Raw genomic sequence first — 55,646 nt, 5'->3', positions numbered from 1 at the left:
CAAGCACCACGCCGCGTACGTCAAGGGCGCCAACGACACCCTGGACAAGCTCGCTGAGGCGCGCGACAAGGGCGAATTCGGCGGCATCGTCGGACTGGAGAAGACGTTCGCGTTCAACCTGTCCGGCCACGTCCTGCACACGATCTTCTGGCAGAACCTGTCCCCCGACGGCGGGGACCGCCCCGACGGCGAACTCGGCGACGCCATCATCGAGCACTTCGGCTCCTTCGAGGCGTTCCAGAAGCAGCTCACCACCGCCACGACCCTGGTGCAGGGCTCCGGCTGGGGCGTACTCGCCTGGGAACCCCTCGGCCGCCGCCTAATCGTCGAACAGGTCTACGACCATCACGGCAACGTCGGCATGAACGCCACCCCGCTGCTGGTCTTCGACGCCTGGGAGCACGCCTACTACCTCCAGTACCGCAACGTGCGCCCCGACTACGTGGAGAAGCTCTGGTCCCTGATCAATTGGACGGACGTCATCGCCCGTTTCGACGCCGCCCGCGCGTAGCCGCATGGGGCCGGCCACGGTGACGCTCGTGAGCGCCGCATCGGCGGCGGCACTCCTGCCCGCCGTGGCCGACGTCGGCGGCCAGGTCTTCACGCGCGCCCCCTGGCGCGAGCCGCTCTTCCAGGCCCGGTCCGTCGCCGCCCGCTTGCACGCCGATCTGGCCCGCCCCGGCTTCGTCCTGGCCGTCGCGTGCGTCGCCGACGAACTGGTCGGCTTCGGGTACGGACACCGCTGCTCGTCCCTGGCTGTGGCCGCCGACCTTCCGTGCGGGGAGGACTTCACGCTTAAAGAGCTGGGCGTCCTGCCCGCGCACTGGGGAAAGGGCGTAGGCGCGGCCCTTCACGACAGGGTCCTGACCGCGTCCGGGGCCGGGCCCTGCTGGCTGGTCACCGATCCCCGCGCCACCGCGGCGATCGGGCTTTACCGGCGGCGCGGCTGGCAGGCGGTCGCCCGCCATCCCGCCGGCGGGCCACGTCTGATCATGCGACGAGCCATCCATGGGGCGAGGCCCGCGCAAGCCGTGTTCGCTATGCGGTGAGGACGATGACGGCGCTGGCCAGGTAGAAACAGCCGGCGATCGAGACGGCGATGCCCGCCACGACCGGGGTCCACGCGGACACGGCGGCGGCTGCCCTGTTCAGGCCCGTCATGCCGACTCCCTCCTGCGCCGCATCCTCAGCACGAACAGAACGCCGATCCCGGCGGCTACCACGACCGCCAGCCAGAGGGCGACACCGATGACGGCAACAGGGACGCCGGACCCGGAGAAGCGCAGATGCTGGGTCGTGGTCGTCGAGGTGAAGAGCATCTGCGCCTGCTGGACCGGCGGGGCGAAGATGAGCACCGTGCGGTAGTTGCTGTCGAGGTCGACCAGGGCACTCAGGGTGACGTCGAGGTCGTCGACCGGCCGGCCGCAGTCGTAGCTGAAGCGGGCGCCCTGATCGGTCACGCCCACCAGGGACGCCAGCCGGCCTGGGCACGGCTTGCCGTCCTGCGCCACGGTGATGGTGCTGAGCAGGTAGTCGCGCACCACGGTCGAGCGTTGCAGTTTCTCCTCGCCGGTGAGCTGGGGCGCCGGGTCTTTGAAGGCGCCCTTGGCGGTTCCGAGTGCGAGCCAGTCGTCGGGGCTCGCGGTGTAGTGGATCGTCACGTGCGATCCGGTGGCGCTGATCCGCGCCGTCGGCGGTGGGCCGAAGGGGTGCGCGGAGGCGGGCGCGGCGACGCCCACCATGACCGGCGGCACGGCCGCGACGAGCAGCGCGGCCGCCAGCGCGCGGGTAAGGATGTTCACGCGATCTCCTGCACGAAGCCGACCGGGTGGCTCCGGAACCCGGCTAGATCATTTCTTGGGTCACGGTGATGACCGACTCGTGATCTTCAGGGTGGCGTCCGGGAGGAGAGACCTCCCCGGTCTCGCCTCGCACACTGAGGCCGGGGACGTATGACGGTGATGTTCAGACCCCCCGGCCTCGTCTGCTATGCGGGACCTGTCGGAGATCGGTCCGGGTGGAGAGTCGCCGCCGCAGAAGAGCGAGCGCTCATATTCAGCCAGGTGCCGTCGGCGAGAGTGAGACGAGAGAGCAACCAGCGCATGAACGTCCGATTTGCTGTAAACGCAGCTATGTCCGATTCTTTACGATCAAAGTGATGACTCACGAGCGTCACGACATGCGCACGGTCGGGCCGCCGGACGGTTCGGTCCAGCGGGTGAGCAGTTCCTCGTCGTGGGTGATGGCGAGGATTCCGGCGCCGGTTTCGCGGCGGTAGGCCTCCAGGCGGGCGATGAGGTGGGCCTGGGTGGAGGCGTCCAGCATGGTGGTCATCTCGTCGCAGATCACGTAGCGGGGCCGCAGCGCGAGCGCGCGGGCGACGCAGGCGCGCTGGAGTTGCCCGTCGGAGACCTCGTGCGGGCGGCGGACCATTAGCTCGGAGGTGAGCCCCAGGTCGTCGGCCAGTTCGGCGGCCGGGTCGGGCGGGCGGCCGGTGGCGTGGAACGGCTCGGCGGCGATCTCGCGCAGGGTGAGCCGCGGGTCGACGGCGAGCCGGGGCTGCTGGAAGATCAGCGCGACCCGGGTGCGCAGGTCGCGGGAGGCCCGGTGCCGCCAGCGGTGGACCTCGGCCCCGTCCACGGTGAGCCGGCCGGCGTCGGGCCGGAGTAGCAGGGCGAGCACCCGCGCCAGGGTGGACTTGCCGCAGCCGCTCGGCCCGGCCAGCCCGGTGACGACGCCGGGGGCCACGGCCAGGTCGGCGCCGCGCAGCACGCGCTGCCGGCCGTAGGCGACGGTGATGCCGTCAGCGCGCAACATGATGCTCCAGAGGGTGATGGCAGGCCACCCTGCTCGGCTCCGTCCCAGCCTCGGGCAGGTGCGAGCAGGCGGCGGTGGATCGGTCGCAGCGCGGCAGGAACGCGCAGCCCGCGGGCAGGTCGGTGAGTTCCGGGGGCCGGCCGGGGATCGGGGTGAAGCCGCGGGAGGGCAGCGCCTCCAGCAGCCCGGCCGCGTACGGGTGACGCGGTCCGGCGAAGAACTCGGCCGCCGGAGCGAGCGACACCACGCGGCTGGCGTACATCACCGCGATGTGGTCGGCGACCTGCTCGGCGGCGCGCAGGTCGTGCGTGATGAGCAGGACGGCGCGGCCGTCGTCGGCGAGCCGCCGCAGCTCGGTCATGGTGGCGTCGACGAGCGGGCGGTCCAGGCCGCTGGTCGGCTCGTCAGCGATGATCAGCCACGGATCGCCGGCCAAGGCGATGGCGTTGACGACGCGCTGTGCCATACCGCCGGACAGCTGGTGCGGGTACCGGTCCAGCTGTGCAGGGGCGAGACCGGCACGTGCGGCCAGCTCGTCGGCGGGGGCCGGGTTGCCCAGCTCGCGCAGGGCCTCGACGAGCTGGGCGCGGGCGGTGCGCACCGGGGTGAGGTGGGCGGCCGGGCTCTGCGGGACGAGGCCGATCCGGCGGCCGCGCACGGTGCGGGCGAGCACCCGTTCCGGCGCGGCGATCAGGTCGAGGGGCGGCGCGCCGCCGGTCCGCAGCCAGGCGGACCCGGCCACGGTGGCGTTGCCGGGCAGCAGCCCCATCAGGGCGTGCGCCATCACCGACTTGCCGCAGCCGGACTCGCCGACCAGGGCGAGGCACTCGCCCTGGCGTACCGCGAAGGAGGCGTCGCTCACCGCGTGCACGGTCGCGCCGGGCAGGTGGAATCGTACGGACAGGCTCCGCACGGTCAGAGAGGAGGTCAAAGCTGCAGCTCCGATCGCCAGCGCGGGTTGGCGCGGTCGCGCCAGTATTGGACGAGCACCGAGATCGCCAGGGTGGGCACGAGGATGAACAGGCCAGGAAAGAGCGAGGCCCACCAATTGCCGGCGAGCAGCGACCGCGCCCCATCGTTGATCATGTTGCCGAGCGAGGCGAGGTGCGGGGGCAGGCCGAGGCCGAGGAAGCTGAGCGCGGTCTCGTGCCAGATGGCGTGCGGGACCATCAGCACCGACGCCAGCGCGATGTGCGGCAGCAGGTGCGGCAGGAAGTGCCGCCGGACGATGCGCAGCCGGCCGGACCCGCCGGAGACCGCGGCGTCCACGAACGGCCGGGCGCGCAGCGTGAGCACCTCCGAGCGGACGATCCGGGCCGCGGTCGTCCAGTGGGTGAGCCCTACCGAGACCACGACCGCGGTGGCGCTGGGGGAGAACAGCGCCACGATGAAGATGCCGAACAGCAGGTGCGGCACCGAGTTGAAGCCGTCCACCACCCGCATGATCACCCGGTCGGCGGTGCCGCCGAGCGTGCCGGCGGCGAGTCCGGCCACGGTGCCGACGGTGACCGACACCAGGGCCGCCACCAGGCCGATGAGCAGCGAGACGCGCAGCCCGTAGACGACCCGGAGCAGCACGTCCCGCCCCACCTCGTCGGTGCCGAACGGATGCGCCAGGGACGGCGCCTGGTTCGCCGCGCGCAGGTCGACGAGCTGCTGGTCGAGCTGCACCACGGCGGGCACCAGCAGCACGGCCAGCGCGAGTGCGACGAGCAGCCCGGCGGCGATCCACCGGGACGGGCGACGGGACCGGCCCGGCGCGGTCCGCCGCGCGGTCGGGAACGTCGCGGCCATCAGCTCACCCCCAGGACCCGCACCCGCGGGTCGGCGATCACGTACGCGGTGTCGGCGAGCAGGTTGCCGGCCACCACCGCGAGCGTGGCCAGCAGGGTGAGCGCGGCGAGCAGCGGGAAGTCGGCGGCGAGCGCGGCCTGGACGGACGCCGACGCCACCCCCGGCCAGGAGAAGACGGTTTCCACCAGGATCGCGCCGGTGACCAGCTCGGGGATGCGCGCCCCGAGCAGCGTGATGAACGGCAGCAGCGCCGAGCGCAGCGCGTGCCGCACGACCACGGTGCGTTCCCGCAGGCCGCGGGCGCGGGCGCCGAGCACGAAATCCTCGCGCAGGGTGGCGATCAGCGACTCGCGGACGAACAGCAGCAGCCACGAGGACTGCGAGAACGCCAGCACCGCCACGGGAAGGATCATGTGCTGCAGCACGTCCCCGGGCTGCAGCGTGGTGGCGGCCGGGTCGGTCAGCCCGCCCGGCGGCAGCCACTGCAGCCGTACCGCGAACAGCCAGATCACCAGCAGCGCGACCCAGAACACCGGGGCCGCCTCGTTGGCGTACGCGGTGCCGGTGATCAGCCGGTCCAGCCACGAGTCGCGGCGCCAGGCGGCCAGCGCGCCGACCGCGAGGCTGGCCACCAGCATGAGCACCAGGGCGCAGCTCACCGCGAGCAGGGTCCAGCCGAGCCGCTCGCCGATCACCTCGATGACCGGCCGGTGCATGCTGCGCGAGTCGCCGAGGTCGCCCTGCACCAGGTTGCCCAGCCAGGTCAGGTACTGCTCGGCGACCGGCCGGTCCAGGCCCCAGTTCTCCCGGATCTGTGCCATGACCTCGGGGCTCGTGATGACCGCGCGGTCGCCGAGGTACTGCCGGACGGGATCGAACGGGGAGGCCTTGGCCAGCGCGAACATGCCCAGGGTGACGGCCAGCAGCAACGGCACGGTGAACGCCAGCCGCCAGGCCGCCATCCGGGCGAGCGCCCGGGTCATGCCGTCGGCTTCCACTCGGCGATGTTGCGGAACAGGCCGCCGGTGTCGTGCTCGTGCGGCTCCACTGACGGGGCGATCCCGGTCCACTGGCCGCGCACCACGTAGACGTGCTTGAGGAACACCAGGTACGCCCAGGCGGCGTCGTCGCTGATGCGCTGCTGGAAGGCGTCGTAGGCCTGCTTGCGGGCGGCCGGGTCGGACTCCTCGCGGCCCTTCTCCAGCAGCGCGTCGACCTCGGGGACCTTGTAGTTGCCCGGATTGAAGAAGCCCTGGCCGGCGAAGGCGGAGTGGAACAGCTCGTAGTTGGTGTAGTCCGGGTCGAACGGGGCGCCGTACCCCATGACCAGCGCATCCTTGCCCATGCGCGGCTCGATCGCGTCCCAGTCCAGGCCGGCCAGCCGCACATCGATGCCGATCTTCTTGACGTCGGAGGCGACGGCCAGGGCGAGGTCCTTGCGCAGCGAGTCGCCGGACGGGTACATCAGGGTGAAGCTCGCGCGGGTGCCGTCCTTGGCGCGGATGCCGTCGTCGCCGGTGCGCCAGCCGGCCTGGTCCAGGATCTGGGTGGCCTGCGCCTGGTCGGGTACGGCCGAGCCGGCGACCGCCGGGTTGTGCCAGGTGGTGCCGGGCGCGATCGGGCCGAACGCCGGGTTGCCGGCGCCGGCCAGGATGGTGTCCACCATCGCCGACCGGTCCAGCGCCAGGTTCACCGCCTTGCGGATCGCCAGGTCGCCGGTGACCGGGGTGCCGAACGGGAACATCACGCCGCGGTAGTCGGCGCTCGGCACCTGGTGCACCGTCAGGTCCGGCTGGCCGTCGAACCGCGCGGCGGCCTTCGGCGGCAGCACGGTCGCGTCGAACTCGCCGGCCGCCATCCGGGTGGCGCGCACGTTGTCGTCGGTGGCGTACGCCACCACCAGCTGCTGGATCGCCGGCGTGCCTCCCCAGTACGACGGGTTGGCCTTCAGCACGATCTTGTCACCGGGCGTCCAGGACACGAAACTGAACGGCCCGCTGCCGACCGGGTGGGTGTTGAACGCCGCGCTCTCCAGGCTCTGTCCGTCGAGCAGCCGCTTCGGCACGATGCCCAGCGTGGCGCGCTGCAGGATCGGCGCGTACGGGTACTTGAGGTGGAACACCACCGTTGCGGGGTCGGGCGCCTGCACGGACTCGATCGCCGCGAAGTCGCCGCGGATGCTGGAGTTGTTCTTCTCGTCCAGCACGGCCTGATAGGTGTAGACGACGTCCTCGCTGGTCAGCGGGGTTCCGTCGTGGAACTTCACGTCGTTGCGCAGGGTGAAGGTGACCGTCTTGCCGCCGGCCTCGGGCAGCTTCTCCGCCAGTGAGGGCTTGAGCGAGAGGTCGGCGTTGCGGCTGACAAGCCCGTCGAACAGCAACGAGCCGCCGTCGGGTGCGTAGCCCAGGACCGGGTTGAGGGTGTCCGGCTCCGAGCTGATGCCGAGGACGAACGTGTCGCCCGGCGAGCCTTTCGACGAGGTCTGGGGCACCGTCGGCGCGGCGCAGGCGGTGAGGCCGAGCGCGGCAATTAGGACGAGAGGGGCAAGTGGGGCGAATCTGGCGCGAAAGGGCGTCATGGGAGCGAAGGTAAAGCGATCGCCTAGTTATTGCAAGTCTTTCGCAAGTACACCAGATGACAAACAGTCGCCCAGCGAGGTGCGCGCGCACAGCACGAAGCGGCCCGGTGCGGTGGCGGTGACCAGGACCGCTGCTCATCAGCGTCGGCGTCACGATAGGCGCGACAGACAGTGGCGATTCGCGTCCACGAGGGCCAGGCCGAAATCGGAGACCGGCTTGGAGACGTCTTGACGATCGCAGGAGCTGCCGGGGGGAGCTTGGCCGCGTCGGCGGGCAGACTAGTCATGACGCGGGATGTGGGACACCTCGTGGTCGGCATGATGGACGGCCTCGGCGATCAGCGCGCGGATGTGCGAGTCGCGAGCCCGGTAGAGCATCCGCCTGCCCTCTCGCCGACACGCGACCAGCCCGGCCAGCCGCAGCTTGGCCAGGTGCTGGGAGACCGCGGGACGGCTCGCCCCGACTGCCGCGACCAGGTTTCCGACGTCATGTTCGCCGTGGGCCAGGGCCCACAGCAGGCGGAGCCGGGTGGCGTCGCAGAGCATCCGGAATGCCGCGACCGCCACCTCTACCTGAGCGTCGGTCGGCTGGCCGCCGCTCGACTGGAGGTCTTTTTGCTGCTGCATAGTCGACGCACCTAACACGTAACGCACCTAACATGTAATTGCGTGCGCATATGAATACATATTAAGGGGGATAACCCTTCTGTCATCCGCGCTCTGATCAGACAGAGACGAGGAGCAGATGAGCGTGCACAGCCCGAGATCTTCCCACGAGCATGGTCATGGCCACGGTCATAGCCACGGCGAGTCCCGTCACCGATCCCTGCGGAAACGCCTTCGTCATGTGGTGATGCCGCACAGTCACGACGCGGCGGCCCGGACCGATCACGCGCTGGAGACCAGCCGTCGCGGTATGCGCACGCTGGCGATCTCCTTCGCCGTGCTCACCGTCACCGCCCTGGCCCAGGTGGTGGTCTTCATGATGTCGGGGTCGGTGGCCCTGCTCGGTGACACTCTGCACAACTTCGCCGACGCCCTGACCGCGGTGCCGCTGGCGATCGCCTTCACGGTGGGCCGCAGGATGGCCTCCCGCCGCTTCACCTACGGCTACGGCAGAGCCGAGGATCTCGCCGGGATCGTCATCGTGGTCATCATCGCCGCGTCGGCGGGCCTGGCCGGGTACGAAGCCGTCCAGCGCCTGGTCAACCCCCGCGAGATACAGGCCTTGGGCTGGGTGGCCGCCGCCGGGGTGATCGGTTTCCTCGGCAACGAGCTGGTGGCCCGCTACCGGATCAAGGTCGGCCGCGAGATCGGCTCCGCGGCACTGGTCGCCGACGGCCTGCACGCCCGCACCGACGGCTTCACCTCACTGGCCGTCCTGGTCGGCGCGGCCGGCGTCTGGGCCGGATGGCCGTACGCCGACCCGGTCATCGGCCTGCTCATCACCGTGGCCATCCTCTACGTGCTGCGGGATGCCGCCCGCGAGGTCTACCACCGGCTGATGGACGCCGTCGACCCCGCGCTAATCGCCCAGGCCGAGCAGGTCGTCGCCGAAACCCCCGGCGTACACGGCGTCGGCTCTCTGCGCATGCGCTGGATCGGCCACTCCCTGCGCGCCGAGGTCGACCTCCTGGTGGACCACCGGCTCAGCCTCGTGCAAGCCCACGCCATCGCGGCGGAAGCCGAACACCGCCTGATCCACCACCTGCCCAGACTCACCGCGGCAACCGTACACGCCGACCCCGACGGCCCCGCCGAACACGACCACCACGCCAGCCTCACCAACCACCGCATGATCCCGTCCTGAGCGAAAAGCTCAGTTCCAGGTCAGCCGCTGGGTCAGCAGCGCCTGCTGGGCTGGGTTGGCGGTCAGGGCGAGCGCGCGTTCGTCGCGCCGCCTGGCCTCCTGCGGCCGCCCGAGCTCGCGCAGCAACTCGGCGTGGGTGGCGTGGAAGAGCGCGTAGCGATCCAAGACTGTTTCGAGATCCTTCAGCTCCGTCAAGGCCGCCCCCGGGTGTCAGTCGTCCCAGCGTTGGGCGTTGTGGTCGTTCAGGGAGCCCGGGGGCTGGGGGATGACGCAGAAGGGCAGTCCGGCGGGGTCCTCCATGACGCACCAATGGTCGTTCACCAGTCGCAGGCGTCGAGCGCCGAGGGACTCCAGGCGCGCGGTCTCCGCCTCCAGGTCGTCGGTGTGGATGTCGAGGTGGATGCGTGCGGGGCCTGTCCCGAGTCGCTGGATGAGCAGGGCGAAGACGTCCCCGGGCAAGTGGGCGCCGTGGTACTCCGGGTACTGCTGGTTTCGGGTCAGTGTCTGGCCGGTCGCCTCCTGCCAGAACGTCAGTTCCTTGTCGTGATCGCCCTCCGGCACATCGATCACGACCTTGTAGAGCCTGCTGTAGTGCGTCATGTCCCTCATCCTCCCGTCGCCGGGCCGTAGAAATGTCGACTCTGCGGGCCATGAACGCCAGCAGGCGCTCGCGAAGCGCGGGCAGGTGGTCGAGGGCCTGGGTCATCGTGGTCTCCTACTGGCAGTCGCAGCCGTCGGACTGCTCGCAGCAGTCGGCCTTGTCCTCGGGGGGCAGCAGGTTTGCTGGGTCTGCGCGGAACAACAGTTCATGGTCGAACCTCCATCTCGTTTCCTGGGTAGACGGAGCCGCCCGGAGATGGATGCTGATTTGACATATCTCTAATCAGTGATGCAGTTTAGCAGTTGCTTCGATACTCTTCTAATCAACGGGAGTGTGGACATGAGTCTCAGCGAGAGCGGTGCCTTCCCCGTCGTGGTGATCGGGGCGGGCCCGGTCGGGCTGGCCGCCGCGGCGCACCTGGCCGAGCGGGGGCAGGACTATCTGGTCCTGGAGGCCGGAGAGCAGGTCGCGGCGTCCGTCGCGCAGTGGGCGCACGTGCGGGTTTTCAGCCCGTGGCGCTTCAACGTCGACGCCGCCGCCCGCCGCCTGCTGGAGACCGACGGGTGGACCGCGCCCGACCCGCAATGGCTGCCCACCGGTGCCGAGCTGATCTCCGACTATCTCGCCCCACTGGCCAAGCTCCTGGGCCCCCGGGTCCGCCTAGGCGTGCGGGTGACCGCGATCAGCCGCCTCGGGTTCGACCGCGTACGCACCAGCGGCCGCGCGGACGCCCCCTTCCTGATCAGAACCGCCACCGGCGAAGAACTCCAGGCCAGCGCCGTCATCGACGCCTCCGGCGCGTACGCCAACGTCCTGGGCGCCAGCGGCCTGCCCGCGTACGGCGAGACCGGCAACCTGATCGACCACGCCCTGCCTGACGTGCTGGGCGCCGACCGGGAGCGCTACGAGGGCCGGCACACCCTGGTCGTCGGCGCGGGCCACTCGGCCGCCACCACCCTGCTCGCCCTCGCCCAGCTGGAGGACGCCCAGATCACCTGGGCGATCCGCGCCGGCAGCCCGGGCCGCACCTACGGCGGCGGCGAGGCCGACGCCCTCCCCGCCCGCGGCGCACTCGGCTCCCGCCTCAAGGAACACGTCGCCTCGGGCCGGATCACGCTGCTGACCGGCTTCTACGCCCACTCCGTCCACGCGGACGGCGAAACACTGAGGGTCGTCAGCCGCGATCCGTCCGGGGCCGAGCAGTCCGTCACCGCCGACCGGGTCGTGTCGGCGACCGGCTTCCGCCCCGACCACTCGATCGCCTCCGAGCTGAGGCTCGACCTCGACCCGATCCTCGGCTCGACCCGGGCTCTGGCCCCGCTGATCGACCCGAACCAGCACTCCTGCGGCACCGTCCCCGCCCACGGCGCCGACGAGCTGGCCCACCCGGAGAGCGGCTACTACGCGGTTGGGGTGAAGAGCTACGGCCGCGCCCCCACGTTCCTGATGGCCACCGGTTACGAGCAGGTCCGCTCCGTCGTCGCCGCCATCACCGGCGACTGGGAGGCCGCCCGCCACGTCCAGCTCGACCTCCCCGAGACCGGCGTCTGCTCCTCCGGCCTCGCCGAGGCTCAGGAGCGGCGCGTCGGCCAGGCCACCGGCATCAGCGGCAGCCTGCTCGCCACCCAGCTTCCCTTGATCACCGCCGATGGCGGCGGCTGCTGCGGCTGAAGGCAAGGATCGACTGATCACCAACGGCCTGCAGACCCGGATGCCCGCCGCGCTCATCGCCGCAGAGATCTTCGCCCTGCAGGGGGTAGCCGTGCTGCCGCTGGCCGGGCGGAGCGTGCCCGGCGCGGTCGGCTGCGTGCTCGGCTTCAGCATCGTCTCCATCACCCTGCCGCACCTGCTGGTGGGCCGGTACGGCACCGCCGCCTACGCCACCCTGTCCGGCCGCATCGCCACCTTCTCCGTCGCCGACAAGGCCCTGGCCCCGCTCGGCGCGGTCGCGCTCGCCCAGTCAGCCGGTTATGGCTGGGTCATGGCCGCGGTGGCCGTCGCCTCCGCGATCGCCGCGTTCGCCCTGCTGGCGTACCATCGCCTATAATTTCGATGGGCTTCGAAGCAAGGAGGGCCGGATGGCCGCCGTCACGATCCAGTGCTGCGCGCCGATCGCACGCGAGCCGCTGTCGGAGACCGACGCGGCCGAACTGGCGGTCCTGCTCAAGGCCGTCGCCGATCCGGTGCGGCTGCGCCTGCTGTCGATGATCGGCTCACACGCGGGCGGCGAAGCGTGTGTCTGTGATCTGACCGACGCCTTCGACCTGACCGCGCCGACGATCTCCCATCACCTGAAGGTCCTGCGCACAGCCGGATTGATTGACGGCGATCGGCGGGGGACCTGGGTCTACTACCGGATCATCCCCGAGGTGGTGAACAAGCTTGGCGCCGCGTTCGCGCCGCTGACCGAGCCCGCGCCCAATCTAGAGCTCACCCCCGTCTGACCCGGTGCGGCGCTCCAGCAGGATGACGTCGCGCCAGAGGCCGTGGTGGCGGCCGATGCGCTCGCGGGTGCCGACGACGCGGAAGCCGAGCGCCTGGTGCAGGGAGAGGCTGGGGGCGTTCTCGGGGAAGACGCCCGTTTGGATCGTCCAGACGCCCGCGTCCTCGGATGCCGTGATGAAGGCGGTCATGAGGGCGCGGCCGATGCCGTGGGCCTGGCAGCCTGGGTGCACGTAGACGCTGTGCTCGATCACTCCCTCGTACACGGGCCGACCGGAGACCGGTGAAGCGGCGACCCAGCCGACGACCTCACCCGTCTCGGTGTCGGCGGCGACGTAGCGCAGGTGCGCCAGCTTTCCCGCGGTGAAACCCTCCCAGGAGGGGGCGACCGTCTCGAAACTGGCCTGGCCCGTGTCCAGCCCGGCCTGGTAGATGGCCAGGACCTGGGCGGCATCACTCTCGCGCATCGGACGGATCTCCAGCCCTGGCAAGATCGCGGGCTTGACGGCCTGGATGATCGCCGAGTGCACGCCGTCGCCGTGGTCGGCGGTGAGCGTGATCGTCGTCCCCACGAAGCCCGTGGCGGCCAGCAGGTCGCGATATTCGCCGACGGTGAGGGATCCGGCGACACAGCCGATGCGCTGTTCGGTCGCTGCCCGGAGCTCCGGGTCCAGGGCGTGTACGGTGACGACGTCGCTGACGCCGAACCGGCCGCCGGGCTTGAGCACCCGGAAGGTCTCGGCCAGCACGGCGGCCTTGTCGCTGGACAGGTTGATCACGCAGTTGGAGATGACCACGTCGACCATGTGGCCGGGCAGCGGGATCGCCTCGATGGTGCCGTGCAGGAACTCGACGTTGTCCACGCCGACGGCGTTGCGCCGGGCGAGTTCCACCATGTCCGGGCTGGCGTCCAGCCCGTACGCCTTGCCGTACGGGCCGACCCGGCGAGCCGACAGCAGCACGTCGATGCCGCCGCCCGAGCCGAGGTCGAGCACCGTCTGCCCGGCACGCAAGTCGGCGACGGCGACCGGGTTACCGCAGCCGAGGCTGGCCAGCAGAGCGCCCTCCGGCAGCCCGGCGGTGTCGTCGTAACCCGCAGCGCCGAAGCAGCCGTCGGCAAAGGCGTCCGGGCCGCAGTCGGTGACAGGGTCGCCTTCCATGGCCTTCCTGGCCAGTCCGGAGTAGCGCTGGATGATCTGTTCAGGTGCCATCGCACAGCTCCTCAGTCGCAGGTGGGAGGTTCCGGCACTGGGTTGCCCATGACCACGTCGGCGGCGGTGGGGAAGCAGCTCACGCAGTTCTCGTTGATCCGGTACAGGCTGGAGGTGCCCTGGCGTTCCACCAGGACGAACCGCACCTCGGCCAGGATCTTCAAATGGTGCGAGACGGTCGACTGCCCAACACCGGAGGCGGTCACGATCTCTCCGACGGTCATCGGCTCCCGGCGCCGGGCCAGCAGCGACACGATCTGGATCCGGGTGGCGTCGGCCAGCGCCTTGAACCAGCTCGCGTACTCCTCGGCATCAGCCCGATCGAGCGGCTTCGCATCTCTATCCATCGTTAATCGACGATAGTCGATGGATAGTCGAATGCCTAGGTCAGCTCCTTGATCAGTTTTTCGACACGGGTCCGGATCTCGTCGCGGATCGGGCGGACGGCGTCGATGCCCTGACCGGCGGGGTCGTCGAGTTGCCAGTCTTCGTAGCGTTTGCCGGGGTAGATCGGGCAGGCGTCACCGCAGCCCATGGTGATGACCACGTCTGAGGCCTCCACCGCGTCCACTGTGAGGATCTTGGGGTGCTCGGCGGTGATGTCGATGCCGACCTCACGCATGGCTTCGACGGCGACGGGGTTGATCTGATCGGCCGGGGCTGAGCCCGCTGAGCGGACCTCGATTCGGTCGCCCGCCAGATGGGCCAGCCACCCGGCGGCCATCTGGGACCTGCCCGCATTGTGGACGCAGACGAACAACACGCTAGGCATGCACAGGCTCCTTCGTGAACCTCAGGTCGGCGTGGTGGTAGGTCTCGGGCATGGGGCTACTCCTGCGGAGATTGGACGGCCGGGACCAGGCGGTCGATTCGGCGGGCGATGTCGGTGAACGCGGTTTCGAACGCGTCTTGGGTGCCGACGCGGACCGGGTCGGCGATCGACCAGTGCAGGCGCTCGCGGTCGCCCAGCTGCTCGTGCGCGGGGTCGCAGACCGCGATGACCAGATCATCGGGCCGTACGACTTCGTCCAGGTGGGAGGTGCGGGCTTGATCGAGGTCGAGGCCGTGCCGGCGGGCGACGTCAAAGGCGCGCGGGTTGATCCGCTTGGCGGGGCTGGTGCCGGCCGAGGCGGTGGGGACCGTGCTGCGCTGCCGCCAGAGGGCGGCGGCGAGTTGGGATCGGGCGGAGTTGTGGGTGCACACGAACACCACCCGGGGGACGCGTCGCAGCGGCGCGGGCATGAGATCGTCCAGCGCTTCGGTCACCAGCCGGAGGTAGGTGCGGCGCCGGTCGCCTTCGGAGCGCCGCCGTTCCACCACGCCCGCCTCCTGGAGGATCTTCACGTGGTGGGCGAAAAGGTTGGTCGGCAACCCGAGCGCCCCGCCCATCTCCCCAGGAGAGGCGTCGCCCAGGGCGAGCCAGTCCACGATCGCCAATCGCGCGGGATCACCGAGGGCCGAGTGCACCCGCGCCCGGCCAATCAAGTCAGCGTTCATTGCCTCAATAATTGCTGACCTAATGACGGTGCGTCAAAAGAAGAGCTGATGTCCTCGTAGGAACCCGTCAGCGGCCGGACGATGAATCCGACATGACCGGCTGCTCCTCGAGGCCCGCCTCGGGTCGGCCGAACAGCCCCAGGACCAGCAGCAGCCCGACGATTCCACCGATCGCCTGAGCGACCAGGAAGCCGGGGACCGATGAGGGCGCGATACCCGCGAAGGTGTCGGAGAATGCCCGGCCGATGGTGACCGCGGGGTTGGCGAAGCTGGTGGAGGAGGTGAACCAGTAGGCGGCGCCGATGTAGGCGGCCACGGCGGCCGGAGCCAGCGCTGTACGTCCAGAGCGGGCCAGGGAGAAGATCACCATGAGCAGCCCCGCCGTCGCGACGACCTCGCCCAGCCACAGGTGAGCACTGCTGCGATCGGTGGTCGACCAGGCTACGACCGGCTCGGCGAACATGGCATTGGCCAGCATCGAACCGGCGACCGCGCCCAGGATCTGCGCGAGAACATAGCCGCCGAGATCTCCAGCCGTCAGCCCAGCGCCGCTCTTACGGCCGATCCACCAGTCGGCCAGGGACACGACAGGGTTGAAGTGCGCGCCGGACACTGGTCCGAGGACGGCGATGAGTACGGCCAGACCGAACACGGTAGCCGTGGAATTGGCTAGAAGCTGGAGGCCGATATCCGTCGAGAGACGCTGGGCCATGATCCCCGAACCGACCACCACGCTCACGAGCAGCGCGGTGCCGGAAAACTCGGCGAGCAGCCGCCTCGCCAGAGAGGTCACCAGAGCCGTTACGTGGGAGCGGTTGATGGTCTGTCCTCATCGGCGACTGAAGGGGCCGAGTGATCGGCGTTCAGGCTGATTCGCCACTGAGTCGGTCTCACTCGCTAGCTTCCGCACTGTATCGATAGCCATCGAATTCGACAATATCGATATTTATCCTTATCGATGTGTGGAGGGCGCTGAACCAGCGTCACCGAGAACCCCCGTTGGATTCGTGCTCTCGCAATGCCGCTCTCAGCGCTGCGGTGACCTCAGGTGAGACCGTGCCGACGAAACGCATCACCGCCGCCTCGACGTCGCCTGCTTGGTCCAAGGCGACGCGCATCGACTCCGCCACGAAGGCGTCTCTGTCGCCGGTGGCCTTGTAGAGGTGGGCGCGTCCTTCGCGGTGCCGCGACACCAGCTCTTTGTGCGAGAGCCGTACCAGAACGGTCAGTACGGTGGTGACCGCCGGCTTGGACGGGAGGGCGTCGGCGAGTTGCTGGGCGAACATCCCGTCGGGATGTTTCCACAGTGTCTCCATGATCGAGCGTTCCAGGTGGCCGAGCCGCACCGCGCACCCCTTACGTTCCCATCGCCGATGCTAGAGGGTACGCGATCCGGGTCCCGCGCAACGAGCGCCGCAGGCACTACGGTTCAGCCGCGAATGGGCTTGGTGCCGACGCCCGGCAGGAAGCGGCCGGTTCGTGCGGTGTAGTCGGTGAAAGCGGAGTCGTGAACACGAGCGAGGTAGGGCTCCTCGACGGTTCGGACCTGGATCTCGATGGCGGCGACCAAGGCCACCAGAGCGGTCAGCGACAGCCAGGTGGGCACCAGGAAGGGCAGTCCGAGCAGTGCCGTCGTCATCGCGGTGAAGATCGGATTGCGGACCCAGGCGAAGATACCGCCGGTCACCAGGCTCGTACGCTCGTCGGTGTCGACACCGATGCGCCATGACGTGCCCATGGTGTTCTGGGCGAGGAAGGTCGCGATCAGACCGATGAGGGCGAGGGCGAGACCGAGAACGCCGAGGACGGGGTGGGTCAGCGTGGTCGCCGGGGTGAGGATCCCGATCGCGGCCAGGAGCGGGGCGAGCACCGTGGCCGCGATGGCGAGGATGAACAGGACGCCGCCCCACCAGCCGATGCTGCCGGGACGTTCCCGGATGCCGATGAAGCCGGTGCTTCCCGTTTGCCGGTACTGGATCCAGCTCCGGTAGCCGAAGAGCACCAGGAGGCCGAGGGTGTAGACGAGTAAGCCTGCGATGATCACGCCTCGGCTCCAGGCGTACCGGCTTTGTGGGAAGGGCCGTGGGGGTCGGCGCAGTGGGCGCCGACCGTCAGCAGTGCTTCGGGCGCGTGGTCGACTTGCAGAGTGGTGTGCTCGATCCCGTACTGGTCGTGGACGAGGCGCTCGGCGGCGACGCGGACCGCGTGGCAGTCGGCGCCGGGCTCTACCAGGATGTGGGCCGACATCGCGGCGTAGCCGGAGGTGACTTCCCAGATGTGCAGGTCGTGCACTTCTACGACGGAGTCGAGGGCTGCGGCTTTGGTGCCGATTTCGGTGGGGTTCATGCCGACGGGGGCGGCTTCCATGAAGACGCGGCCGGAGTCGCGGACCAGGCCCCAGCCGGCCTTGAGCATGAGCGCGGCGACGACCAGGGCGGCGAGGGCGTCGGCGCGGCCCCAGCCGGTGAGCCAGACGACCGCTCCGGCGATCGTGGTCGCGATGAAGGCGAACAGGTCGTTGAGGACGTGCTGGTAGGCGCCTTCGACGTTGAGGCTGGTCCGGTTGGCCTTGGACATCAGCCAGGTGGCCGCCAGGTTGATCGCGATGCCCGCCAGGCCGGTCACGACCACGTACAGACCCTCGACGTCGGGGGGTTCGATGATCCGGCGTACTCCCTCGAAGATGAAGTACGCGCTGAGCAGCAGCAGGGTGATGCCGTTGATCTGCGCTGAGATGATTTCGGCGCGTTTCAGCCCGTAAGTGAAGCCACCTTGTGGCGGACGGGCGGAGATGCGCATGGCGATCAGCGCGAAGACGATGGCGATGGCGTCGGTGAGCATGTGCCCGGCGTCGGAGATCAACGCCAGCGATTGGGCGATGAAGCCGATGACGACCTCGATCACCATGAAACCGACGATCAGGGCGAGCGCACCGGTCAGGTAACGGCGGTCGGCCTCCCCGCTGACCCCATGCCCATGGCCGTGCCCGTGGTCAGACATCGATTCGCTCCTCGTGGCCGATGTGGGTGATCGCGAGGTCGAACAGCATGCGGACGTGGGAGTCGGCCAGCTGGTAGTACGCCATCCGCCCGGAACGGCGCACCTTGACCACCCGGTGGGTGCGCAGCAGGCGCAGCGCGTGCGAGGCGGCGGACATGCTCTGCCCGGTGGCGGCGGCCAGGTCGCAGACGCACATCTCGCCGCCTTCGAGCAGCGCGGCCATCAGGCGCAACCGGCCGGGATCGGCCAGCAACGAAAAAACGTCGGCGAGGTCTTGCACGACCTCCTCGGAGGGCAGCGCCTGCCGGACGGCGGTCACCCGCTCGGCGTCCACCACCGGTGTCGGACAGGCGTCGGGCGACAGCTCCACTACAACGTTTGAATCATTGTTCATATGACGGAGTGTGCAGGGCGAGCCCAAGGGATGTCAACAACTACTCACCGTCAGGTCATCGGCTCCCTCGGCAGACTTGAACACTTGCTCAGATGTGTAAACGTTGAGTAGCTGGATATCTACTCTCTGCAATGAACGCAGGTGAGAGCCCTACTCGGAGGATGCCATGACGCATGCCCATCACCCCCACGCCTCACATGCCCACGACGAACACACCGAACATCACCTGGATGAACCCGCGGAGCAGAGCACTGCGGGAACCAGCCCCGACCAATGCGCCGGCGACGCCGCTCAGGACGGCTGCTGCGCCGCGGAGTGAATCACCCGGGGACCGCCGGCCGCGCGTCGGCGGTCCCCGACCGTCACGACCTCGAAGAAGGGATTACGCGATGCTCCTGATGGAGCCGACGTTGGAAGGACGACCTCCAGGTATGGCAGTGTGGCTGGCCGTTATCTTGATCACCTTGTCCACCCTGGCGGGCGCCTGGCTGGCCAGGCGGAAATCCCGGCAAGTCACCGCGCTGCTGGCGATCGCGTCCGCGCTGATGCTGGTCACCGCGTTGATCGACATGCTCCCGGACGCCTGGCAGGGGGCGAACGAGAACGGCGTCCCGGTGTGGGCACTGGGGCTGGCGATCCTGTTCGGATTCCTGGTGATCACCTATTTCACCCGAAAGGGCTGCGGGCACGACCATGAAAGCTCAAAACCGGCCGGTGGTGAGCACAGGCCCGGTCTGCACCGCCGGGTCAAGGAGGTGCTCAGCGCCGCGGTGTTCGGCGGCATGGGTACGGCGGCGGCGCTGTCGGTGCACCGCGCGGTCGAGGGCGCGACACTGGCCCTGACCGCGTCCGCCATCGTGGTGATCGCCCTTATGGTCCATTCCACCAGCGAGGGTCTGGCTCTGACCGCGCTCCTGGACATGGCGAAACAACGGCTGACACCGTGGCTGACGGTTTCTTGCGTCAGTCCGGCGGTCGGCGTCCTGATCGCCACGATCAGTCCGATTCCGCCTCAGGTCGAGCCCATTCTGATCGGCGTGGTGGCCGGTGTTCTCCTCCGTACGGCCGTGGTGGGCATGAAGCTGGCGGCGAGCAGACAGCAGGACGGGCGGCTGCCCCGGCGGCACCTGGTCAGCGCGATCGCGCTGGCCGGGACGATGGCGGTGCTCATGGCCGCCATGCACTGGATGCCCGAGGACCAGCACGCCGATCAGAGTCCGGCATCCCTGGGGCAGGCCATGGCTCGCCTTCCCGCGCCGGCGGCCTCGCCGACGCCTACTCCTTCTCCTCCTCTTGACAGGAAGCAGCTGCGGGCAGCCTTGACCGAAGGGCGACTCAGCCTGTCGGAGGTGTTCGCCCGTACCGACAAACTGACAAAGAAGACCTACATCGGGTGGCTGTTGCGCGGTCTGTACGGCGATGGCGTGGAAGACCTGCTGGCGGCCGAAGGCATCGAGCCCACCCGCACAGTCGGCGATCTCACGAAACGACAGCGCGCCTATCTCGTGGAAACCGTCTCCTCGACTCGAATGGTTCGGTGATTCCCTGGCATGTCCTGGCACCGGCGATCGGTGCCAGGCCGTCACTGCGATGAGTGACTCAGATCTTCGATCTGGCCGCCGGTCCGGCCTCGCAGCGTCTCCAGGAGGTCAGGGCTGGCGATGACCGCCCAGCGGGTGCCGACGAGGTAGATTCCGCCGTACATCTGGGCGTAGTCGAGCCAGTCGCGCTTGCCCTTCTCGGTGACGAAGGTCGTTATGGTGTAGCGGCCCTGCGGCGTCTCGCAGATTCCCTGCCGTAGCTCATCGGCGTCGATTTGAATGTGAGAACTCGCGCAGCCGATCGTGGAGACCAGCTGTTCGACGCTGGCGGGAGGGCCCGCTTCACGAGCGGCGCTCTCGCTTGATCCGCAGGCTGCTGCGCCGAGAATCAAGACGAACATCATGGTGGCGGAACGGATCGGCATCAGCGCTCGCCCCCGCTCTGGCACGTATAGGGGATTCATGGCTGTGAACTCCCGGTCAGGCGTGATTACTCACCCGGAGATACGCCGCCCTTGTTTCTACGGTTCATAGAAGCACGTGCTCAGTCGCTTGGGCGGCGCTTTCGGCCCGTCAGCACGAACACGGTGACGACAACGAGGGCCCCCACGCCCACGAGAATCCACACCGTCATTGAGGAGGCTCCGCCCGAGGTAGCGGCCACCGGTTCCGCCGAAGGCGTCGCGAGCGGAGGCGCCGATGTCGCCGCCGCCGGGGATGGACTCGCCGATTCGCTCGGCGGCGGGCTCGGGCTGGTGGTGGGCGTCGGTGAGGGGGTCACGGTGAAGGGCACCTCTCCGGTACGAGGATGACCGTCGGAGGAGACCACCCGATAGGCGATCGTGTACTTGCCCGGAGGAAGCGGTGTGGTGACGCGCTGGGTCACCGTCTTGCCCTTCAGGTCGGCCTCGCCTTGCTGGAATGACTTTCCGGCGGCATCGGTCACGATGACCTTGGGGAACCTGACCGCGTTGGTGAATTCCAGGACGACCTGATCGATCGCCTCCACCTTGGCGTTCTTGGCGGGGTTGCTGGACTTCAACGCGTCATGTGCCTGCGCCGGCATGGCAGTTCCGAGCAGGGCCGCTGCGGCGGACAGAAGGATCATCGATCGGCGCAGAAACATGAGGGAACTCTCCTTCGGAGGGCTGAACCGCTCTCGCGAGCTTCTACATTATGTCGAAGATGAATGAGCCTGCCCCACCCCCCGCAGCAGAAGCCAGGTGAGCGAACGCGTGGCCGCGACCTCAATAACCGCCCCTGATCAGGTACGGCCGACCTCATCGGTGATCGCCGGTTTGGTACTGGCGGCGATCGCCGCCGCCATGGTCGCGGGCATCGCCGCCGCCCCGGCCCCGGTTCCCGGCCTGCCCGAACCCGGGCCAGTGGTCCGCCTGGGTCTTCCGGCGGTACGGGCGCTGCTGGACGTGGCCGCCGCCACGGTGGTCGGGCTCAGCCTGCTGCCCAAACTGCTGGGATTCGATCGCCCGGACCTGACCGAGCCGATCATGCGCCGAGCCCGCCCGTGGACCGTCCACGCCGCCTTCCTCTGGGCGGCCTGCGCGCTCGCGGCGGTCGTCCTTCAGGCTTCGGAGGTTCTCAGCCCAGGGGAGATGCCGACACTCGGTCAGGTCGGGGAGTACATCGACCAGGTCAGCGCCCCCAAAGGGCTCCTGATCAGCGCGGGATGCGCCCTGGTCGCGGCGGGTGTGGGGCGGCTGGCGGTGCGCTTCGGCGAGAGCGTACCGGCCGAGCTGCGGATCATCGTCGCCTTGTTCGGGCTGTTCCCCCTGCCGGTGACCGGGCATGCCGCGCAATGGTACTGGCACGACCTCAGCATGATCTCGATGGAGTTGCACGTCGGCGGCGCCGCGTTGTGGACCGGTGGCCTGGTGGCGCTTCTCGTCTTGGCCGCGCCCAACCGTGGCCTGCTGGCCGAAGCTCTGCCACGATTCTCGCGCCTGGCTACCATTTGCCTTCTCGTGGTCACCGCTACCGGGTTGATCAACGGCCTGACCCAGCTCGCCTTGGACGCGGAACTGCCCGCCGGACTGGTAGCCACTCCGTATGGGCAGCTCGTCATCGCCAAGACCGCCTGCCTGCTGGTCGTGGCCGTTCTCGGGGCGAAGATCCGCTGGTGGCTGCTCCCGCGCGTCATCCGCCAGGAACGTACGAGCCTGATCGCGTGGGGGAGCGTCGAGGTGGCGGTCATGGGGCTGGCGTATGGCATCGCCGTGGTCCTGAGCCGGGCTTCCACCCTGATCTGATCAGCGGCAGCACCCGTCTGCGCACTCCGCCGTGCCGGATTCGGCGGATGCCGTACCGGCTGTGCAGCAGGCCTCTCCTCGCCAGGCGTCACGGCCTTCCTTGACCGCGACGGCGGCGATGACCAGGGCGGCGATCGGGTCCGCCCAGGACCAGCCGAACAGGCTGTTGAGCGCGAGCCCGACCAGCAGGACCCCCGACAGGTAGGTGCACAGCAGGGTCTGCTTGGAGTCGGCGACCGCGCTCGCCGAGCCGAGTTCGCGGCCGGTCCTGCGCTGGGCGTACGACAGGAACGGCATGATCAGCAGGGACAGCGCGGCCAGGATGAGCCCGGGTGTGGAGTGCTCGGCTTCTCCGCTGCCCAGCAAGGCGCGTACGGCGTCGAAGGTGACGTAGGCGGCCAGGGCGAAGAAGGACAGCGCGATGACCCGGAGCGCGGCCTTCTCCCGCCGCTCATGATCGGCGACCGAGAACTGCCAGGCGACGGCGGCGGCCGAGGCCACCTCGATCACCGAGTCCAGGCCGAAGCCGATGAGCGCCGCGGAGGAGGCGATGGTCCCGGCGGTGAGCGCGACGGCGGCTTCGATCACGTTGTAGGTGATGGCGGCCGCCACCAGCAGCCGGATCCGGCTCCGCAACTTCGTTCGGCGTGCCAGCACGGCGTCAAGGTTCACGGTGGTCACGACGCGGGCTCCGGCTCGGCGTCCACCAAGCCGCCGACCGGTTCGCCGGGACGCAGAGTGATGGCGTGACCGGTGGCGCCGAGCAGATGCTCGGCCGCCGCGAGCAGGTCCATCAGCTCGGGCCGGGTCAGGGCGTAGAACGACTGGCGGCCCTCGGCCCGGTAATCGACCAGGCCGCAGTCACGAAGGCAGGCCAGGTGCTTGGACACCGTGGACTGGGCCAGCCCGAGCTCGGCGGTCAGGTCCACGACGCGTACTTCACCGCGGGCCAGCCGGGCCACGATCCGCAGCCGCGTCTCATCGGCCAGCGAGTGAAACAGCGCCGCGGCAGGGGAGATACCAGCCGCGATGTCGGCGGTGACACACCGCCCGCTCTCATTAATCGCCATTTGACGATGATAGCTCTGCTTGGCGATCGATAGTCAAGCCCTCTGGGCTTATGACGCCCATATTCGACATGCTGTAGAAGTTCTACGCGACGTAGAACTTCCGGATGAGCGCACCGAGCGAGGAGCCATGAGCGATAAGTCCCCCCTGACGAGAAAGGAGCGGCTTGCACAACTCCAGACCAAGCAGCGGCGGCGCGAAGGCGCTCGCACGATCATCGTGGTCAGTGCCGCGTTCGTGACGCTGGTCGCGGTGGTGACGACGGTGGCCGTGCTGATCATCCGTGAACGATCGAAGTCCTCCCTGGACGCGGTGCGGGTCGCCACCTTCGACAAACGCGACCACACCACCGATCCCGTGACCTACCAGCACAGCCCGCCCATCGGCGGAGACCACGACCCCAAGTGGCAGAACTGCGGCGTGTACGCCCAGTCCTTGCGCAAGGAGAACGTCGTACACGCTCAGGAGCACGGCGCCGTGTGGATCACCGTCCGGCCCGACCTCCCGATCACCGAGGTGGAGAAGGTCGTCAACGTCCTCAACGGCCGCGACTATGTGATCCTCTCGCCGTACGACGGGCAGCAGGCACCCGTGATCGCCAGCGCCTGGGGCAAGCAGCTGACCCTCGACGGCGCTGACGACCCTCGGCTTCCCGCCTTCTTGCGGGCCTACATCCAGGCCCCGGACGCGCCGGAACCCGGCGCGCCCTGCACAGGGGGCACCGGGGAACCGCTCACGTGAAGCTGACCGCTGTGCTGGTCCTGCTGGCAGGGGTGGCGCTGTCGGCCTATTGGCTGCTGACTCCCTCCACGCCGGGTGACGAGTCCCCGGAAGCGGGATTCGCCCGGGACATGCAGGTCCACCATGCCCAGGCGGTGCGCATGGCCATGGTCGTCCGCGACCGCACCACCGATCCGGAGATCCGCACCCTCGCCTACGACATCGCCACCACCCAGCAGCACCAGATCGGACAGATGTACGCCTGGCTCACCCTGTGGGGCCTGCCCCAAGCACCATCGGGCCCACCCATGACCTGGATGCGCGACCACCACGCCGACACTCCCGGCGAACCGGCCTCGATGCCGGGAATGGCGACCGCGGACCAGCTCAAAGCACTGGAGAAGGCCAGCGGGCGCGAGGCCGAGGTGCTCTTCCTCCGCCTGATGATCCCCCACCACCAAGGCGGCGCTTCGATGGCCCAGGCCGCTCTCCAGCTCACCGCTCAACGCGAAGTCCGCCTTCTCGCACAGGCGATGCTGACCGCGCAGTCCAGCGAGATCGAGGTCATGCGGCGCCTGCTGACGGCACGCGGCGATTCCGGCCTCCAAAAGACCAGCGCGGCGGGTCCGTGAACACAATCAATCAGGACTGAACATGTCGACGAACATTAAGATCACGGCAGTAATCGCAGCCGCGATGGCCGCCATCGTTGTGGCCTTCTCCCTGCTGGGCGGCACCGACAACGCCAGCCAGCCGAGCGGCGCGCCATCCGGGGCCGCGCCCGCAGCCCAGGGCCTCCTCATTCGCGCGGACAGTCACCTGCTCTCCAAGGCCCCGGACAGCAAGGTGACCCTGGTGGAGTTCCTGGACTTCGAATGCGAGGCATGCGGAGCCACCTTCCCGAACATGGAACGCATCCGTGCCGAATACAGCGGGCAGATCAACGTGGTCGTCCGCTACTTCCCCCTGCCCGGCCACCGCAACGGCGAACTGGCGGCCCAGGTAGCCGAGGCCGCTGCCCGGCAGGGCAAGTTCGAAGACATGTACGCCAAGTTGTTCCAGACGCAACAGGAATGGGGCGAGGCAACGGAATCCAAGCAGGCGTACTTCCTGAGCCTGGCCCAGAGCCTCGGCTTGGACATGGCCGCCTTCGAGCGTGATCTCGCTGCCCCTGGCACCGCTGAGCGGGTCAAGAAAGACCAGGACGACGGACTCGCACTCGGCGTACAAGCCACGCCCACGATCTTCTTCAACGGTGTCCCGCTGGACGTGGACCCCACCTACGAGAACCTCAAGAGCAAGATCGACGCAGCGCTGGCCTCATGATCGGCAACCTTCAACCCGCCGCCACATTCACGCGGCGCGAGAACACCCCGAACATCGCACGAATGCTCCCCATCGTCCTCACCGTCGGCGGAACCATCGGCCTAGCCGCGGCCTTCCTGCTGACCGTCGAACGGCTCAACTTGGCAGCCGACCCCGATTACATCCCCAGCTGCAGCATCAACCCCGTGCTGAGCTGCGGTTCAATCATGAAAAGCGACCAGGCGGCACTATTCGGCTTCCCCAACTCACTCCTGGGAATTTTCGCCTTCGCCGTCGTAACGACCACAGGCACAGCGTTGTGGGCCGGCGCGCGATTCCGCCCCTGGTTCTGGCACGGCCTCCTGGCCGGCAGCCTCGCGGGAGTCATCCTCGTCCACTGGCTGATCTTCCAGAGCCTCTACCGCATCCAAGCCCTGTGCCCCTATTGCATGGCCGTGTGGGCCGTCACAATCCCCATCTTCTGGTACGTGACACTCCACCTCATCAGCTCAGCGCCCACCCAAAGCCCCGGCCGAAGCTTGATAACAACGGCAATCAAGTTCCACAGCACCGTACCCATGCTCTGGGGCTTCGCCGTCCTAGTGCTGATCATCCAACGGTTCTGGAGCTACTGGGCGACTCTTCTATGACCAGGGGCTGGGCTATCTGGTCGAGGGCAGGCGCAGCCGCTTGAGGGTCAGGGCGTTGACGGCGACGATGAGGCTGGAGCCGGACATCGACACCGCGGCGATCTCGGGGCGGAGCATCAGGCCGAACGCGGGCTCGAAGACGCCCGCCGCGATGGGCAGGGCCAGGGTGTTGTAGCCGATCGCCCAGCCCAGGTTCTGCCGCATCTTGCGCAGCGTGCCCCGGCCGATGCGCAGCGCCGTGGGCACGTCCAGCGGGTCGGAGCGCATCAGCACCACATCGGCGGTCTCGATGGCCACATCCGTGCCCGCGCCGATGGCGATGCCCAGATCGGCCTGGGCCAGCGCGGGGGCGTCGTTGACCCCGTCTCCCACCATGGCGACCTTGCGGCCACCGGCCTGCAGCCGGGCGATGGCGGCGGCTTTGTCCCCTGGCAGCACGTCGGCGATGACGGTGTCGATGCCGAGCTGTCCGGCGATCCGGTTGGCGGTCGCGGTGTTGTCGCCGGTCAGCATGACCACCTCGACCCCGAGCTCATGGAGCGCGGCCACCGCCGTCGCTGAGGTGTTCCGTGGGGCGTCGGCGATGCCGATCACCGCGGCCGCGACGCCGTCGACCGCGACCATGACCGCCGTTCTGCCGCCCTCGGCCACCTCGTCGCGACGTGGGCCGAGCGTGCCCAGGGCGATCCCCTCGCGTTCCAGCAGGCGCCGGTTGCCCACCGCCACGCGATGCCCGGACACCTCGGCGACGGCGCCGTGGCCGGGCACGTTCTCGAACCGCTCGGCCCGCGTCCGGTTCAGCCCGCGGGCGTCGGCGTGGCCGACAATGGCCTCGGCCAGCGGATGTTCCGACTCGCGCTCCACCGCGGCCACCAGCGCCAGCAGGTCGTCCTCGGCCCAGCCGTCGGTGATGACGTCGGTGACCTCCGGCTCGCCCCTGGTCAGGGTGCCCGTCTTGTCCAGTACGACGACCTGGACGCGGGCGGAGGTCTCCAAGGCGATCGCGTTCTTGAACAGCACCCCTCGCTGGGCGCCCAGGCCGGTGCCGACCATGATCGCGGTCGGGGTGGCCAGGCCCAGCGCGTCCGGGCAGGTGATGACGACGACGGTGATGGCGAACAGGATCGCCACGCTGAACGGCTCTCGCGCCAGCAGCCAGGCGCCCAAGGTGAGCCCGCCGCCGACCAGGGCGACCAGGACCAGCCAGAACGCCGCCCGGTCGGCCAGCCGCTGCCCGGGCGCTTTGGAGTTCTGGGCTTGCTGGACCAGCTTGACGATCTGTGCCAGCGCGGTGTCGGCGCCCACCTTGGTCGCGCGTACGCGCAGGGTTCCGTTGCGGTTGATGGTGGCGCCGATGACGGCCGAGCCGGGTTGCTTGTGCACCGGCAGGCTCTCCCCGGTGACCATGGATTCGTCGACCTCGCTCTGGCCGTCCTCGACCAGGCTGTCGACGGGGATCTTGGCGCCGGGCCGTACCAGCAGCAGGTCTCCGGCGGCGACCGCCGCGGTGGGCACGTCGACCGGTTCGCCGTCGCGGATGACCGTCGCCCTGGGCGGGGCCAGGTCGAGCAGGGCACGGACCGCGTCGTTGGCGCCGCCTCGGGCGCGCATCTCGAACCAGTGCCCGAGCAGGACGAAGGCGGCCAGCACGGTCGCCGCCTCGTAGAACACCTCGCCGCCGCCGGTGAGCGTGACCACCAGCGAGTACAGCCAGCCCGCGCCGACGGCGACCGCGACCAGCACCATCATGTCCAGCGTGCGGGCCCGCAGCGCCCGTACCGCGCCGTCGAAGAAGATCCAGCACGAGTAGAGGATCACCGGCAGGGAGAGCAGCAGCGCCCACACGTCCTGGCGGAGTCCGAACGGGACCGGCACGTCCAGGCCGAGCACGTCGGTGCCGATCGGTGACCACATCACGATCGGGATCGAGAACAGCGCCGCCACCAGGAACCGGTTGCGCATGTCGGCCACCATCGCGGCCATCGACATCCCCGCGTGCCCGCCATGGCCCATCATCTCGTGGGGGGCCTCATCCGGCCGCACAGTGACGCCACGTTCGACCTCGACGTGCCCGGCATGGCCCGGCACCGGCGGATCGGGTTCGGTCATCGGGTCGCAGATGTGGGAGGGAACCGACTGGCCCGCGCAGTGGTAGCCGCATTCGATCACCCAGGCGCGCAGCTCCGGCAGGGAGGTGACCCTCGGGTCGAACACCACCGTCGCCGTCTGGGCGACCGGGTTGACCTCCACATCCAGCACTCCGGGACGCCGGCCGAGACGAGCCGCGACGGCATTCTGCTGCGAGACCCACAGCAGACCGCTGACATCGAGAACAACGGTGCTGCGGTCCTTCCCGGGGCCCGGGTGTACCTGGCTGTGCTGTGTCATAGATCGGTCTCCGCTTGCAGACCGGCCAAAGTCACCTTGACGAGGCGGCGCACGGCGGCCGGGGACGGCAGGCTGCCCGCCGCGGTGAGCGCGTGCAGGCAGTAGGTCGCCAGTTCCTCGGGCGCGACGTCCTGGCGGAGGCCGCCGGTCGCCGCGGCCTCGGCCAGCAGATCTCGGACCATGTCGTGGAGCTGCCGCTGAGCCCGGACGACCTGTTCGTCCCGGTGGAGGAAGGCCCCGAGTTCGGTGCCATGGTGACCGTGGGACTCGTGGGAGATGAGGGCGAATGCCTCCAGCACTGCTTCGAGTCGCCGGCGGGCGTCGCCGGCGCGGTCTCGCGCGTGGGCCAGATGTTCGAGGTGGGCGGTGATCTGGCGTTCGTGCCAGGCGAGCAGGATCGATTCGACGTCTGAGAAGTACTTGTACAGCGTCGCCCTGCCGATGCCGGTCTTCCCGGCGATCTGCGACATCGTGACCGACGCCAGCCCTTGCTCGGCCACCAGCGTTGCGGTGGTGTCCAGGATGGCCTCGCGGACCGCGCGGCGGTGTGCCTCGATCGTGTCATTCCAAATCCTGGGCACCCCACCACTATACGCAACGACGATGTCGGGACACTCTGTATTGACATAGACATAGTGTCTCGTAAACTGCGAGCAATTCGACATCGCAATCGCATGAGGAAGAGTGGATGCTCCGATGGCTGATCTGCCCAGCGACTCCGGCTCCAGCAACGACACCGGCCCACCACGCTGGGTGAAGGTGTTCGGGATCATCGCTCTGGCGCTTGCGCTGCTCTTCGGCGTTCTGATGCTGTTCGGCGGGGGAACTCACGGGCCTGGTCGCCATACCGGTGGCATGGGGACGTCCCCGCCCGTCAGCCTGGTGGCGGCCGAGCACGCATTGCCTGTGGACGATCGCCGATGACCATGAACCCCCGCCTGCGCAAACTGGCGCTGACCGTTCATGTCATTTCATCTGTCGGCTGGCTTGGCGCGGTCGTCGTCTTCCTCGCTCTCGCCCTGGTGGGCCTGGCCGGCAAGGATGCTCAGACGGTACGTGCCGCGTATCTCGTGATGGGACCGACCGCCTGGTTGGTCCTTGTCCCTTCGGCCCTCGCATCACTTCTCACCGGGCTCGTGCAGTCACTGGGCACGACGTGGGGCCTTTTCCGGCATTACTGGGTCCTGTTCAAACTGCTCATCAACATCGGCGCCATCATCGTCTTGCTGATGTACATGCGAACTCTGAGCTACCTGGCCGACGTCGCGGCAGCGCCCGGCGACGATCTCGGTGCGTTGCGGGAACCGTCCCCCATGATTCATGCCGTGCTCGCCCTGCTCCTGCTGATCGTGGCCACCGTGCTGGCGGTGTACAAGCCCCGAGGCACAACCGCGTACGGCCAGCGCGTACAAGACGGGCGGCGAACAGCGGCGGTAAGGGAACGCGGCGCCACCCAGGTGTGAGGGCGCGCTTGCCGTCTGCTGGCTGGGAGGCGGGCCAACCCCGCGCCGACCGGACTGTGGGTGGCTCTCTCGGAGATGGCGATTGCCTGGACAACAGTGTCGGCACCCTCGAAGCCACCCGCACGATCATCGCTGCCCGGCTCGTGCGAAGGGCGCGGAACTGAGCGGCTGTTTCCTGAGAGTCACGCGTCGCGGCAGGCGCGAAGCGAATACAGGACGGGGAGGTGTGAGTCGCCGAAGGGAAACCGGTACAGCCCGTCTTCTCCCAGGGGGAGCATGCCGCGGGGGTCCATCTCGACGGCCACGTGCTCGCCGATCTGTTTCACGGTGAGGCCCGCGCCGGCGGTCGCGGTGACGATCTCGCCGAGCGAGTACGGGTACTGGACCGTTTCCTGCGGCGCGGTCGAGAGGCCGGGCTCGGCATAGGTTCCGGTGACGGTCTCCCGGTGCGCCTGGCCGCCGCCGTACGGCCAGTCGGCGATCAGCGGATCGATGGAGGCGACGGTCTGGTAGGCCGGGTGCATGTCCACCAGCACCAGGCTGCCGCCGGGTCGCAGTGCCATCGCCGCGCCGCGCATCCATGCATCGATGTCGGCGATCCAGCACAGCACCCCGTAGGTGGCGATCACCAGGTCGAAGCCCTCCGCGAGGGTGGCGGGCAGGTGCTGGGTGTCGGCTTCGACGAAGGTGGCCGTCAGGCCTGCCTGCCCGGCCAGTTCGCGGGCCCGTTTGAGTGCCACGGGTGAGAAGTCGACGCCGGTGACCTGGGCACCCAGGCGGGCCCAGTTCAGGGTGTCCATCCCGAAGTGGCACTGCAGGTGGAGCAGGTCTTTCCCCGCTACCTCGCCGGCCAGTTCGCGTTCGAGCGCGTAGAGGGTCTGCCGTCCGGCCAGGAAGGAATCGACGTCGTAGAACCTGTCGGTGGAGGTCGAGCCGTGGATCCGGGCGCGCTCGTCCCAGAGGGTGCGATTCAGCGCGATCCCATCCTCGTTCGGCTCATGCTCGGACATAGGTGAAGGATGGCCCACAGGGCGAGATTCACCAAACCTTTTCATCCTGAGTGGCTGAGCCGGGCTAGAGCCAGTTCGGGGCGTCAAGCCAGGTCGCGCTGCCGAGGTGCTGCTTGTTGAAGATTCCTACTAAATGGGTAGGTATTGACGGAAAAGTGGAATCATGCTGAGGTTGTGGGTGTTGCCAAGGACGTCTGCGAGGTGGTGGCCGTCTGTGGAGGTGGATGTGGTCACGATGTGGCCGTTCCGCCGGGTGGGGTTGGCCGCATGAGGAAGGGGATCTGGATGTCGAGAGCGTACGTTTATCACGAGCATGGTGGCCCTGAGGTTGAGGGGTTCGCTGATCTGCCTCGGCCGGTTCCGGGGGAGGGGCAGGTGCTGGTCGCGGTTCGGGCGGCTGGGGTGAATCCGGTGGACTGGAAGGTGCGGGGCGGGTATGGGCAGACGGGTGCGGTGGCGTTCCCGGTCGCCTTTGGGCGTGAAGCGGCGGGAGTGGTGGTCGAGGTCGGCGCGGGTGTCGAGGGGTTTCAGGGCGGGGACGCGGTGTTCGGCAACGCGCTCGCGGGAAGCTTCGCCGAGTACGCGCTGCTGCCCGCCGAACTGACCGCGCACAAGCCCTCCGGGCTGTCGTTCACGGACGCGGCGACACTGCCGGTCGCGGCGGCCACCGCGTACGACGGCATCCGGCAGTTCGGCCTGCCGCCGGGCTCGACCGTGCTGATCAACGGGGTCGGGGGAGGCGTGGGTGTGGCCGCCGCGCAGCTCGCCCGTCATGCCGGTCTCCACGTGGTGGGCACCGCGAGCGCCGCCAAGAAGGACTTCGTCGCGTCGCTGGGCGTGACCCATGTGGAGCCGGGGCCTGGGGTCGCGGACCGGGTGGCCGCCGCTGCTCCGGACGGGATCGACGCGATCTTCGACCTGGTCGGCGGGGTGGCCCTGGAAGAAGTAGCCGACGCGCTCAAGGATCGGAGCAGGCTGGTCAGCGCTGCCGACCTGGCGACGGTGACCGCGCTCGGGGGCGTATGGGTGGCCCGGACGCGGAACAGGGAGACGCTGGACGCGCTGGCACAGCTGGTCCTTCAGGGGGCTTTGGACCCGTATGTGACGACCATCTTCCCGCTGGCCGAGGCCGCGAGCGCGCTGCGCCTGGTGGAGGATGGCCACGCCCGCGGCAAGGTCGTGATCGAAGTGCCGGAGTGATCGGGGCATTGGTGTGCGCGGGGGCGCCGGAGCGATCGAGGCACTGGAATGCGCGACGTGCCGAAGCGCGCGAGGCGCTGGTGTGATCGAGGCGTCGGTGTGATCGAGGCTCTGGAGTGCGCGAGGCGCTGGTGTGATCGAGGTGCCGGTGTGCGCGAGGCGTCGGTGTGATCGAGGTGCTGGCGTGATCGAGGTGCCGGCGTGATCGAGGTGCCGGTGTGATCGAGGTGCTGGTGTGAGTGAGGCGCTGGAACGAGTGAGGTACAGCAATGAGTGAGGTACTGGCGTGACTGAGGTACTGGATAACCCCGCGTGGGCGGCCTTGACGGGGCCTCATGCGCACTTCGCCGAGCGGCATGGGGGTGCGTTGCGGTATCCGCTCGACGTCTCCCCGTTCCTGGCTCTGCCGGACCGGCCGTCCTCGTCGGACTGGGACGACGTGGCCAAGCTGGCCGGGCGGGGAGGGACGGTGGCGGTGGCGGGGCTGGCCGTTGTTCCCCCGGAGGGATGGGAGGTGGTGTTCAACATGGCGGGGGTGCAGATGACCGGCGAGGATGTGACCGGTGCGCCCGACGACGAAGCGGTCCAATTGGGTCCTGAGGACGTGCCGGAGATGATGGACCTCGTCGAGAGGACTCAGCCGGGGCCGTTCCTGCCGCGGACCATCGAGCTCGGCTCGTACCTGGGGATAAGGCGGGGCGGCGCGCTGGTCGCGATGGCGGGGGAGCGGCTGCGGCCGCCCGGGTGGACGGAGATCAGCGCCGTCTGCACCGATGAGGCGTTCCGGGGGAGAGGGCTGGCAGGGCGGCTGGTGCTGGCGGTGGCGGCCGGGGTGCGGGAGCGCGGAGACCTCCCCTTCCTGCACACCGTGGCCGACAACGTCGGCGCGATCCGCCTTTACCGATCACTCGGCTTCCGGCTCCGCCGCACCACGACCTTCCAACTCCTGCGAGTTCCGATTCTGGTCGGCTGACCGGTCCGGGATCAGATGCAGGCCCCGGTGGCTTGAGTCGCGGAAACCTAGGGCTCGGTCCAAAAACCCCGGCCACTACCCCCTGGGCCCGGCCTGCGGTGATAGGTACGGGCCCGCATTGGGTTGCGGAAGCTGGGGATTAACGAGCTTGGCGGGCCAGCCTCACGAACCCCGGCGGCTAGCCCCGTTTTCCGCACATGCTGCATCGTTGCAGCTCAGTTGCTATACAAGAGCCAGCACCTTAGGTGATCGGCCCCAGGTCAATGGTGGTCACGTGCGGAATGCAGGGCCATCTCCTGGCCCTGGCTTGCGGTGATAGAGGCTCCAGTGGGTTGGTTGCAGGGTCGGCCTCGCAAAGGCTGGCGGTTATCCCTGGGCGCGGCCTGCGGTGATCGTGTCGAAGTCGGGGATGCGGGAGGCGATGGGGTCGCCGGTGAAGTCGCCGATCCAGCCGTCGTCGTCGTGGAAGAAGCGGATGGCGGTGAAGTCGGGGTGGGTGCCCATGTCGAACCAGTGGGTCGTGCCCGCGGGGACGCTGAGCAGGTCGCCCGCCTCGCAGAGGACCGCGTGCACCTTGCCGTCGATGTGCAGGTAGAAGATGCCGGAGCCGCCGGCGAAGAAGCGGACCTCGTCGTCGTCGTGGGTGTGCTCGGCCAGGAACTTGGCGCGGGCCGCGCGGGCGCGCTCCGGCCAGTCGGGGCTGTCGTCGGGGCGGAGCTGGGCGACGTCGACGAAGACGTAGCCCTCCTCGGCGACGACGCGGGCGACCTCCTCGCGGTAGGCGTTCATGATTTCGTCCGGCCCGGCGTCGTCGAGTCCGTCGACGGTCTGCCAGTGGCGCAGCCGGACGCCGACCTCCTTGAGCGCGGTGGCGATCTCCGCACCGTCCTCGGTCCGCAGGAGGGTGTCCGGCGCGTCGCCGTCGGTATACACGGTGAGGTATGTCATGACCTATCCCTACTAAACCCGCTATTCGGATAAACCCTACAGGAAAAGTAGACAATTTGCCCGGGGTGTGTCTAGCATCCCTCTGTGATCCACGCACGACTTGTCGGAGCCCTGGTCAGCGCCCTGGCGCTCACCGCCTGCTCCCAGGGAACCACCGCCACCGCCACCGCCCCCGCGTCATCGGCGCCGAGCGCCGCCGCAGCGTCACCCACCGCCTCCGTCCCCGCGAAGTTCGCCGCCGGGGTCCGGGTGGCCCTGGTACGCCAGCTCTCCTCGGGCGACTACTTCGAGCAGTGGCTGGCCGGCGCGCAGGCCGAGGCCAAGGGCCTCAACGTGACGCTGGAGGTCTCCAGCGGCGACGGCAACAACGACAAGCAGGCGCTCAACCTGGAGCAGGCGGTCAACCAGAAGGTCGACGCGATCATCGTGGACCACGGCTTCGCCCAGACGGTGCAGCCCGCCATCAAGAAGGCGGCCGACGCCGGCATCCCGCTCGTGGCCTTCGACGTCGACCCGGGCACCCCGAAGGCGGTCGCCCTCTCCCAGGACGACCACCAGATCGCCGAACTGGCGCTGGGCGCGCTAAAAGAAGGCACCGGCGGCACTGGTGACGTGATCTACGTCTACGTGGCCGGATTCGCCCCGCTGGACCGGCGGAACGAGGTCTGGACCCAGTTCAAGAAGGACAATCCGGGCATCAAGGAGGTCGCCCAGATCGGCGTGGTCAACAACTCGACCGCGTCGGCCGTCGCCGACCAGGCCAAGGCCGCGCTGCAGGCCAATCCGGGCGTGAAGGCGATCTTCGCGCCGTACGACGAGTTCGCCAAGGGGGCGGCGCTCGCGGTCAAGGAGCTCGGGCTGCGGGACCAGGTCAAGATCTACGGCGCGGACATCTCCACCGCCGACATCGGCGTCATCACCGAGCCGGACAGCCCGTGGGTGGCAACCGCCACCACCGACCCCTCGAATGTGGGCCGGATCGCGGTCCGGGCCGCCGCCCTGCTGGTCGCCGGAGAGCAGGTCGGGCCCGAGCTGAAGATCCCGCCCGCCCTGGTCACCCAGCAGCAGCTGCGCGACGGCGGCATCGCCAACATCGAGCAGCTCACCGCCGCGATCCCCGCCCTGACCACCCCGGACGTCGCGCGGGTGCCCTGGGCCACCCCGTGACCGACGCGCTCTACCGGTACGGCCTGCTGGCCGTCCTGGCCGCCATGCTGGCGATCTTCGCGGTGCTCCGCCCGGCCTTCGGCACGTACGGCAACGCCATGATCGTGCTCCAGTCGGTGGCCGTGGTCGGCGTGGTCGCGCTGGGCGTCACCGTCTCGATGACCACCGGCGGGTTCGACCTGTCGGCGGGAGCCTGCGTCGGCGCGGTGGTCATGGTGACCGCGCTGGCCATGGTCAGGTTCAACCTCACCGGCGGCACCGCGATCGTCGCCGGACTGCTCACCGGGCTGCTGGTGGCGGGCGTGAACGCCCTGCTCACCGTGGTGGCCCGGATTCCCGACCTGGTGGCCACCCTGGGCACGATGTTCCTGTTCCAGGGCCTGGCGCTGATCATCACGTCGGGACGATCCGTGGCGGCCGGGATGACGGTGAACGGCGCGCCCGCTCCCGGCCGCTACACCGAGGGTTTCGCCTGGCTCGGCGGCGGCACGGTCGGCTCGGTTCCGGTGCCGGTCCTGGTGTTCGGCCTGATGGCGGTCGCCGTCTACCTGTTCCTTGAGCGCACCCGCTGGGGCCTGGCCCTGTACGCGATCGGCGGCAACGCCGAGGCGGCCCGGCTGGCGGGCATCCGGGTGGCCAGGTATCGCGCGCTCGCCTACGCCGTGTCCGGCCTGTGCGCCGCGACCGCCGGGATCATGCTGTCGGCCCGGCTCGGCCGCGGCGACGTGGGCGCGGGGGACGCGTACCTGCTGCAGTCGGTGGCGGCGGCGCTCATCGGCTACGCGGTGCTCGGCGCCAACCGCCCGAACACGCTGGGCACCGTGGTCGGGGCGCTGTTCATCGGCGTGGTGATCAACGGCATGACCATGCTCAACGCCCCCTACTACACGCAGACCTTCGTCCAGGGCGCGCTGCTGGCCGGCGCGCTCGTCGTCAGCTACACGCGCAGGAGAGTCCGTTGACCGCCTACGAGCTGCTCACCGTCGAGACGGTGCCCGCCTATCTGGCCGGCAGGCCTGCGCTGGCCCGGTGGGCCGATCCCGCCCGGATCACCGGGGTGCGGGAGATCGGCGACGGGAACATGAACACCGTCTTCGCCGTGGAGGTCGACGGCGGGCCTGGGGTGGTGCTCAAGCAGTCCATGCCGTACGTGCGGGTGGACCCGAACTGGCCGATCACGCCGGACCGGAACCGGATCGAGGCCACCGTGCTGGCCGAGCACGGCCGGGTGGCGCCCGGGCTGGTGCCGGAGCTGCTCGACGTGGATGAGTCCCGGCATGTGGTGGCTTTGGAGGATTTGTCCGACCATCGCGTGTGGCGTGGCCTGCTCAACGAGGGGTCGCGGGACGAGGGGGTGGCGGCCGATCTTGGGCGGTATGTGGCCAAGGTCGCGTTCGGTACCTCGGTGTTCGGGCTCGGCGCGGAACGTCACAAGGCCGCCGTGGCCAGGTCGGCCAACCCGGAACTCTGCGAGATCACCGAGGATCTGGTCTTCACGGAGCCGTACATCGAGCACGAGCACAACAAGATCCTCCCGGCCAACAAGGCGGACGTGGCCGCCTACATCGGCGATCCCGCCGTGCGTACCGCGATCGGCCTGGCCAAGCTGGCGTTCATGACGCACGCCGAGGCGCTCATCCACGGCGACCTGCACACCGGCTCCGTGCTGGTCCGGCCGGGGTCGACGCGCGCGTTCGACGTCGAGTTCGCCTTCTACGGCCCGGTCGGCTTCGACATCGGCGCGCTGTGGGGCAACTACGTGCTGGCGGCGGCGCGCGGTTTCGCGCTCGGCGACGCCGGGCACGCCGGGTGGGCGCTCGGGCTGGCCGAGCAGACCTGGGACGCCTTCCAGGCGGAGTTCACCGCGCTCTGGCCGGACCGCGCCGATCCCCGCGTGTACGGCGACGGCGTGCTGGCCGCCTATCTGGCCAAGACGCGCGCTGACGCGGCGGCCTTCGGGGCGGCGAAGGCGGCGCGACGGGTGATCGGCTTCTCCCGGGTCACCGACATCGAGACCCTGCCGGAGGAGGCGCGGGTGACCGCAATCCGTGGGGTGCTGCGCGCCGCGCGTTACCTCCTCACCACCGGCCCGGTCGTGTTCGACCGGGTGGGCGACCTGCTGGTCAGCGAGTAGCGATCTTGTACGCCAGCAGCCACTCCACGCACTCGGTCACATGCCGGGCCCGCAGCAGGGTCGGCCCCCAGGCGTAGAGGCCGTGCGAGGCGACGATCACCGCCGGCGTCGCCGGGTCGTACGCGGCCTCGAAGCGGTCGCCGAGCTCGGCCATGTCCTGGCTGTTGGCGATCACCGGGATGACCACCTCGTCGTCGTGGGCCTGGCGGCCGATGCCCTTGAGGGTTTCGAGGTCGCGGAGCCGTACCCCGCCTGGCCAGTGCTGACCGGCCACGACGGCGCTCAGCGTGTGCACGTGCACCACGGCGTCCGCGCCGGTCAGGGAGGCCACTCTGGCGTGCAGCCCGGCTTCGGCGGAGGGTTTCAGCGGCGCGATCCCGTCGATGTCGACCTGGTCGCCGTGCGGCCCGACGACGGCCATGTCGGCTGCCGTCAGCTCGCCCTTGTCCAGGCCGCTGGCGGTCACCGCGAGGCGGAGCGGGTCGCGGGCCACCACCTCGGAGAGGTTGCCCGAGGTGCCGCGCATCCAGCCGAGCGCGGTGAACCTGGCGGCCTCGGCCGCGAGCCGCGCGCCCGCGGCCAGCACGTCGGCGGCGGTGGGACTCATGCGATCTCCTCGAAACTCGCGACCACGAAGTGCGCGCCGAAGGGGGCGTGCTCGCTGGGCTCGCCCGGGCGGCGCACGCCGATCACGCGCCACCCGGCCGCCGCCGCGGCGTCCAGTTCGGCGGGTACGTCCGACAGGAACAGCAACTCGCCCGGCGGCGCGTCCAGGGTCTCCGCGATGCGCTCGTAGGACGCGGGCTCCCGCTTGGGTCCGGCGTTGACCGTGTCAAAATACCGCTCGACCAGCACCGACAGGTCGCCCGCCACGCTGTGCGCGAACCACGGCCGCTGGCTGGACACCGCCCCGGAGGAGAAGACCGCCAGCCGCCGCCCCCGCTCCCGCCAGCCGCGCAGCGCGGGCGGCACGTCGGCGAAGAAGTGCGCGGTCAGCTCTCCACCGGCGAAGCCCGCCGCCCAGATCTGCCCTTGCAGCGTCTTCAGCGGGGTGGCTTTGACGTCGCCGTCCATCCAGGCGTGCAGGATCGCCACGGTCTCCTCGGAGGTTGCGCCGCCGACCTCCCGGACGGCGGCGGCCACCTCGGGGTCGTCGCGGTGCGCGTCGATCCAGGGGCCGAGCCGGGGGCGGGCATAAGAGTAGAGGCCTTTGTGCACCGACTCGGTCGAGCTCGTGGTGCCCTCGATGTCCAGCACGATCCAGCTCATCGCGTGAGCACCGCCACGAAATCCGCGACGAAACGCGGCGCGTCCACTGAGGTGATCACCCGGGTGTCCGGCGCCGCCTCGTACGGGAAGGCCGGGGGCAGGCCGTCGTGGGTGCGCATCAGCCGGGCCCGCGACAGGAAGCCGTCGGTCCTGACGTTGACCGGGCCGTCGATCCATCCGGTCGCGAACCCCGGGTCCAGCAGGATCCCCGCCGCCAGCGGGTCGTGCAGCGGGATGATCCGGCGTCCCCACTCGTTCTGGTAGAAGTCCAGGTACGCGTCCAGGATCTCGGTGGCGAATGTGGCCTTGGGCGAGGCCCGCAGTGCCCCGATGGCGCGCTCGTCCAGGATCGTGGTCCCGGTCACGTTGACGCCCACCATCACCAGCCTGCGGCGCGGCGCGGCGAACACCGCCCGCGCCGCCTCCGGGTCGTTGTTGATGTTCGCGTCGATCATCAGCAGCGTGCCCGGCGGCGCGTACGGACCCGACCCGCCCATCAGCACCACCGACCGGTAGCGGGTGAACAGGTCAGGGTCGAGCCGGAGCGCCGCCGCCAGGTTGGTCAGCGGGCCAAGGGCCAGCAGGTCGAGCTCGCCCGGGTGTTCGGCGGCCAGCCGTACCAGCAGTTCGGCGGCGGTCTCCGGGGCCGTCTCGGGCATCGGCCGGAGGTAGCCGAGGTCGCCGAGGCCGTCCTTGCCGTGCACGTGCCCGGCGATGCTCGCCACCCCCGCCAGCGGTTGCGCGGCGCCGCGCGCGATCGGCACGTCCAGGCCGAGGAGGCGGTTGACGTAGCCGATGTTGCGCGCCGCGTCCGGCTCCTCGCAGTTGCCGAACACCGAGGTGACCGCGACGATCTCGGCGTCCGGGCGGCCCGCCAGGTAAAGCAGGGTGTGGGCGTCGTCGATGCCCGTGTCGGTGTCCACGACGATCCGCCGTGTCATGAGGCCTCCTTCGGGCGCCGCCTGGCCGCCACCGCGGCCAGGACCAGCGCGAACAGCGTGATCACATACGGCGCGGCGTCGGCCGCCTGCTGCGGCAGCCTCGCCCCCTGAAGCCGGAAGCCGACCGCTTCCGCGAAGCCGAACAGCAGGCAGGCCAGCAGCAGCCGGTACGGCAGCACGCCGCTCAACATGACCGCCACCACCGCGATCCAGCCCCGGCCCGCGCTCATGCCCTCGCTGAACAGCGTCACGTTGCCCAGCGCCAGCTGCGCCCCGGCCAGCCCGCACAGCGCGCCCGCCACCAGCACCACCCCATGCCGGTACGCCCCGACGCGCAGCCCGGCCGCCTCCGCCGCCTCCCGGTGCTGGCCCACGGCGCGCACCCGCAGCCCCGACCTGGTGCGGCCCAGCCACCAGGCAGCCGCGACGACCAGCGCCAGCGCGAGCGGCACCAGCGGCGACTGCGGCCCCAGCACGGGCACGTCCAGCCCGAGCTCGGCCAGCGTCGGCAGCCCGGCCAGCTCCGGCGAGCTGTAGGTGCCGCCACTGCCGAAGATCCGCCGCATCAGGAACCCGGTCAGCCCCAGCGCCAGCAGGTTCAGCCCCACCGCCACCACGATCGGGTCGGCGCGCAGGCCCACCGAGGCGGCCGACAACATCCCCGAGAAGAGCACGGTGGCGGCGATCGCACCCGCGACACCCGTCCAGGCGCTGCCGGTCACGTCGCTGACCACTACGGCGGTGAACGCGCCCCACAGCAGCTGGCCTTCGAGAGCGATGTTGAACACCCCGGCGACCTGGCAGATCAACCCGCCGAGCGCGGCCAGCAGCACCGGCGCGGTCGCGGTGAGCACGCCGGACAGGAAGGAGAGCTCGAAAATGTTCATTCCGCCGCCCGCCGCCGGACGGTCGCCAGCACGGCGACGATCACGATGATCAGGCCCTGCACGATCTGGGTGAGCTGGCTGGGCACCCCGGCCTCGCGTTCCATGCCCTGGCCGCCGACCTGCAGCACGGTCAGCAGCGCCACCGCGACCGGCACCGCGAGCGGCCGCGAGGCCGCCAGCAGGACGGCCGCGACCGCGGTGAAGGTGTATCCGGGCGCGGTGAGCGCGCCGTCCACGAACCGGTACGGCGGGCCCAGCACGATCAGCCCGCCCACCAGCCCGGCGAACGCCCCGCCCCCGGCCAGCGCGTATCCGGCGAGGCGGTCGACGTGGACGCCGCCGTACCGGGCGAACTCGGGGTTGTGGCCTCTGGCCCGCATCTCGTAGCCGAGGACGGTGCGGCCGTCGGCGTACAACCAGATCCCGGTCAGCGCCACCACCAGCGGCAGGCCCAGCGTGACGTAGCCGCTGCCGCCCAGCGCGGGCAGGTGGGCGGCGTCGGGCAGCACGGGGGTCTGCGCGATCCCGGAGCCCTGCTCGGCCAGCGGGAAGCGGACCAGGTAGGAGGCCAGCGAGACCGCCGGGGCGCTGATCAGCAGCGTGCCGACGATGGCGGGCACGCGCAGCCTGGTGCTCAGCGGCGCGGCCAGCGCCGCCACCAGGCCGCCCGCCAGCGCCGCCACCAGCAGCGGCAGGACTACCGCCAGCACCGGCGGCAGCGGCACCGCCAGCGCGAGTGCTGCCGCCGCGATGCCTCCGGCGGCCATCTGGCCGTCGCCGCCCAGGTTGAACTCGCCTGCCCGCAGGGGGAGCGCGAACGCCAGCGCCATGCCGAGGGTCGGCACGAACGCGGCGATCGTGTACTCCAGGTTGCCGTCCGCGACGGCCCCCCGGATGAGCGCCGGATAGGCGTCCGCCGGGTTGACGCCGACCGCGAGCATCACCAGCGTGGTCAGCGCGAGCGCGCCGCCGATCGCGGGAACGGCCGCGGACAGGGCCGCACGCCGGGCCAGATCCAGGACGCGCGGTTCGTTCAGCGAGCGCGTCATGGGAGGACCCCGGTCATGGCCTGCCCCAGGCGCTCCTCGGTGGCGTCGGCGTCGAATTCGGCGACCAGGCGGCCCTCGAACAGCACGAGGACCCGGTCGGACAATTCGCGCAGCTCGGACAGTTCGCTGGACTGCAGGAGGATCGCGCCACCCTGGTCGCGGGCCGCGACCAGGAGCGCGTGGACCCGTTCGCGCACGCCCACGTCCACGCCCTGAGTCGGCTCCTCGACCACGATCACCCGGGACTGCCGGGTCAGCTCGCGGGCGAGCACCGCCTTCTGCGCGTTGCCGCCGGACAGGGCGGTGATCGGGACGTCCACCGAGGCCGCGCTGATGGCGAACCGCTCGGTCAACTGCTCGGCCCTCGCGCGGACGGTCTTTCTGGGCAGGCCGAACCTGGTCGCCAGCCGGTGCTGCTCGCCCATCAGGAGGTTCTCCGCGAGCGACATCTCCGGCGCGGTGGCGCGGCCGTGGCGGTCCTCGGGCACGTAGGCGACGCGCGGGTCGCGGCCCTGGACGACCGGCGCGCCGTCCAGCAGGACCTGCCCGGTCCGGCCGGGGGAGCGCAGGCCGGTGACGGTGTCGAGGAGTTCGCGCTGGCCGCTGCCCGCCACGCCCGCGATGCCGACGATCTCCCCTGGCCGGACCGCGAACGAGACGCCGGACAGGCGGGGCACGCCGTCCGCGTCGTGGACGGTGAGGTCGCGGACGGCGAGCGCGGGATCGCCGTCAGGCTTGGACCGGCGGCGGGGTTCCGGCGCGGCCAGGGAGCGGCCGATCATGGCGTGGACCAGCTCGTCGGCGCTGGTGTCCGCCGTCGCGAAGCGGCCGGTCACGCGGCCCTGGCGGAGTACGGTGACCCGGTCGGAGGCGGCGAGGACCTCGGTGAGCTTGTGCGTGACCAGCAGGATGGCGACGCCGGTGGCCGCCACCGTGCGGAGTACCTCGAAGAGGCGGCCGGCCTCGGCCGGGGTGAGCACGGCGGTCGGCTCGTCCAGGATCAGCACCTCGGCCTGGCGGTAGAGGGCCCGGAGGATCTCCACGCGCTGACGTACCCCGACCGGGAGGCCGCCGACCTGGGCCGCGGGGTCGGCGCGCAGGCCGTACTTCGCGGAGAGGTCCGCCACGGCGCGGTGCGCGGTCTCCTGGTCGACGCGGCCGCGGGCGACGGGTTCCGCGCCGATCACGATGTTCTCCGCCACCGTCAGGCCGGGGAAGAGGCGGAAACGCTGGTGGACCATGCCGAGGCCGTGCCGGATCCCGTCGGCGGGGGAGCGCAGCCTGATCCGCTCGCCCGCGCGCAGCACGTGACCGGAGTCGGGGCGGTGCAGGCCGTACAGGATGGACATCAGGGTGGACTTGCCGGCCCCGTTCTCGCCGACGACGGCGTGCACCTCGCCCCTGGCGACCGCCAGGTCGATGCCGTCGTTGGCGAGCACGGGCCCGAACCGCTTGCTCACGCCGACCAGTTCGGCGGCCGGTACGGACACCGTCAGCCCTGCAGCGGATCCGCGACGGTGATCTTCCCGGCCACGATGTCGTCGCGGACCTGCTTCACCTTGGCGATCACGTCGGGGCTGGCGGCCACCGTGCAGCCGGACGAGGCCACCTCGGCGTCGAGGGCGTTCACGCCCACACCGCCCTCGGCCAGACCGTAGATCTTGACGCCGCCGGTCTTCCCCGCCGCTATCTCCTTGATCGCCGCGCTCTCCGCCACGTCCACGTGCTTGAGCACGTTGTCGATGACGTTGCCCGCGCTCTGGCCGCACTGGTTGATGTCCACGCCGAACGCCTTCGCCCCCGAGGACGCGGCCGCCTCGAACACGCCCTGGTTGCCCGCGGACGCCGCCGCGGCGACGATGTCCGCGCCGCGCCCGGTGAGCGTCTGCGCCTGGGACTTGGCCCTGGCCGGGTCGCTGAACGGGTTCGCGCCGCCCACGTAGAGGGGCGTGCCGGTGACGTCCGCCCGGACCGAGGTGGCCCCGGCGAAGAACGGCTCGATCCAGCGGTGCACGAACGGCGTGTCCAGCGCCGCGACCACCCCGATCTGGCCGCTCTTGGTCAGCAGGCCCGCCTCGACCCCGGCCAGGTAGGCCGCCTCATGCTCCTTGAACGACACGCAGGCCAGGTTGGCGGCCTGCTCCTTCGCGCACGAGTCGACCTGCAGGAACTGCTGGTCGGGGTGCTGCTTGGGGACGGTGTTGAACACGTCGTCGAAGGAGAAGCTGATGCCCACGATGACGGTCGGCTTGGCCCGCACCGCCGCGTCGACGTTCTGCGCGATGCTCGTGGGGTCCTTGCTCTCGTACAGCTTGAAGGAGGCGCCGAGCTCCTTCGCGGCGGCCTCCGCGCCCTTGACGCCGAGCTGCAGGAAGCTGTTGGAGCCGACGGGGTTCGGGGTGATCAGGATGATCGATTTCTCCGGGGCCGCGGGGGCGGCGCCGGTCTCGCCGCCGCCGCACGCGGCGAGGGCGAGGAGCGCGGCGATCCCCGCGAGGGCTGGGGTGATTCTCATGGGTCCTGGTTCTGAGGTGCTCGAATGGTGCGTCAGCGAGCATATCCACATATTTCCTACCAGAACAACCTGTAATGCCTTGATCACCCAGGATGGCGGGACGGGCCGCCGCCTTGACGCCCTGCCTATTGTATGGTTACTTAGTAGGAAATATAGGTAATAGGCATCGGCGGGGGGCTGGTGCGGATCCCGGCCCGCGGGCGACGGCGGCGGCAGAGCCGGAGAAAGGGCGTTGATTCTTTGCGGCCGGGTGCGGGCGCGAATAGCGCGCCGATGACCACTGCTGTTTCTTCCGGCGGAGCGTCGTATGGAATTGATGGGCCATCGGGCCAGAATTGATCGGGTGCGCGCGGAATCCTCACTGGAATTACTCCGCAGACTTTTCGCGGACGCGTCCTCGGACGAACAGATCTCGGCGAAAGTCGCCAATCTCGTCGATGAATGGCTCGGCCGTGGTCCGGCCGCCACCGGGTCGGTACGGCGACTGCTGCTGGCCGGCCGTACCGGTGAGGCATTGCGGGCCATCCGGGAATCGGACGGGACCGTTGGAGCGTTCCGGGAGCTGGCCCGCTGCTGGTATCCGGGCCTGCGTGGCGAGCTCCCGGTGGAAGCCGGGCCCATCGAGGTGACCACCGGGCTCGAAGGGGTGCGCGTGCTCGCCGCCTTCCTGGCCGACCACGACGCCGACGCGGCGGTGTGCCGCGCCGAGACCGTCCTGCGGCTCTGCCCGATGGGGGAGCCGGCCCTGGAGTCGCTCATCGCCGCGCTCGCCACCCTCGTCTACGCCGACCGCGCCGACCTGGCCGGACGCTGGTGCGCGCCGCTGCTGGAACAGACCACCACCCACTGCGATCCGCACTGGCAGGGCATGTTCGCGGCGATCCGGGCCGAGACCGCGATCCGCCAGGGACGGCTCAGGGACGCCGAGCGGTGCGCCCGCGACGCGCTCGCCCACCTGCCGATGGCCGCCTGGGGGGTGGCGCTCGGGCTGCCGCTGGCCAGCATGGTGACCGCCAAGACCCTCCTGGGCAAACCCGAGGACGCCGTACGCTACCTGGCCGTGCCCGTGCCGGAGGCGATGTTCCAGACCCCGGTCGGGCCGCACTACCTGGCCGCGCGCGGCGGCTACCGGCTCTCCACCGGCGCCCCGGAGGAAGCCCTCGCCGACTTCCTGGCCTGCGGCGACCTGATGAAAAGCTGGGACGCCGACCTGGCCGGACTCGCCGCCTGGCGGCTCGGCGCCGCCCGCGCCTGCCTCGACCTGGGCCGTACGGCCGACGCCAGGGCCTTCACCGACGAGCAACTCGCGGCGCCCGGCGCCGGATCCGCCCGGGTTCGCGGCATCGCCACCCGGCTGCGCGCGGCGACCCTGCCGCTTGAGCAGCGCCCGGCCGAGCTGGAGCAGGCGGTGGAGTTGCTGCAGTCGGCGCAGGACCGGCTGGAGCTCGCGTACGCGCTGGCCGACGCCGGTTCGGCGTACGCGCGCCTGGGTGACGGCCATCGCGCCAGGTCCGCCGGGCGCCGCTCCCGCCACCTCGCGCGGTCCTCCGGCGCGGAGCCCGCCGCCGACACCCTCGCGCTCCGGCCGCCCCCCGCGGCTCCTGCCCCGGATCTCGGTGAGGATCTCAGTGAGGCTGAGCGGAGGGTCGCCACCCTGGCCGCGCAGGGGCACACCAACCGGCAGATCTCCGGAAAGCTCTACGTGACCGTGAGCACGGTCGAGCAGCATCTCACCCGCATTTATCGAAAGCTCGGCGTAACCCGCCGGGCCGATCTCCCCGTGTTTTTGGACTAGGACCCCTTAGGGGTCGTTAGGGGTTTCTCCATTCGGGACCGAATAGCGAGGCTGGAAACAGCATTTCTCGCCGGTTCAGGATATGGAGCGAAGATGAATGTCGGCCGTGCGGAATCCGGATCGGTCGAGGCCGTCGCCGTCATCGGAATGGCCTGCCGGCTCCCGCAGGCGCCCGACCCGGCGGCCTTCTGGGAGCTGCTGCGCGGTGGCCGCTCCGCGATCACGGAACCGCCCGCCGGGCGCTGGGAAGGCGCCGAGGACGCCCCCCGGTTCGGCGGGTTCCTCGCCGACGTCGACCGCTTCGACCCCGAATTCTTCGGGATCTCCCCGCGCGAGGCGGCCGAGATGGACCCGCAGCAGCGCCTGGTGCTGGAACTCGCCTGGGAGGCGCTCGAAGACGCCAGGATCCCGCCCGGGCGCCTCGCCGCCACCCCGGCCGGGGTCTTCGTCGGCGCCATCGCGTCCGACTACGCGGCGCTGGTCCACCGCGGCGGCCCCGCCGCCGTCACCCGCCACACCCTGACCGGCCTCAACCGCGGCCTCATCGCCAACCGCGTCTCGCACGCGCTGAGCCTGCGCGGGCCGAGCCTGACCGTCGACTCGGCCCAGTCGTCCTCGCTGGTGGCCGTCCACCTGGCCGCGGAGAGCCTGCGCTCCGGCGAGTCCACGGTCGCGATCGCGGCCGGGGTCAACCTCAACATCGCCCCCGACACGACCGTCGCGGCCGACCGCTTCGGCGCGCTCTCCCCGGACGGCCGCTGCCACACCTTCGACGCCCGCGCCAACGGCTACGTCCGCGGCGAGGGCGGCGGCGCCGTCGTGCTCAAGACCCTCACCCAGGCGCTCGCCGACGGCGACCGCGTGCACTGCGTCATCCGCGGCACCGCCGTCAACAACGACGGCCACACCGACGGCCTCACCGTCCCGGACCCCGGCGCCCAGGCCGAGGTCATCCAGCGCGCCACCGCCCGCTCCGGCCTCACTCCCGCCGACATCCAGTACGTCGAACTCCACGGCACCGGCACCCGCCTAGGCGACCCCATCGAAGCCGCCGCCCTCGGCCTAGCCCTCAGCGCCACCCGACCCGCCGACACGCCCCTCCTCGTCGGCTCGGCCAAAACCAACGTCGGCCACCTGGAAGGCGCCTCCGGCATCGTCGGCCTGCTCAAAACGGCCCTCAGCATCACCCACGGCGAACTCCCACCCAGCCTCAACTTCCAAACCCCCAACCCCGACATCCCGCTCACCGACCTACGCCTACGCGTACAAACCACCACAACCCCCTGGCCCCAACCCGACCACCTCCGCGCCGCAGGCGTCAGCTCCTTCGGCATGGGCGGCACAAACTGCCACATCATCCTCACCGAACCCCCACACTCCGCCCCGGCGGTAACTGAAGCGCCGTCCCCTGCAGCGCCGCCGCGCGCAGAGGCGGTTGTCGCGGCACTCCGCGCGGAAGCGGCAGACGAGGTGCTGCGTGCGGACGCAGCCGGCGCGCGGGCGATCGCCGTGGCACTTCGCGCGGACGCGCCCGGCACGCCGCGTGCGGAGGCGGTTGGCGCGGTGCGCGCGGAGTCGGTGGTGGCGGCGCTGCGCGCGGAGGCAGCCGGTGAGATGTTGCGTGCCGGGGCGCAAGCGGTCGTGGCGGCACCTCGTGGGGAAGCTGCTGGCGAGGTCTTGCGTGCGGACGGGGCACAGGCGGTCGTGGCGGTGCTGCGTGCGGAGGCGGCTGGCGCGGTGCGTGCGGAACCGGTTGTCGCGGCGCTGGGTGCGCAGGCGGCCGGGGCGGTTTTGCCGTGGGTTGTATCCGCTGCGAGTGAGGGGGCTTTGCGTGAGCAGGGTGCCCGGCTTTATGGCTTTCTCGATCGGCCGGGGGCGGCGGGGGATCCGGATGTGGCGCTCTCGCTGGCCGTGACGCGGACCGTTTTCAAGCATCGGGCCGTGCTGGTGGGTGACCGTGCTGAGGTTCGGGACGGCCTGCTGGCGCTCGCTCGGGGGGAGCAGGCGGTCGCTCTGGTCCAGGGGGTGGCCCGGCAGCGGGGCAGCACCGTGTTCGTGTTTCCCGGGCAGGGGTCCCAGTGGGCGGGGATGGCCGCCGGACTGATTCGCGAGTCGCCGGTGTTCGCTCAGGAGATCGAGGCCTGCGCCCGGGCGTTGGACAGGCACACCGGCTGGTCGCTGACCGAACTGCTGGCCGGGCGCCCCGGCGCGCCTTCGCTGGACCGCGTCGACGTCGTGCAGCCTGCGCTCTTCGCGGTCATGGTGTCGCTTGCCCGGTTGTGGGAAGCCGCCGGTGTACGCCCCGACGCGGTCATCGGCCACTCGCAAGGTGAGATCGCCGCCGCGCACATCGCCGGGGCGCTGTCCTTGGACGACGCCGCCAGGGTGGTGGCGCTCCGAAGCAGGGCCATCGCCGCCGTCGCGGGCCGGGGTGGAATGGCCTCGGTGGCCCTGCCCGCCGACCGGGTGCGCGCGCGGGTGTCCCGGTGGGGCGACCAGCTCGGCGTGGCCGCGGTCAACGGTCCCCGCGCCACCGTGGTCTCCGGCGATGCCGAGGCCCTGGCCGAACTCCTCACCGCCTACCGTGCGGAGGGCGTACGGGTGCGCACCGTCCCCGTCGACTACGCGTCCCACTCGCCCCAGGTCGAACCACTGCGGCGACGCCTCCTCGACGAGCTGGGCGACATCCGGCCCCGCCCGGCGGAGGTGGCGTTCTACTCCACCGTCACCGGCGGCCGTCTCGACACCACGGAACTCACCGCCGCGTACTGGTACCGCAACCTCCGCCAGACCGTGGAACTCGCCCTGGCCGTCCGCACCGCCGTCGCTGACGGGCACGGCGTGTTCGTGGAGAGCAGCCCCCACCCGATCCTCACCGAGGGCATCCGGGAGACCGCCGGCGACGTGCTCGCCACCGGCACCCTCCGCCGCGACCACGGCGACCTACGCCAGTTCCTGCTCTCCCTCGCCCGGGTGCACACCGGAGGCGGCACAGTGGCCTGGCCGGACGTGATCGGCGACCAAGCCCAGCTGGTGGACCTACCCACCTACCCCTTCCAACGCCGCCCCCTCTGGCTCAGACACGATCCCGCCCCCACCCTGGCCGCCCGGCGTGAATCCGCCTCGACCCTGGCCGCCGGACAGGAATCCGCACCCGCCCGGGGATCCGACACGCTTGGCGGACCCGATGGACCAGGTGTATCCGCCGAGGCGAGCGGATCTGACGGGCTGGGTGTATTCGCCGAGGCGAGCGGATCTGACGGGCTGGGTGTATTCGCCGAGGCGAGCGGATCTGACGGGCTGGGTGTATTCGCCGAGGCGAGCGGATCTGACGGGCTGGGTGTATCCACCGAAGCCAGCGGATTCGACGGGCTACGTGTATTCGCCGAGGCTAGCGAATCAGGTGAGTCCGGTGTGTTCGGCGGGCTGGGCGGCTCAGGGAAGTCCAGCGGGCCGGGCGTCGGCGGCTCAAGGGAGCCCAATGGGATCGGCGGCTCCGGCGGGCTCGGCGCGCTCGACCGGATCGAGCGGGAGCGGGCTGTTCGGGTGGCAGTGGCGCAGAGCGCGGCGCTGGTGCTCGGGTACCCCTCCGGCGACGCTGTCGACGACGAGGCGACCTTCAAGGATCTGGGGTTCGACTCGGCGGCGGCGGTCGAGTTCCGGGACCGGCTCGGCACAGCCACCGGGCTGAACCTGCCCGCCTCGCTGATCTACGACCATCCGACTCCCCGGGCGGTCACCGGATACCTGACCGCCACGATCTCGCCCGACGCGCCGCCACCACCAGTCGACGTTCCCGCGGCAGGTGCCGACGAGCCGATCGCGATCGTCGCCATGAGCGGCCGGTGGCCCGGCGACGCCACCTCGCCCGAGGACCTGTGGCGTGTGCTCGGCTCCACCCGCGACGTGATCGGCGACTTCCCTGACAATCGCGGCTGGGACCTGAACCGACTGCTTCCCGCGCCCTTCACCGGCGCGACTGACACCAGCGCGACTGACACCAGCGCCGGTGCCACCGGGGCCTCTGTCAGCGGGACCTCTCTCTCCGGGACCTCTCTCTCCGGGACCTCTCTCTCCGGGACCTCTCTCTCCGGGACCTCTCTCTCCGGGACCTCGGCCATCGGGACCTCTCTCTCCGGGACTTCGGCCGTCGGGACCTCCGTCACCGGCTCTGGCGGTTTTCTGCGCGACGCCGACCTTTTTGACGCGGCCTTCTTCGGGTTGAGCCCGCGTGAAGCCGCCACCATGGACCCGCAGCAGCGGCTGCTGCTGGAATCGGCGTGGGAACTCTATGAGCGGGCCGGCCTGGATCCGGCCGGTCAACGCGGCAGTCGTACCGGCGTATTCGTCGGGGTCACACCGCAGGAGTATGGCCCACGTCTGCACGAGACCCCGGACGGTTACCAGGGCCACGCCCTCACCGGGACCCTGCCCAGTGTGGCTTCTGGCAGGATCGCGTACACGCTGGGGCTGGAAGGTCCCGCGCTCACCGTCGACACCGCCTGTTCGTCCTCGCTGGTCGCCATCCACCTGGCCGTTCAGGCGCTCCGCCGGGGCGAATGCGAGCGGGCCGTCGCGGGCGGCGCCGCCGTGATGTCGACCCCCGGCATGTTCACCGAGTTCAGCCGCCAGGGCGGCCTCGCCCCCGACGGCAGGTGCAAACCGTTCGCCGCCGCCGCGAACGGCACCGCCTGGTCAGAGGCTGTCGGCCTCGTCCTGCTGGAACCGCTGTCACAGGCCCGCCGCCACGGACATCCCGTCCTCGCCGTCGTCCGAGGCAGCGCGATCAACCAGGACGGCGCGAGCAACGGCCTCACCGCCCCCAGCGGTCCAGCCCAGGAGCGCGTCATCCGCGCCGCCCTGGCCGCCGCCGACCTGTCACCCACCGAGATCGACGCGGTAGAGGCGCACGGCACCGGCACCACCCTCGGCGACCCGATCGAGGCCGGAGCCCTCCTGGCCACCTACGGCCAGGACCGCGACCCCGCAACTCCCCTCCTCCTCGGCTCCTGCAAATCCCACCTAGGCCACACCCAAGCCGCCGCCGGCGTCACCAGCCTCGTCGCCATGGTCCAGGCCATCAGGCACGGAACCCTCCCCGCCACTTTGCACGTCGACCACCCATCCCCCCACATCGACTGGACCTCAGGCACACTCGCCCTCCTCACCGAACCCACCCCTTGGCCGACCACCGGACGCCCCCGCCGAGCGGCCATATCCTCCTTCGGCATCAGCGGCACCAACGCCCACCTCATCCTGGAACAGGCCCCCACCGAACTCCCGGAACACACCCCAACTGATTCCAACTCCGAACTCCCCACAGAGTCGGCCCTCGCGTCCCATTCGGGGCTCGATCGTGAGCTCTCTGCGGAGTCAGATGCCGCGTTCCGTTCGGGGTTGGATCGTGAACTTTCTGCGGAGTCGGATGCCGCGTTCCGTTCGGTGTCCGATCGTGAACTTTCTGCGGAGTCGGATCTCGCGTTCCGTTCGGTGTCCGGTCGTGAGCCCTCTGCGGAGCCGGATCCCACGCTTCCTTCGGTGTCCGATCGTGAGCTCGGGGTGGAGTCTGGCACTGAGGAGACGCGGCGTGCGTCGGGGCCGGATGCCATGCCCTTGGATTCCTCGGCCAGGTCTGAGGATGCGCTTCGCGAGCAGGTGTCCCGGTTTCGGGCGGGGGTGGCTGAGGACGATGGGCTTGCTCTGCCGTTGATTTCCTCGGCCAGGTCTGAGGATGCGCTTCGCGAGCAGGTGCCTCGGCTTCGGGCGGGGCTGGCTGAGGACGATGGGCTTGCTCTGCCGTTGGTTCTCTCGGCCAGGTCTGAGGATGCGCTTCGCGAGCAGGCGGCCCGGCTTCGGGGGCGGCTGGCTGAGGACGATGGGCTTGCTCTGCCAGATGTGGCGTACACGCTGGTCACCGGGCGGGCCACCTTCGAGCGCCGGGCTGTGGTGCTGGGTGGCGGCCGTGCCGAGGTGCTGGCCGCCTTGCAGGCGCTCGCCGGAGGTGAGGCTGGCGCCGGGCTCGTGCGGGGTGTCGCCGCTAGGACGGGCGGGCTCGCCTTCCTGTTTCCCGGTCAGGGCAGCCAGCGCGCCGGGATGGGGCGGCGGCTGGCCGAGGAGTTTCCCGTCTTCGCCGACGCGCTCGCCGAGGTGACCCGGCACCTGGACACGCATCTTGACCATCCCATCCGGGAGGTCATGTTCGCCGAGCCGGGCACGGAGAACGCGGCCAGGCTGGACACCACCGCGTACACCCAGCCCGCGCTGTTCGCCTTCGGGGTCGCCCTCTACCGGCTGGCGGAGTCCTTCCTCCCGCAGCCCGACCAGTTGATCGGCCATTCGGTCGGTGAACTGGCCGCCGCGCACGTGGCGGGCGTGTTCTCACTGCCGGACGCCGCCGCGCTGGTCGCCGCGCGGGGGCGGCTCATGCAGGCCGTGCCCGCTGTCGGTGCGATGGCCGCGTTGCGGGGCGGCGAGGCGGAGATCGCCAAACTGCTGGCGGAGCATCCCGGCGCGGTGGATCTGGCGGCGATCAACGGACCCGACTCGGTGGTGATCTCCGGGGACCGGGACGTGGTCGGCGAGATAGCGGAGCGCTGGCGTTCGCGGGGTCGCCAGGCCAAGCTGCTCCAGGTCAGCCACGCTTTCCACTCGCCGCACATGGACGAGGTGCCAGCCGTGTTCCGCGCGGTCGCGGAAGGGGTGGCCTTCGCGCCGCCACGTATTCCACTGATCTCCAACGTCACCGGCCGACCGGCCACCGCCGAGCAGTTACGTGACCCGGGTTACTGGGCGGACCACATCCGGCGGCCGGTCCGGTTCAGCGACGGCATCGCCGCCCTCCGGGAGCTCGGCGTGACCGACTACCTCGAACTCGGCCCAGGCGGCACGCTCACCTCGCTCGCCCACGACTGCCTCGCGGACACGCCCCCGCACACGCTCGTCACCGCGTCCCGTCCCGGCCACCCCGAACCGCTCGCATTCCGTACGGCCCTGGCCACCCTCCACGTCAACGGCGTCTACGTCGACTGGCACGCCGACTGGCATGCCGATCGGCACAGTGATTGGCATGGTGATCGGCCCGCTGATCGGCCCACTGATCGGCACGGGGATCGGCATGGTGGCCTGGCTGGGCGCGGGGCCCGCCTGGTAGACCTGCCCACCTACGCCTTCCAGCGCCGACGCTTCTGGCTCGCCCCGCCTGTCCCCGTCGCCAGTCCCGCCGCCGCTGGACTCGACGCGGCAGATCATCCCCTTCTCGGCGCCGCCATCGACCTGGCGGACGGCCAAGGCATCCTGCTGACTGCTCGCCTCTCCACCAGCGCCCAGCCCTGGCTGGCCGACCACGCCATCGGCGGCACCGCGCTCCTGCCAGGCACGGCCTTCGTAGAACTGGCCACCCACGCCGCCAAGCGCTCCGGCGGGCTCCAACTAGCGGAACTGACCCTGGAGGCACCACTGGCCCTGCCCCCACACGGCGACGTCCAACTCCAAGTCCGCACCACCGCCGCCGACGGTTCCGGCCGCCGCCTGCTCACCGTCCACTCCCGCACCGCGACCACCGAACCATGGACCAGGCACGCAACGGGCATACTCGCCCCCGTCGAGGCCGGACTCGTGACTCCCACGGCGACAGATGCGCGGGCCTCTCTCGAGGCGGGGCCCATGATTCCCACGGCGGCAGACGTGTACGCCCCCGCCGAGGCCGGACCCGTGACTTCCGTGGCGGCAGACGTGCGCGCTCCCGCCGAGGCGGAGCCCGCGGCTTCCGTCCTGGCCTTAGCCGGGGCATGGCCGCCGCCGAATGCCCGGCCCGTCGACCTGACCGGCTGGTACGAGCGACTCCACGACCAGGGCTACACCTACGGCCCCGCCTTCCAAGGGCTGACCGCCGCCTGGCGGTTGGGCGAAGAGGTCCTCGCCGAGGTGAGCCTTCCGGCGGATCAACTACCCACCGCAAGCGGATACGGCATCCACCCGGCATTGCTCGACGCCGCCCTGCACGCCGCAGTGGGGATCGTGCTCCCGGACGGCGATCAGGCGAACCACGATCGAACCAGCCCAGACGGCTCGGACGGCCCGGATGCTCAGAACGGTCACGGCGGTCAGAGCAGGCACGGCGGTCACGTGGGCCCGCACGGCTTGGACGGTCAGAGCGGCCCGGACGCTCAGAACGGTCACGGCGGTCACGTGGGCCCGGACGGGTCGGACAGTCAGAGCGGCCCGGACGCTCACGGCGGTCGCGGTAGTCAGGGTGGGCACGGGCGGGGTGTTCGGATTCCGTTTGCGTGGCAGGGGGTGGTGACGGCTGGGGCTGGAGCGACGGCGTTGCGGGTGCGGGTGACGCCGATTGGGGTGGACACGGTTCGGTTGGTGGCGGTGGATGGCTCGGGGGCGGCGGTGATCGTGGTTGAGTCGCTGACGTTCCGGTCTGCCCCAAGGGGTGGGTTTGCGGTGGCGGTGCCGTACCGGCTGGATTGGGTGGGGGTGCCGACGCCGTCGGCGGTGGATACGGCGCGGTGGGCGGCGGTGGGGGTTGGCGTGCCCGGTGTGCCGCGTTTCGATGATCTGGGGTCGGCGGTGGCGGGCCGGCCGGAGGTGCTGGTGGTCGCGGTGGCGTCCGGTGGGGAGGCGTTGCCGGGGGCGCTGCACGAGGGGACGGCGGCTGGGCTCGGGCTGCTCCAGAGCGCGCTGGAAGATGCCCGGCTTGCGGCGGCCCGGGTGGTTCTGGTCACTCGCGGCGCGATCGGCACGCGTGACGGGGAGGACGTGGCGGGGCTCGGGGATGCCGGGCTCTGGGGCCTGGGCCGGACCGCGCAAACGGAGTTTCCTGGACGACTCACGCTGATCGACCACGATGGCCTGCCGGAGTCGCTGGCCGTGCTGGCGAGTGCGGTGGCGAGCGGGGAGAGCCAGTCGGCGGTGCGCCAGGGCGAGATCCTGGTTCCTCGGCTGGCCCGTCCCACGCCGGAGGACGTCCTGGCGTTGCCCGGCGAGGAGTGGCGGCTGGACGTCTCCACGCGGGGCGTCGCCGACGGGATCGCCGCGCTCCCGGCCGCGGATCTGTCGCGCCCGCTCGCCCCCGGCGAGGTCAGGGTCGCGATCCGGGCGGCGGGGCTGAACTTCCGCGACGTGCTCATCGCGCTCGGCCTCTACCCCGGCGAGGCCAGGATCGGCGCCGAGGCCGCGGGCGTTGTGATCGAGGCCGGACCCGGCGTGGCGGACCTCGTCCCGGGCGACCGCGTCATGGGACTTGTACCGGGGACTATCGGGCCGGTCGCGATCACCGATCGGCGTTACCTGGTGCCGATCCCCGCTGGATGGACGTTCGCGCAGGCCGCCGCCGCGCCGGTCGCCTTCCTGACCGCCTACCACGGGCTCGCCGGACTGGCGGCACTTCAGCCGGGAGAGCGTGTGCTGGTGCACGCCGCCACGGGTGGCGTCGGCATGGCCGCCGTCCAGCTCGCCCGCCACTGGGGAGCCGAGGTTTACGGCACCGCCTCGCCCGCCAAATGGCCGACCCTGCGGGAACAGGGGCTGGACGACGCCCACATCGCCTCCACCCGCACACTCGACTTCGCGACCGCCTTCCCGCCCGTCGACATCGTCCTCAACACCCTCGCCCACGAGTTCACCGACGCCTCGCTGCGCCTGCTCGGCGACGGCGGCAGGTTCGTCGAGCTGGGCAAGACCGACCCGCGCGACCCCGGCGCGGTCGCGGCCGCCCATCCGGGCGTCAGCTACCAGGCGTTCGACTTGTTCGAGGTGGACCCCGACCGGATCGCCGTAATGCTCGGCGAGCTGACCGGCCTGTTCGGCAGCGGCGCGCTGGCTCCCCTGCCGGTCACCGCCTGGGACGTACGCCACGCCCGGCGGGCGCTCCGCCGCCTCAGCCAGGCGCGGCACACCGGCAAGCTGGTCCTCACCCTGCCGGCCGGACGGCTGGACCCGGACGGGACCGTCCTGGTGACCGGCGGGACCGGTGCCCTCGGCGCGCTCACCGTACGCCATCTGGTCACCAAGCACGGGGTACGGCACCTGCTTCTCGCCAGCCGAGCCGGTCTGAGCGCGCCGGGCGCCCCCGAGCTCCGGGCCGAACTGGCCGAACTCGGCGCCGACGTGCGGATCGCCGCCGTGGACGTCGCCGACCCGATCTCGCTGTCCGCGCTGATCGACGCCGTGCCGGCCGCGCATCCGCTGACCGCCGTGGTGCAC

55 protein-coding genes (2 of these 55 only partly in view) are annotated in these 55,646 nt (G+C 70.2%); 21 read left to right on the top strand and 34 right to left on the bottom strand.

The window, feature by feature from the left end; all coding sequences use genetic code 11:
* Positions 1-511, top strand: the 3' portion of a protein-coding gene (locus tag Amac_RS11600) for a superoxide dismutase (protein ID WP_155354328.1). The gene continues 89 nt to the left of window position 1, outside the view; only the last 511 of its 600 coding nucleotides appear in the window; the start codon falls outside the window, past its left edge; the stop codon is at positions 509-511.
* Between the two features lie 28 nt (positions 512-539).
* Positions 540-1,049, top strand: coding sequence for a GNAT family N-acetyltransferase (locus tag Amac_RS11595; protein WP_170322437.1), 510 nt, complete (start codon positions 540-542; stop codon positions 1,047-1,049).
* Here Amac_RS11595 and Amac_RS57265 read toward each other — a convergent pair.
* From Amac_RS57265 to Amac_RS11560, 8 genes are all read right to left on the bottom strand, one after another.
* Positions 1,039-1,161 (bottom strand): hypothetical protein, encoded by a 123-nt coding sequence (locus tag Amac_RS57265; protein ID WP_281356267.1) that lies wholly within the window; start codon positions 1,159-1,161, stop codon positions 1,039-1,041. The genes Amac_RS11595 and Amac_RS57265 overlap by 11 nt on opposite strands.
* Positions 1,158-1,802, bottom strand: coding sequence for a hypothetical protein (locus Amac_RS11590; protein WP_155354326.1), 645 nt, complete (start codon positions 1,800-1,802; stop codon positions 1,158-1,160). The genes Amac_RS57265 and Amac_RS11590 overlap by 4 nt, the downstream gene beginning before the upstream one ends.
* A gap of 370 nt (positions 1,803-2,172) precedes the next feature.
* Positions 2,173-2,817: an ABC transporter ATP-binding protein gene (locus tag Amac_RS11585; RefSeq protein WP_155354325.1), complete on the bottom strand. Its 645-nt coding sequence runs from the start codon at positions 2,815-2,817 to the stop codon at positions 2,173-2,175.
* Entirely contained in the window at positions 2,804-3,748 is a 945-nt protein-coding gene (locus tag Amac_RS11580) for an ABC transporter ATP-binding protein (RefSeq protein WP_246268258.1), read from the bottom strand. The genes Amac_RS11585 and Amac_RS11580 overlap by 14 nt, the downstream gene beginning before the upstream one ends.
* Positions 3,745-4,611: an ABC transporter permease gene (locus Amac_RS11575; protein ID WP_155354323.1), complete on the bottom strand. Its 867-nt coding sequence runs from the start codon at positions 4,609-4,611 to the stop codon at positions 3,745-3,747. Before Amac_RS11575 ends, Amac_RS11580 begins: the two co-directional genes overlap by 4 nt.
* The gene (locus Amac_RS11570) at positions 4,611-5,609 is read right to left on the bottom strand and encodes an ABC transporter permease (protein ID WP_246268256.1); all 999 of its coding nucleotides are present in this window, start codon (positions 5,607-5,609) and stop codon (positions 4,611-4,613) included. The genes Amac_RS11575 and Amac_RS11570 overlap by 1 nt, the downstream gene beginning before the upstream one ends.
* Positions 5,591-7,189 carry an ABC transporter substrate-binding protein gene (locus Amac_RS11565; protein WP_155354322.1) on the bottom strand — a complete coding sequence of 533 codons (1,599 nt, stop codon included), beginning with the start codon at positions 7,187-7,189 and terminating at the stop codon, positions 5,591-5,593. The genes Amac_RS11570 and Amac_RS11565 overlap by 19 nt, the downstream gene beginning before the upstream one ends.
* A gap of 279 nt (positions 7,190-7,468) precedes the next feature.
* Positions 7,469-7,816 carry an ArsR/SmtB family transcription factor gene (locus tag Amac_RS11560; RefSeq protein WP_155354321.1) on the bottom strand — a complete coding sequence of 116 codons (348 nt, stop codon included), beginning with the start codon at positions 7,814-7,816 and terminating at the stop codon, positions 7,469-7,471.
* A gap of 226 nt (positions 7,817-8,042) precedes the next feature.
* On the opposite strand from Amac_RS11560, the gene Amac_RS11555 reads away from it, so the two are divergent.
* On the top strand, positions 8,043-8,999 hold the full coding sequence (locus Amac_RS11555) for a cation diffusion facilitator family transporter (RefSeq protein ID WP_246268254.1): 957 nt from the start codon (positions 8,043-8,045) through the stop codon (positions 8,997-8,999).
* Positions 9,000-9,008: 9 nt separating this feature from the next.
* On the opposite strand, the gene Amac_RS11550 is transcribed toward Amac_RS11555, so the two are convergent.
* Both Amac_RS11550 and Amac_RS11545 read right to left on the bottom strand, forming a co-directional pair.
* Positions 9,009-9,164 (bottom strand): hypothetical protein, encoded by a 156-nt coding sequence (locus tag Amac_RS11550; protein WP_174900158.1) that lies wholly within the window; start codon positions 9,162-9,164, stop codon positions 9,009-9,011.
* Between the two features lie 45 nt (positions 9,165-9,209).
* Positions 9,210-9,599, bottom strand: a complete 390-nt coding sequence (locus Amac_RS11545) for a VOC family protein (RefSeq protein ID WP_155354319.1) — start codon at positions 9,597-9,599, stop codon at positions 9,210-9,212.
* 340 nt (positions 9,600-9,939) lie between these two features.
* On the opposite strand from Amac_RS11545, the gene Amac_RS11540 reads away from it, so the two are divergent.
* The 3 genes from Amac_RS11540 to Amac_RS11530 are packed head-to-tail and all read left to right on the top strand — an operon-like array spanning position 9,940 to position 12,044.
* On the top strand, positions 9,940-11,271 hold the full coding sequence (locus tag Amac_RS11540; protein ID WP_155354318.1) for an FAD-dependent oxidoreductase: 1,332 nt from the start codon (positions 9,940-9,942) through the stop codon (positions 11,269-11,271).
* Positions 11,249-11,647, top strand: a complete 399-nt coding sequence (locus Amac_RS11535; protein WP_174900157.1) for a hypothetical protein — start codon at positions 11,249-11,251, stop codon at positions 11,645-11,647. Before Amac_RS11540 ends, Amac_RS11535 begins: the two co-directional genes overlap by 23 nt.
* 31 nt (positions 11,648-11,678) lie before the next feature.
* Positions 11,679-12,044, top strand: coding sequence for an ArsR/SmtB family transcription factor (locus tag Amac_RS11530; RefSeq protein WP_155354317.1), 366 nt, complete (start codon positions 11,679-11,681; stop codon positions 12,042-12,044).
* Here Amac_RS11530 and Amac_RS11525 read toward each other — a convergent pair.
* The 9 genes from Amac_RS11525 to Amac_RS11485 form a co-directional block, all read right to left on the bottom strand.
* Entirely contained in the window at positions 12,024-13,253 is a 1,230-nt protein-coding gene (locus Amac_RS11525; RefSeq protein WP_155354316.1) for a GNAT family N-acetyltransferase, read from the bottom strand. The two genes, Amac_RS11530 and Amac_RS11525, sit on opposite strands and share 21 nt — an antisense overlap.
* Positions 13,254-13,264: 11 nt before the next feature.
* Entirely contained in the window at positions 13,265-13,600 is a 336-nt protein-coding gene (locus tag Amac_RS11520; protein ID WP_155354315.1) for an ArsR/SmtB family transcription factor, read from the bottom strand.
* A 35-nt stretch (positions 13,601-13,635) separates the two neighbouring features.
* A complete protein-coding gene (locus tag Amac_RS11515) occupies positions 13,636-14,025 on the bottom strand; it encodes an arsenate reductase ArsC (protein ID WP_155354314.1) in 390 nt (129 codons plus the stop codon).
* Between the two features lie 56 nt (positions 14,026-14,081).
* Positions 14,082-14,750 (bottom strand): arsenate reductase/protein-tyrosine-phosphatase family protein, encoded by a 669-nt coding sequence (locus Amac_RS11510; RefSeq protein WP_155354313.1) that lies wholly within the window; start codon positions 14,748-14,750, stop codon positions 14,082-14,084.
* A gap of 67 nt (positions 14,751-14,817) precedes the next feature.
* Entirely contained in the window at positions 14,818-15,543 is a 726-nt protein-coding gene (locus Amac_RS11505) for an aquaporin (protein WP_218041017.1), read from the bottom strand.
* A 190-nt stretch (positions 15,544-15,733) separates the two neighbouring features.
* On the bottom strand, positions 15,734-16,096 hold the full coding sequence (locus tag Amac_RS11500) for a BlaI/MecI/CopY family transcriptional regulator (RefSeq protein WP_155354311.1): 363 nt from the start codon (positions 16,094-16,096) through the stop codon (positions 15,734-15,736).
* 83 nt (positions 16,097-16,179) lie between these two features.
* Positions 16,180-16,794, bottom strand: a complete 615-nt coding sequence (locus Amac_RS11495; RefSeq protein ID WP_218041016.1) for a methyltransferase family protein — start codon at positions 16,792-16,794, stop codon at positions 16,180-16,182.
* The gene (locus Amac_RS11490; protein ID WP_155354310.1) at positions 16,791-17,750 is read right to left on the bottom strand and encodes a cation diffusion facilitator family transporter; all 960 of its coding nucleotides are present in this window, start codon (positions 17,748-17,750) and stop codon (positions 16,791-16,793) included. Before Amac_RS11490 ends, Amac_RS11495 begins: the two co-directional genes overlap by 4 nt.
* Positions 17,743-18,144 (bottom strand): ArsR/SmtB family transcription factor, encoded by a 402-nt coding sequence (locus Amac_RS11485; RefSeq protein ID WP_155354309.1) that lies wholly within the window; start codon positions 18,142-18,144, stop codon positions 17,743-17,745. Before Amac_RS11485 ends, Amac_RS11490 begins: the two co-directional genes overlap by 8 nt.
* 431 nt (positions 18,145-18,575) lie before the next feature.
* Here Amac_RS11485 and Amac_RS11480 point away from each other — a divergent pair, with 431 nt between their 5' ends.
* Positions 18,576-19,685, top strand: a complete 1,110-nt coding sequence (locus tag Amac_RS11480; RefSeq protein WP_155354308.1) for a ZIP family transporter — start codon at positions 18,576-18,578, stop codon at positions 19,683-19,685.
* Between the two features lie 41 nt (positions 19,686-19,726).
* On the opposite strand, the gene Amac_RS11475 is transcribed toward Amac_RS11480, so the two are convergent.
* Both Amac_RS11475 and Amac_RS11470 read right to left on the bottom strand, forming a co-directional pair.
* Positions 19,727-20,110, bottom strand: coding sequence for a hypothetical protein (locus tag Amac_RS11475; protein WP_155354307.1), 384 nt, complete (start codon positions 20,108-20,110; stop codon positions 19,727-19,729).
* A 119-nt stretch (positions 20,111-20,229) separates the two neighbouring features.
* The gene (locus tag Amac_RS11470; RefSeq protein WP_155354306.1) at positions 20,230-20,811 is read right to left on the bottom strand and encodes a copper resistance CopC family protein; all 582 of its coding nucleotides are present in this window, start codon (positions 20,809-20,811) and stop codon (positions 20,230-20,232) included.
* Positions 20,812-20,908: 97 nt separating this feature from the next.
* On the opposite strand from Amac_RS11470, the gene Amac_RS11465 reads away from it, so the two are divergent.
* A complete protein-coding gene (locus Amac_RS11465; protein WP_246268253.1) occupies positions 20,909-21,952 on the top strand; it encodes a CopD family protein in 1,044 nt (347 codons plus the stop codon).
* Here the strand turns inward: Amac_RS11465 and Amac_RS11460 are convergent, their stop codons facing one another.
* Both Amac_RS11460 and Amac_RS11455 read right to left on the bottom strand, forming a co-directional pair.
* Entirely contained in the window at positions 21,953-22,633 is a 681-nt protein-coding gene (locus Amac_RS11460) for a cation efflux transmembrane domain-containing protein (protein WP_155354305.1), read from the bottom strand.
* Positions 22,630-23,022 carry an ArsR/SmtB family transcription factor gene (locus Amac_RS11455; protein ID WP_155354304.1) on the bottom strand — a complete coding sequence of 131 codons (393 nt, stop codon included), beginning with the start codon at positions 23,020-23,022 and terminating at the stop codon, positions 22,630-22,632. The genes Amac_RS11460 and Amac_RS11455 overlap by 4 nt, the downstream gene beginning before the upstream one ends.
* Positions 23,023-23,149: 127 nt before the next feature.
* Between Amac_RS11455 and Amac_RS11450 the strand changes: the two genes are divergently transcribed.
* Genes Amac_RS11450 through Amac_RS11435 form a run of 4 tightly spaced genes read left to right on the top strand, consistent with a single transcriptional unit; the run spans position 23,150 to position 25,695 of the window.
* Positions 23,150-23,761: a thioredoxin-like domain-containing protein gene (locus tag Amac_RS11450; protein WP_155354303.1), complete on the top strand. Its 612-nt coding sequence runs from the start codon at positions 23,150-23,152 to the stop codon at positions 23,759-23,761.
* Positions 23,758-24,372, top strand: a complete 615-nt coding sequence (locus Amac_RS11445) for a DUF305 domain-containing protein (protein WP_246268252.1) — start codon at positions 23,758-23,760, stop codon at positions 24,370-24,372. Before Amac_RS11450 ends, Amac_RS11445 begins: the two co-directional genes overlap by 4 nt.
* 22 nt (positions 24,373-24,394) lie before the next feature.
* Entirely contained in the window at positions 24,395-25,066 is a 672-nt protein-coding gene (locus Amac_RS11440; protein WP_155354301.1) for a DsbA family protein, read from the top strand.
* Entirely contained in the window at positions 25,063-25,695 is a 633-nt protein-coding gene (locus Amac_RS11435) for a vitamin K epoxide reductase family protein (protein ID WP_155354300.1), read from the top strand. Before Amac_RS11440 ends, Amac_RS11435 begins: the two co-directional genes overlap by 4 nt.
* 12 nt (positions 25,696-25,707) lie before the next feature.
* Here the strand turns inward: Amac_RS11435 and Amac_RS11430 are convergent, their stop codons facing one another.
* The gene (locus tag Amac_RS11430; RefSeq protein WP_155354299.1) at positions 25,708-28,083 is read right to left on the bottom strand and encodes a heavy metal translocating P-type ATPase; all 2,376 of its coding nucleotides are present in this window, start codon (positions 28,081-28,083) and stop codon (positions 25,708-25,710) included.
* The gene (locus Amac_RS11425; protein WP_155354298.1) at positions 28,080-28,664 is read right to left on the bottom strand and encodes a TetR/AcrR family transcriptional regulator; all 585 of its coding nucleotides are present in this window, start codon (positions 28,662-28,664) and stop codon (positions 28,080-28,082) included. The genes Amac_RS11430 and Amac_RS11425 overlap by 4 nt, the downstream gene beginning before the upstream one ends.
* Before the next feature lie 115 nt (positions 28,665-28,779).
* Between Amac_RS11425 and Amac_RS11420 the strand changes: the two genes are divergently transcribed.
* Positions 28,780-29,007: a hypothetical protein gene (locus tag Amac_RS11420; protein ID WP_155354297.1), complete on the top strand. Its 228-nt coding sequence runs from the start codon at positions 28,780-28,782 to the stop codon at positions 29,005-29,007.
* Complete coding sequence (locus Amac_RS11415) at positions 29,004-29,546, top strand: hypothetical protein (protein WP_218041015.1); 543 nt, start codon at positions 29,004-29,006, stop codon at positions 29,544-29,546. Before Amac_RS11420 ends, Amac_RS11415 begins: the two co-directional genes overlap by 4 nt.
* A gap of 182 nt (positions 29,547-29,728) precedes the next feature.
* Here Amac_RS11415 and Amac_RS11410 read toward each other — a convergent pair whose 3' ends face one another.
* On the bottom strand, positions 29,729-30,556 hold the full coding sequence (locus Amac_RS11410; protein WP_155354296.1) for a class I SAM-dependent methyltransferase: 828 nt from the start codon (positions 30,554-30,556) through the stop codon (positions 29,729-29,731).
* 375 nt (positions 30,557-30,931) lie between these two features.
* On the opposite strand from Amac_RS11410, the gene Amac_RS11405 reads away from it, so the two are divergent.
* Positions 30,932-31,756, top strand: a complete 825-nt coding sequence (locus Amac_RS11405) for an NADP-dependent oxidoreductase (protein ID WP_218041014.1) — start codon at positions 30,932-30,934, stop codon at positions 31,754-31,756.
* 286 nt (positions 31,757-32,042) lie between these two features.
* Positions 32,043-32,729 carry a GNAT family N-acetyltransferase gene (locus Amac_RS11400; protein ID WP_155354294.1) on the top strand — a complete coding sequence of 229 codons (687 nt, stop codon included), beginning with the start codon at positions 32,043-32,045 and terminating at the stop codon, positions 32,727-32,729.
* Positions 32,730-33,095: 366 nt separating this feature from the next.
* On the opposite strand, the gene Amac_RS11395 is transcribed toward Amac_RS11400, so the two are convergent.
* Complete coding sequence (locus tag Amac_RS11395) at positions 33,096-33,677, bottom strand: 1,2-dihydroxy-3-keto-5-methylthiopentene dioxygenase (protein WP_155354293.1); 582 nt, start codon at positions 33,675-33,677, stop codon at positions 33,096-33,098.
* A gap of 84 nt (positions 33,678-33,761) precedes the next feature.
* Between Amac_RS11395 and Amac_RS11390 the strand changes: the two genes are divergently transcribed.
* Genes Amac_RS11390 through mtnK form a run of 3 tightly spaced genes read left to right on the top strand, consistent with a single transcriptional unit; the run spans position 33,762 to position 36,978 of the window.
* Positions 33,762-34,844, top strand: coding sequence for a substrate-binding domain-containing protein (locus Amac_RS11390; protein WP_218041013.1), 1,083 nt, complete (start codon positions 33,762-33,764; stop codon positions 34,842-34,844).
* The gene (locus Amac_RS11385; protein WP_218038370.1) at positions 34,841-35,806 is read left to right on the top strand and encodes an ABC transporter permease; all 966 of its coding nucleotides are present in this window, start codon (positions 34,841-34,843) and stop codon (positions 35,804-35,806) included. The genes Amac_RS11390 and Amac_RS11385 overlap by 4 nt, the downstream gene beginning before the upstream one ends.
* Complete coding sequence (gene mtnK, locus Amac_RS11380) at positions 35,803-36,978, top strand: S-methyl-5-thioribose kinase (protein ID WP_155354292.1); 1,176 nt, start codon at positions 35,803-35,805, stop codon at positions 36,976-36,978. Before Amac_RS11385 ends, mtnK begins: the two co-directional genes overlap by 4 nt.
* Here the strand turns inward: mtnK and mtnB are convergent.
* The 7 genes from mtnB to Amac_RS53580 are packed head-to-tail and all read right to left on the bottom strand — an operon-like array spanning position 36,968 to position 43,639.
* Entirely contained in the window at positions 36,968-37,585 is a 618-nt protein-coding gene (gene mtnB, locus Amac_RS11375) for a methylthioribulose 1-phosphate dehydratase (RefSeq protein WP_155354291.1), read from the bottom strand. The two genes, mtnK and mtnB, sit on opposite strands and share 11 nt — an antisense overlap.
* The gene (gene mtnC, locus Amac_RS11370) at positions 37,582-38,247 is read right to left on the bottom strand and encodes an acireductone synthase (protein ID WP_155354290.1); all 666 of its coding nucleotides are present in this window, start codon (positions 38,245-38,247) and stop codon (positions 37,582-37,584) included. Before mtnC ends, mtnB begins: the two co-directional genes overlap by 4 nt.
* The gene (locus Amac_RS11365; protein WP_155354289.1) at positions 38,244-39,188 is read right to left on the bottom strand and encodes a nucleoside hydrolase; all 945 of its coding nucleotides are present in this window, start codon (positions 39,186-39,188) and stop codon (positions 38,244-38,246) included. Before Amac_RS11365 ends, mtnC begins: the two co-directional genes overlap by 4 nt.
* Complete coding sequence (locus Amac_RS11360; protein ID WP_155354288.1) at positions 39,185-40,075, bottom strand: ABC transporter permease; 891 nt, start codon at positions 40,073-40,075, stop codon at positions 39,185-39,187. Before Amac_RS11360 ends, Amac_RS11365 begins: the two co-directional genes overlap by 4 nt.
* On the bottom strand, positions 40,072-41,124 hold the full coding sequence (locus Amac_RS11355; protein WP_155354287.1) for an ABC transporter permease: 1,053 nt from the start codon (positions 41,122-41,124) through the stop codon (positions 40,072-40,074). The genes Amac_RS11360 and Amac_RS11355 overlap by 4 nt, the downstream gene beginning before the upstream one ends.
* The gene (locus Amac_RS11350; protein WP_218041012.1) at positions 41,121-42,614 is read right to left on the bottom strand and encodes an ABC transporter ATP-binding protein; all 1,494 of its coding nucleotides are present in this window, start codon (positions 42,612-42,614) and stop codon (positions 41,121-41,123) included. The genes Amac_RS11355 and Amac_RS11350 overlap by 4 nt, the downstream gene beginning before the upstream one ends.
* A gap of 2 nt (positions 42,615-42,616) precedes the next feature.
* Positions 42,617-43,639 (bottom strand): BMP family ABC transporter substrate-binding protein, encoded by a 1,023-nt coding sequence (locus Amac_RS53580; protein WP_170322436.1) that lies wholly within the window; start codon positions 43,637-43,639, stop codon positions 42,617-42,619.
* Between the two features lie 307 nt (positions 43,640-43,946).
* Here Amac_RS53580 and Amac_RS11340 point away from each other — a divergent pair, with 307 nt between their 5' ends.
* Both Amac_RS11340 and Amac_RS56060 read left to right on the top strand, forming a co-directional pair.
* Positions 43,947-45,434, top strand: coding sequence for a helix-turn-helix transcriptional regulator (locus Amac_RS11340; RefSeq protein ID WP_218041011.1), 1,488 nt, complete (start codon positions 43,947-43,949; stop codon positions 45,432-45,434).
* A 93-nt stretch (positions 45,435-45,527) separates the two neighbouring features.
* Positions 45,528-55,646 carry the 5' portion of a type I polyketide synthase gene (locus tag Amac_RS56060; protein ID WP_246268251.1) on the top strand. 984 nt of this gene lie beyond the right edge of the window, so the window shows 10,119 of its 11,103 coding nt (coding positions 1-10,119); its start codon is at positions 45,528-45,530; its stop codon lies beyond the right edge, outside the window.

The organism is Acrocarpospora macrocephala (assembly GCF_009687865.1).
Classification (GTDB): Bacteria; Actinomycetota; Actinomycetes; order Streptosporangiales; family Streptosporangiaceae; genus Acrocarpospora; species Acrocarpospora macrocephala.
The sequence above is the reverse complement of the archived record's forward strand: the minus strand, read 5'-3'. Positions and strand labels throughout refer to the sequence as shown.

Bases quoted from the DNA above. Each gene is read 5' to 3' on its own strand.
- Amac_RS57265 (WP_281356267.1), bottom strand. From the start codon at position 1,161: ATGACGGGCCTGAACAGGGCAGCCGCCGCCGTGTCCGCGTGGACCCCG.
- Amac_RS11585 (WP_155354325.1), bottom strand. From the start codon at position 2,817: ATGTTGCGCGCTGACGGCATCACCGTCGCCTACGGCCGGCAGCGCGTG.
- Amac_RS11575 (WP_155354323.1), bottom strand. From the start codon at position 4,611: ATGGCCGCGACGTTCCCGACCGCGCGGCGGACCGCGCCGGGCCGGTCC.
- Amac_RS11565 (WP_155354322.1), bottom strand. From the start codon at position 7,189: ATGACGCCCTTTCGCGCCAGATTCGCCCCACTTGCCCCTCTCGTCCTA.
- Amac_RS11560 (WP_155354321.1), bottom strand. From the start codon at position 7,816: ATGCAGCAGCAAAAAGACCTCCAGTCGAGCGGCGGCCAGCCGACCGAC.
- Amac_RS11555 (WP_246268254.1), top strand. From the start codon at position 8,043: ATGCCGCACAGTCACGACGCGGCGGCCCGGACCGATCACGCGCTGGAG.
- Amac_RS11545 (WP_155354319.1), bottom strand. From the start codon at position 9,599: ATGACGCACTACAGCAGGCTCTACAAGGTCGTGATCGATGTGCCGGAG.
- Amac_RS11540 (WP_155354318.1), top strand. From the start codon at position 9,940: ATGAGTCTCAGCGAGAGCGGTGCCTTCCCCGTCGTGGTGATCGGGGCG.
- Amac_RS11535 (WP_174900157.1), top strand. From the start codon at position 11,249: ATGGCGGCGGCTGCTGCGGCTGAAGGCAAGGATCGACTGATCACCAAC.
- Amac_RS11530 (WP_155354317.1), top strand. From the start codon at position 11,679: ATGGCCGCCGTCACGATCCAGTGCTGCGCGCCGATCGCACGCGAGCCG.
- Amac_RS11525 (WP_155354316.1), bottom strand. From the start codon at position 13,253: ATGGCACCTGAACAGATCATCCAGCGCTACTCCGGACTGGCCAGGAAG.
- Amac_RS11520 (WP_155354315.1), bottom strand. From the start codon at position 13,600: ATGGATAGAGATGCGAAGCCGCTCGATCGGGCTGATGCCGAGGAGTAC.
- Amac_RS11515 (WP_155354314.1), bottom strand. From the start codon at position 14,025: ATGCCTAGCGTGTTGTTCGTCTGCGTCCACAATGCGGGCAGGTCCCAG.
- Amac_RS11510 (WP_155354313.1), bottom strand. From the start codon at position 14,750: ATGAACGCTGACTTGATTGGCCGGGCGCGGGTGCACTCGGCCCTCGGT.
- Amac_RS11490 (WP_155354310.1), bottom strand. From the start codon at position 17,750: ATGTCTGACCACGGGCACGGCCATGGGCATGGGGTCAGCGGGGAGGCC.
- Amac_RS11485 (WP_155354309.1), bottom strand. From the start codon at position 18,144: ATGAACAATGATTCAAACGTTGTAGTGGAGCTGTCGCCCGACGCCTGT.
- Amac_RS11480 (WP_155354308.1), top strand. From the start codon at position 18,576: ATGGCAGTGTGGCTGGCCGTTATCTTGATCACCTTGTCCACCCTGGCG.
- Amac_RS11475 (WP_155354307.1), bottom strand. From the start codon at position 20,110: ATGCCGATCCGTTCCGCCACCATGATGTTCGTCTTGATTCTCGGCGCA.
- Amac_RS11470 (WP_155354306.1), bottom strand. From the start codon at position 20,811: ATGTTTCTGCGCCGATCGATGATCCTTCTGTCCGCCGCAGCGGCCCTG.
- Amac_RS11455 (WP_155354304.1), bottom strand. From the start codon at position 23,022: ATGGCGATTAATGAGAGCGGGCGGTGTGTCACCGCCGACATCGCGGCT.
- Amac_RS11450 (WP_155354303.1), top strand. From the start codon at position 23,150: ATGAGCGATAAGTCCCCCCTGACGAGAAAGGAGCGGCTTGCACAACTC.
- Amac_RS11440 (WP_155354301.1), top strand. From the start codon at position 24,395: ATGTCGACGAACATTAAGATCACGGCAGTAATCGCAGCCGCGATGGCC.
- Amac_RS11435 (WP_155354300.1), top strand. From the start codon at position 25,063: ATGATCGGCAACCTTCAACCCGCCGCCACATTCACGCGGCGCGAGAAC.
- Amac_RS11430 (WP_155354299.1), bottom strand. From the start codon at position 28,083: ATGACACAGCACAGCCAGGTACACCCGGGCCCCGGGAAGGACCGCAGC.
- Amac_RS11420 (WP_155354297.1), top strand. From the start codon at position 28,780: ATGGCTGATCTGCCCAGCGACTCCGGCTCCAGCAACGACACCGGCCCA.
- Amac_RS11415 (WP_218041015.1), top strand. From the start codon at position 29,004: ATGACCATGAACCCCCGCCTGCGCAAACTGGCGCTGACCGTTCATGTC.
- Amac_RS11410 (WP_155354296.1), bottom strand. From the start codon at position 30,556: ATGTCCGAGCATGAGCCGAACGAGGATGGGATCGCGCTGAATCGCACC.
- Amac_RS11395 (WP_155354293.1), bottom strand. From the start codon at position 33,677: ATGACATACCTCACCGTGTATACCGACGGCGACGCGCCGGACACCCTC.
- mtnB (WP_155354291.1), bottom strand. From the start codon at position 37,585: ATGAGTCCCACCGCCGCCGACGTGCTGGCCGCGGGCGCGCGGCTCGCG.
- mtnC (WP_155354290.1), bottom strand. From the start codon at position 38,247: ATGAGCTGGATCGTGCTGGACATCGAGGGCACCACGAGCTCGACCGAG.
- Amac_RS11365 (WP_155354289.1), bottom strand. From the start codon at position 39,188: ATGACACGGCGGATCGTCGTGGACACCGACACGGGCATCGACGACGCC.
- Amac_RS11360 (WP_155354288.1), bottom strand. From the start codon at position 40,075: ATGAACATTTTCGAGCTCTCCTTCCTGTCCGGCGTGCTCACCGCGACC.
- Amac_RS11355 (WP_155354287.1), bottom strand. From the start codon at position 41,124: ATGACGCGCTCGCTGAACGAACCGCGCGTCCTGGATCTGGCCCGGCGT.
- Amac_RS53580 (WP_170322436.1), bottom strand. From the start codon at position 43,639: ATGAGAATCACCCCAGCCCTCGCGGGGATCGCCGCGCTCCTCGCCCTC.
- Amac_RS11340 (WP_218041011.1), top strand. From the start codon at position 43,947: ATGGAATTGATGGGCCATCGGGCCAGAATTGATCGGGTGCGCGCGGAA.